This window comes from Streptococcus sp. oral taxon 058 str. F0407 (assembly GCF_000235485.1).
Classification (GTDB): domain Bacteria; phylum Bacillota; class Bacilli; order Lactobacillales; family Streptococcaceae; genus Streptococcus.
This window is the reverse complement of the sequence record NZ_JH378887.1, coordinates 148,562-206,232: the sequence shown is the minus strand read 5'-3', so window position 1 is coordinate 206,232 and position 57,671 is coordinate 148,562. Positions and strand designations below refer to the sequence as shown.

Here is a 57,671-nt window from a genome sequence, read left to right as displayed (position 1 = left end):
TCGGGGGAGTCGGCACCTTGATTTTCTGCATTTGGGCCTATCAGGCGGGAGTGTTACAGTCCAAGGAAACCCTATCGGCCTTTATCCAGCAAGCTGGGATTTGGGGGCCACCACTCTTTATCTTTCTACAGATCCTACAAACCGTCGTTCCGATCATTCCAGGTGCTTTGACCTCAGTGGCTGGGGTCTTTATTTACGGGCACATCATCGGAACCATCTATAATTATATCGGCATCGTGATTGGCTGTGCCATTATCTTTTACCTCGTGCGTCTCTACGGGGCTGCCTTTGTCCAGTCCGTCGTCAGCAAGCGCACCTATGACAAATACATCGGCTGGCTAGATAAGGGCAATCGTTTCGAGCGTTTCTTTATCTTTATGATGATCTGGCCAGTTAGCCCAGCTGACTTTCTCTGCATGCTAGCTGCTCTTACTAAGATGACCTTCAAGCGCTATATGATTATCATCGTTTTGACCAAGCCCTTTACCCTAGTGGTTTACACCTATGGCTTGACCTATATTATTGATTTCTTCTGGCAGATATTTTGAGAATAGAAAAATCCGTTTGGTTTCCCAAGCGGATTTTTCGAACATAGACAGACTATTGCTTGATACTAAATATACTTTGTTATGGAAATCATTCCTATTTTCGCGAGTGAAGCGAGAACTTACCTAGACTTTCCGCCGTGATAGAAACACCTGAAATCTAATGGTTTCAGGTGTTCGGAAACTTTGAGATATTAGGCTCAAACTTTAGGTATGGAATTTCGAAGAAAGTCGCTACCGTCCGTAATCACTTAAGGAAAGGCTCGAAAAACATTGTCTTCAAAGAAAACATCCGTTTGGTTTCCCAAGTGGATTTTGTGGTTTATTTTGAAACTTCTTTTGCAAGGACAAAGTTTCCAAGTGTAGCGGAACCATTTCCTGCGACTGCTGGCGTCACGATGTAGTCACGCACGTCTGGTACTGGTAGGTAGCCGTTGAGAAGAGCAGTGAACTTCTCACGCACACGGTCCAGCATGTGTTGTTGGGCCATGACTCCACCACCAAAGACGATCACGTCTGGACGGAAAGTCACTGTAGCATTGACCGCAGCCTGAGCGATATAGTAGGCTTGAACGTCCCAGACAGAACTGTTGAGTTCGATGTTTTCACCACGAATACCTGTACGAGCTTCGAGACTTGGACCAGCCGCAAATCCTTCCAAACAGCCCTTGTGGAAAGGACAAACGCCGTTAAATTCTTTCTCCACATCCATTGGGTGTTTAGCCACATAGTAGTGACCCATCTCAGGGTGACCCACACCACCGATAAACTCACCACGTTGGATGACACCTGCACCGATTCCTGTACCGATAGTGTAGTAGACCAAGTTTTCGATACGACCACCAGCATTGTTACGGGCAACCACTTCACCATAAGCAGAGCTGTTTACGTCTGTAGTGAAGTACATTGGCACATTTAGGGCGCGACGGAGGGCTCCAAGCAAGTCTACATTTGCCCAGTTTGGTTTCGGAGTTGTTGTGATAAAGCCATAAGTTTTTGAGTTTTTGTCGATATCGATCGGACCAAATGATCCGACAGCAAGACCTGCAAGATTATCGAATTTTGAAAAGAATTCGATGGTTTTATCGAGGGTCTCGATAGGAGTTGTTGTAGGAAATTGTGTTTTTTCTACAATGTTAAAATTTTCATCTCCGACAGCACAGACAAACTTTGTACCGCCTGCTTCTAAGCTTCCGTATAATTTCGTCATGATAAACCTCTTATCTTTGTTTTCTCTATTATAGCACATTTTGAAAGTCTACATTTCTCTATTTTTTAGATTTTCCTCTGTAAATCTTACCATTCAAGCAAAAACGAACAAACATTCATTTGTTCGTTTTTAGATTTGATTTTTGAAGAGGATTAGGCTTTCACTTCGATGATCGCGTCGCCCTTGACAACTGAACCACTTGCGACTGGTGTCACAGAAGCGTAGTCAGCTGTATTGGTAACGATAACCATTGTTGTGTCGTCAAGACCTGCGGCAGCGATTTTGTTTGAGTCAAAGGTTCCAAGAACGTCACCTGCTTTGACCTTGTCGCCTTGAGCAACTTTTGCTTCAAAGCCTTCACCGTTCATAGATACAGTGTCGATACCAACGTGGATCAAGATCTCAGCTCCATTGGCTGTCTTCAAGCCAAAGGCGTGACCTGTTGGAAATGCGATAGATACTTCGGCATCAGTTGGTGCGTAAACCACGCCTTGGCTTGGTTTTACAGCGATCCCTTGTCCCATTGCACCACTTGAAAAGACTGGGTCATTAACATTCTCAAGAGCAACCACGTCTCCAACGATAGGAGTTTGGATTGTTTCGTTTTGAGGAGCTAGTGGAATGTTGCCAGTTGTTTCTTCCTCAACCAAGCGCTCTGTTGCCACTTCAGTAGCAACTTCTTCTTCGTCCTCGTAACCAAACATGTAAGTAAGTGCAAAACCAAGAACGAATGATACAGCTACCATAAGAAGGTATTGGAGCAATTGACCATTCCCAACGTAAAGCATTGTACCAGGGATGATGGTGATACCATTACCAGTACCAGCAAGTCCAAGGATTGAAGCCAATCCACCACCGATAGCACCAGCGATCAATGAAAGGAAGAATGGTTTACGGAAACGCAAGTTTACCCCGAAGATAGCAGGCTCTGTAATACCGAGGAAGGCAGAAAGAGCAGCTGGGAAAGCAAGTGTTTTCAGTTTAGGATTTTTAGTTTTGACACCAACGGCAACAGTTGCAGCCCCTTGAGCTGTCATTGCTGCAGTGATGATAGCGTTGAATGGATTGACATGGTCAGCAGCAAGCAATTGCACTTCAAGCAAGTTGAAGATGTGGTGCACACCTGATACGACGATCAATTGGTGAACCCCACCGATGACCAAACCACCGAGACCAAATGGCAAACCAAGAATCGCTTTTGTTCCGAGAAGAATGTAGTTTTCAACAACGTGGAAGACTGGTCCGATGATGAAGAGTCCAAGGATAGACATAACCAAAAGTGTCACGAATGGTGTCACCAAGAGATCCAAGACATCTGGAACCACTTTGCGGAGTGCTTTTTCAAACTTGGCTCCGACAACCCCGATGATGAAGGCTGGAAGAACGGAACCTTGCAAACCAACAACAGGAATAAAGCCAAAGAAGTTCATAGCCGTTACTTCACCACCTGATGCTACTGCCCAAGCGTTTGGAAGCGAACCAGAAACCAGCATCATACCAAGGACGATACCAACGGCTGGATTTCCACCGAATACGCGGAAGGTTGACCATACAACCAAACCTGGCAAGATGATGAAGGCTGTATCTGTGAGGATTTGGCTGTAAATGGTAACATCTTCTGGAAGTGTCATTCCAAGAGCGTTCATGAGACCACGAAGACCCATGAAGAGACCAGTCGCTACGATAACTGGAATGATTGGCACGAAGACGTCACCGAAAGTACGGATAGCACGTTGGAACCAGTTTCCTTGTTTAGCAGCTTCAGCTTTCATGTCTTCTTTTGAAGATGTTGGCAAACCAAGTGCAACGACTTCGTCGTACATCTTGTTTACTGTACCAGTACCAAAGATGATTTGGTATTGACCTGAGTTAAAGAAAGCTCCTTGAACTTTATCCAAGTTCTCAATCACTTCCTTATTGATTTTCCCTTCATCTTTGACCATGACACGTAGACGAGTCGCACAGTGGGCTACACTGTTGACATTTTCACGTCCGCCAAGGGCTTCGATGACCTTTTTTGCAATATCCTGATTGTTCATTTGCAAAAATCTCCTTATAAAAATTTTGTTCTTGTTTGAAAGCGATTTTATTCGCCCTACGACTATTATTTTATCATGTTTCTAAAATATGTCAAGCGTTTTGCAGATTTTTTTATTTTCATTCTGTTCTTTATATTCATTTATGATAGTTTTTGAGTGGATTCTGTCATTTCCTCATAAAAATATCCTGATGTTAGAGGGTTCAAAGCTTTTGTTTTTCAATTTCTTTCATATTTTCATGATAATTAACTGAGTTGTCTGCTTTTCTTTTGTGATAATCGTTTGACATTTTTTTCTCTTTTTTAACATAAAAGACTTGCTTTTTTTGCCGAAAACGTTTACTATTAAGATAGTAGAACTTTAGGAGGAAAGATAAAATGGAATGGACAACAGAGCGTCGCTACAGACGCTACGAAGATTGGACAGATGATGAAGTCAAGCAAATCAAGGAAAAGATGGCACAATCTCCTTGGCATACTCATTACCATGTCGAGCCTAAAATGGGGCTTCTCAACGATCCAAATGGTTTTTCTTATTTTGATGGCAAATGGATTCTCTTTTACCAGAACTTTCCTTTTGGTGCAGCTCATGGTTTGAAGTCTTGGGTGCAGCTTGAAAGTGATGATTTGGTGCATTTTAGAGAAACTGGAATCAAAGTTTTGCCAGATACCCCATTAGATAGCCACGGTGCCTACTCTGGTTCTGCCATGCAGTTTGGTGATCAGTTGTTCCTATTCTATACAGGGAATGTCCGTGATGAAAACTGGATTCGTCACCCTTACCAGATTGGCGCTCTTTTGGATAAAGATGGCAAGATTACCAAGATTGACAAGGTCTTGATTGACCAGCCAGCAGACTCTACCGACCACTTCCGCGACCCACAAATTTTTAACTTCAAAGGTCAATACTATGCTATCGTCGGTGGACAGGATTTGGATAAAAAAGGCTTCGTCCGTCTCTACAAGGCTGTTGACAACGACTACACAAACTGGCAAGCAGTTGGCGACCTTGACTTCGCTAACGATCGCACTGCCTACATGATGGAATGCCCAAATCTGGTCTTTGTAGGGGAGCAACCTGTCCTTCTCTACTGTCCACAAGGATTGGATAAAAAAGTTCTAGACTACGATAATATCTTTCCAAATATGTACAAAATCGGGGCTTCCTTTGATCCTGAAAATGCTAAAATAGTAGATGTGTCTCAACTTCATAATCTAGACTATGGTTTCGAAGCCTATGCAACTCAAGCCTTCAACGCTCCTGACGGACGTGCACTAGCAGTAAGTTGGCTTGGTTTACCGGATGTAGCCTACCCATCTGATCGATTTGATTATCAAGGTGCCCTCTCACTGGTTAAGGAACTGACCATCAAAGATGGGAAACTCTACCAATACCCTATCGCAGCTATCAAGGAACTCCGTGCTTCTGAAGAAGTCTTCTCAAATCGTACTCAAACCAACAACACCTATGAACTCGAGCTCAACTTGGAAGCCAATAGCCAGAGCGAGATTGTCTTACTAGCTGATGAAGAAGGCAAGGGACTTTCCATCATCTTTGACCTTGTAAATGGTCAAGTGACAGTAGATCGTAGCCAGGCTGGTGAGCAGTACGCACAAGAATTTGGAAGCACTCGTTCTTGCCCAATCGACAACCAAGCTACTACTGCCACTATCTTCATCGACAACTCAGTCTTTGAAATTTTCATCAATAAAGGAGAAAAAGTATTTTCTGGTCGCGTCTTTCCGCATGCCGATCAAAATGGTATCCTGATCAAGTCTGGAAAGCCAACCGGAACCTACTATGAATTAGATTATGGTCGCAAAACTAACTGATGTCGCAAAACTTGCAGGTGTCAGTCCCACTACCGTCTCACGGGTCATCAATAAAAAGGGTTATCTATCGGAAAAAACCATTCAAAAGGTCAATGAAGCCATGCGAGAATTGGGCTACAAGCCCAACAACCTGGCTCGAAGCCTCCAAGGAAAATCAGCCAAGTTAATCGGCTTGATTTTCCCAAATATTAGTCATGTCTTTTATGCAGAGTTGATTGACAAGTTGGAACATCAGCTCTTCAAGAATGGTTACAAGACCATCATCTGTAATAGCGAGCATGACTCCGAGAAGGAACGGGAATACATCGAAATGCTAGAGGCCAATCAGGTGGACGGTATCATTTCGGGTAGTCATAATCTAGGAATCGAAGACTACAATCGTGTGACAGCGCCAATCATTTCCTTTGACCGAAACTTGTCTCCAGACATCCCTGTTGTCTCCTCTGACAACTACGGTGGCGGAGTTCTCGCTGCCCAAACCTTGGTCAAGACAGGTGCCCAGTCTATCATCATGATTACAGGGAATGACAATTCCAACTCGCCTACTGGACTGCGTCATGCTGGCTTTGCATCTGTACTCCCAAAAGCTCCTATTATCAATGTTTCGAGTGACTTTTCTCCCGTCAGAAAGGAAATGGAAATCAAGAATATCTTGACCCATCAGAAACCAGATGCTATCTTTGCTTCTGACGATTTGACAGCCATTTTGGTTATCAAAATCGCTCAGGAGCTAGGTATCTCTGTTCCTGATGAGCTCAAGGTCATCGGCTATGATGGAACTTACTTTATCGAAAACTACTATCCTCATTTGACAACGATTAAGCAGCCTCTAAAAGAGATTGCCCACCTAACTGTCGATCTTCTCCTGCAAAAAATTGAAGGCAAGGAAGTTGCGACAACTGGTTATTTCTTACCAGTCACCCTATTACCTGGAAAAAGTATTTAAACACAAGAAAACTCAGACGAATTTGTCTGAGTTTTTTATGATCGTAAGTTTTCGAGATAATGCTTGGCTGTCTCTAAGTTAAAGGTTTTATCTGCGATGAGGCGCTCAACTAGGGGAGCAACCTCGGACTCACTAGCACCAGCTAGGAGAGCTAGGGATTTGGCAGAAGGATTTTAGTCTCGTTTTTCCAATCAAAAAATGTTGAGCATTTAATTCTGAAACACTCTAAGACAACAGATAAAAGACAAATTTTCTTATACTCTTCTAAAAGTTTTTTACCCAACTGATGTTATTGTTACCAAATGTCTCCATGATGACTTCATTCAATTTACTTGTCTTCTCCTTTGTTATGTAAGATATCTTCATTTACACAAAATATGTTTTTTCCTATAATAAAACACTCCTATCTCTAATTTATCAGTTTTCAATAGGAATATTTTTCTTATATCTCATTTTATGTAGTCAATCCCCCGCGTGTGCGGGAAAAACGTGTGCTTAAAACTTGAGCTTTGGCGGTTAATAGGATCACCCCCGCATGTGCGGGAAAAACAAGCCGGTCTCAGAGGCGACCTGCTCTACGGCGGGATCACCCCCGCATGTGCGGGAAAAACCGATATTAAATTTAAGACCTATAAGATGGCTTAGGATCACCCCCGCGTGTGCGGGAAAAACTAAAAAGCATGATATTTCTCGTATCCATCGAAAAGGATCACCCCCGCGTGTGCGGGAAAAACGGCACACACACACACACACATCACCCCCGCGTGTGCGGGAAAAACGGATCTACTAAGACAGGCACACAGTCAACCACAGGATCACCCCCGCGAGTGCGGGAAAAACAATTTCCAGTCCCGTCTGAAAAGGTGTGGCCTGGGATCACCCCCGCGAGTGCGGGAAAAACTGCTGAAATCGTTGGCAAGAACCAGTCCACAAGGGATCACCCCCGCGTGTGCGGGAAAAACAAGTCCAAGTTCTGTTCATAGGCGTGGATCATGGGATCACCCCCGCGTGTGCGGGAAAAACTTGCAAAGATACGCGCTGAAGTAGTCTTACCTGGGATCACCCCCGCGTGTGCGGGAAAAACGTAAGGAAGTCATGTACCTTACCCAAGGGGTCAGGATCACCCCCGCGTGTGCGGGAAAAACTAACTTGAGGCTATTAGCAAATGCTCATATAATAGGATCACCCCCGCGTGTGCGGGAAAAACTTTATCTAAAGTGGTACAAAGAATATTGACAAAGGATCACCCCCGCGTGTGCGGGAAAAACATGAACCTTACCAACGAACGGCGCCAAGTGGTGGGATCACCCCCGCGTGTGCGGGAAAAACAAACCTTTTAAAAGGTCTTCTAAATGATAAGCCAGGATCACCCCCGCGAGTGCGGGAAAAACACCTTTACATAGGCAAAGGTAGGCATGCCACCAGGATCACCCCCGCGAGTGCGGGAAAAACCTTACAACACATTTGCTCTTGTTCCTTATCTTAGGATCACCCCCGCGAGTGCGGGAAAAACTATCTAGCCACAATGGATACGATATTACAGGTAGGATCACCCCCGCGAGTGCGGGAAAAACATAATGAGTAACGATTGACCAAATGTCATTGCAGGATCACCCCCGCGAGTGCGGGAAAAACTGGACGTAGCTTGTCCTTAAAGGTTTCGAACATAGGATCACCCCCGCGAGTGCGGGAAAAACCTACATGCGCTTTATCAATAACGGGCGGACATAGGATCACCCCCGCGAGTGCGGGAAAAACTTGCTTGACGATTTTGTGGCGCTGGAGAGCGAAGGATCACCCCCGCGAGTGCGGGAAAAACTTCAGTGCTTCCATTATTAGTACGGATAAAGCTGGGATCACCCCCGCGAGTGCGGGAAAAACTCATTTTTCAAAATCGGCACCTGATAAGTCACAGGATCACCCCCGCGAGTGCGGGAAAAACATTGATTTGCTCTTAGGTTGCTTAGATTAACCGGGATCACCCCCGCGAGTGCGGGAAAAACCAACATTCGAGGGCAAGCGCGCAAGTAAGCAGAGGATCACCCCCGCGAGTGCGGGAAAAACTTAGCAACACTGCTACTCCCTATTTTTAAAGAGGGATCACCCCCGCGAGTGCGGGAAAAACCCGACTTTTATAGAGACTGGCATCAAGATCATAGGATCACCCCCGCGAGTGCGGGAAAAACGTAAACACCACGAATGAAAATCGCTGAAACCAAGGATCACCCCCGCGAGTGCGGGAAAAACCTAATCATTCCTTTCTCAATCATGGCTATCTCAGGATCACCCCCGCGAGTGCGGGAAAAACTTGTAAATGGAAGGATAACAAGCTCATATCCTGGGATCACCCCCGCGAGTGCGGGAAAAACACTAAAAGATCCCATTGAAATCGCTAATCCCGATTGATTCTATTCAAAAATTTATTCACTTTTGTTGATAACTGATAGATTAACTTAGCGTCCGGTAAAGCTCTATGAGGAACTACCTCTTCAATTCCATATTCCTTAAGAGCTGTCTGTAATTGATAGTTAGCCAGAAATAGTTTTTCACTCTTGACAAATTTCTTTAAATCATGAGTTTTATTTGATAATAAAGGCAAGCCCAACTTGTTAAGCTCATTATTAATAAACTTAACATCAAAATTGATACCATAGCCAACTAAAGCTGATTCACCTATAAAAAGCAAAAAATCGGAAAGTACTTCTTTTAAATTTCGACCATTTTGTTCTAATAGAGTCTGAGAAATTCCCGTTAATTTAGAAATCTTCGTAGGCAAGATTCCGTCATATTTGATAAGAGCATTAAACTCTTCTGTAGTGGATGGAGTAACCTTAAGTGCCCCAATTTCTATAATGGTATGTTCATTCTCATCTAAACCATCCGTCTCAATATCAATCACAATATAGGAACTCTGTGGTTTTGAAGAAACTTCTGAATGACGGCCAAAACGCTTGATCCGTCTAAACTTAGCAGCATCACTATATCCAAAACTGGATATTTTTCCATTGCTGTCTGTTTGGCTAGGTAATAGAATTAATGGGATTCCATCATAGTCTAGGACACTCCGCTGAGCATTTACGGTATCAAATTGATAGCCAATTTCATTTCTAAAGGCGTAACTAATTGTAGCTTCACCTTTTCCAACGTTCGCCTTAATACGATCCCATAACTTTTCACGAACCCTAGTATTGATATTTCCAACGTAAACCCCTGTGGCAATTTCTTGCATCCACTTGGTTAAATCCCCTTTTAAAGACGGCGGAACATTTTTTAAAGTTAAAACAGTCAGTGGCATATTATCAATTCTCCGTATAACTAACTCCATGTTTAACAAGTTTATCCTTATCATCCCATAAAGAAAGCGTATCAATCACTAACTCCTCTTCATCATCTATTTCAAATAGATATTGAATGTCAGCAACTATCCGAGCCATTAACTTGCCATCTACGAAGGAATCTCTTGTTTTCAATCGAGCAAGCTTACCAATATCATCATCCTCAGTATAGTTAGCTGCAATTTCAAAAGCTAAGGGAATAGTCAATTCAGCTTTATATAAGTCCGCAATATCATAAATAAAGGATAAATCATGGCCGGTATGTACAAAACCAAGACCTGGAGAAACACCTAGCGCTACCACTATACTGTACACCAAACCGTAAAGTGCTACATTAGCTGCGGATAGCGCCTGATTCACTACCGTCCCTCCTTCAAAATCATCAGGTCTGTAGTCCCTTTTATCCCAAGGAACCTTGAATTTTTCAGATTGCATCCTATATGCTTTTCTCACCCTAGCTCCTTCACGACCCCGTAGTTGCTGCATTGTTAATGTGGTGACATCTTCACCAGGAAATCGCATTTGATACATTTTACGGGCAACAGCTAAACGCGACCGAGAATTTGAAACCAGCTTAGCCTGTCTCTCTAAGAATTTTGTTGAATGTGCTAAGGATCTTCCATGAGCATACTGACGAACACCTCGCTCACCAACCCAAACCATACTGGTTCCAGCATCTCCTATCAACTCTACAGCACGATGGCTAATATCAGTACCCGGCCCTAGCAATAATACACCAATCATAGCAACAGGTATTCTAACTGTTCCGTTGCTATCAAGCACTGTAATAGCGCTATCCACACGATTTATCTTTGCGTGTTCTACGTAAATAAAGCTGACACGATCGCTTATTTTAGGAAGTTCTCGCAGAGATGTTTTCTTCGTTCCACTTTTTTTTACCATGATTCGTTTCCCAATGGAATTACGGTCATTAAACCAAAACCGTATGCTTTTTTCTTTCCCATTCCTTCAGTCAAAAGTTTCTTAAAAAGATCTGCATCACTAACTGTTAAGACCCCTTCATAAACAACCTTTATCAATCTGATAGGTTTAACAGCTTTTTTAAACATCTCATAACCACGTTCAACGATTGAAAAATCTTCTTTTATCAGTGAAAATCCATTTTTGTCAGAGCGGTCTATTAGATAATTCATCTGATATTCACTCGTAACATGAGGTTTTACAATACCCCTTTTAAGATTATCTGGTGATACTAAGGAAATAACTGGATTAAGAACCACTCGAAATTTCATTCGGCTACCAGTATAGATATTATCTAAAAATTGTTGATAATCCTTAGTTTGAGCACTACCAGAAACCCCGTATTTTTCTAATCGTTGTAAATCAGGTTTATTTTCACTAACAATAATCAGGTAATCTTTATCTTGGATACGATCTATACGCCATAATTTCCTTGTTCGAATAGATTGTTCCATTTCTTCTGGAAAACTCTCTTCTACCCAAGCATGATAAGCGCCTATATGTGTTAAGCGCCTAATCTTTCGGCGATTGGTCCGATCAATTTCTACTCTTGAGATATACATACCATCAATCTCCTATACTCTTAAAAACATCATGTGCCGTATTTTTATCTCGAAACGAATTCCGAACTTGAACCAGTTCTCTAGTTTCATACCTATAGCCAAACCTTCTCCCCTTTTGTGAAAAAGACTTGACAACATCTTGTCTCAGTTGATAAATACCTCTATCGGTTAAATGTCTATCAGAATAGATTTCTAAAGTTACGGCATCCATAAGCTTTCTCTTCATAAACCATGGTGAAGCTTGCCACTCAAGAGTTCTCAAACTTTCAACTGCTCCAATATCAGTCTCACCTAAGATAAAATCTGCAGTCAACGGCAGAGACCTTCTTCCCATAAATGGTTGGAAATAGGGATTTCTCAAAGCTTGTAAAATCATTTCCAAAAACTGCTCATTATTATGAGAAAGAGCCACTACAAAAACAGCATCTTCTAAATAATAACGATTCGTGACATAATTTCGTTCAAACTTTCCTTTTTCTGTATACTTTTGTGCAATATGAAAATCTCTGAGTAAATTTCCTTGTTGATCCACTCGAACTGCAAAATCCAGCTCGTTTAAACGAATAATTTTTTCATCATCGTCTCGACGATATCCTAGACTTGAAGCAATCAACCCAATAACAGAACTCTTAGAAGGATAAAAATCCGTATGTCTTGTTTCGAAATGTGAACTTGTCCCCCAAGATTGCAAAGGGCCAGCAAATTTCAACAAAATAGTCTTCATGCCATTCACCTATTTTTTGAGGACTTGTCCTAAGGTTTCCGAAAAATCTTTTAATAATTCTGAAACTGAATATTTTTCCTCACCTATTTGTTTTAAACTCTCATTCTCATCCAAAGTCACATAGAAAGTCAAAAGTGGTTTATTCACGAATTTTTCAACTCTTGTATACTCTTTAGACAGTTTTTCAATAGATTTTGCCACATAACCATCTGTTGATTTAACTGGTTCTTCAAAAGCACTGACAAGATTAACAGGACGATCATCACGCAAAGAAACGATTAGAGCCTGCGGTAAAGTTTGATTGGCAAAGGTATTCACTTTTCCTGTCGGGAGTGAATTTGCAAATGCTTCGATGAATAAATTCAAGCTGTTCTTTAAGGATTTCTCATCCTCTAGTTGTTTTGATAATTCATGAATCGCAACATTGGCATAACGATAGAGCGTAGAAGAGTTAAATTCGATAGTTCCCAGCATACCTGCACCTGCATTATCCTCTGGAGCTAAATCATCAATAGCAGTAAAGAAATCAAATTCAGTTTGTACAGCATGTGTTGAAATAGCATGGGCAACTTGAGAGGAAGCATCCTCGTTTAGAGTTGGATCTTCAGCTACCATTCGACCGAACATAGCAACATCAATGGCTGGATTTGAGTTAGCTAGTTTTTGAAGTTCTTTTTTATCAGTCAGATTTTCATAAGCCGCTTGAGCTAATTTCTCAGCTTGTCTATCCCCCATAAAGTAAAGCGCCTTGACTTCACCTTTTTTCTTAATTCCAGTAGCTATCAAGACTGTATCTGCTTTGGTTAGTGCATCTTCAAAACTGATAGAATTATCTAGTTCTACAATTTTACCTGCAACATATCTTACAATGTCTTTTGTTCGGACACCGACATTAGACTGTTCTCCATAAGTATTAAAATAGTCTCTTATAGCTCTCTTCCAAGCTTGAGAACTCACGCGCGATCTTTTTACACCCCCGTACTGAGCGGTCTTTGGGCTACCTGTATCATCTCTATTCATATTTGAAGGTGGCAAAGTTTGTATAGCATGAATATCTAAAAATAAGCGTTGATTAGTTGTCATTGTGTTTTTCTCCTTTGATTTGTTTATAATATGATCTTGCCCAATTTAGGCGAAGATTTTCTTGTACATTTTTTAAAAACCAATACAAGTCCTCAGCTAACTTAGCATAATCAACCTTTGTAGCAGGAGACTTTGTTTTGAGTAACATCATCATGTGGCGTAAATGGTAGATTAACTCTTCAAAAGTTGATGATGTAATCATAACATTGAACCTTCTGTCAATGGCTGTCGTGTCATCTCCTTTTCGAAGTTGACTAAGAGCAGAACCGATATTTTGATAAGTATCGGGCTCATCTAACATCACACCAGTTGAAGTTCCTTGTTGATGTAAGGCGTAAAATTGGATAGCTGTATAAATTGCTAACTCCTCATAGCTAGGCTGCTGGTATGAATTGACAAACTCCTCTGGTAAATGCTCAAATAAAATCGGCCAGATATCTGTTGCATCGCTCAAGGGTTTACCCAACGTTTTTCTAATTTTTGCCAGTGCAGCTTTACTCGATGGTGACTCCAACTCATAACTCAATTGTCTAATAATTCTTTTTGTGACAGAACCAACTGTCTGTTTGGATTGTTCCAACACACACACACCTCCTATTTTAATTGTTGATGAAGCAAATAATCAAATGAATTATAGGCAGTTGCAATATTTTTTATTCGACCATCTTTTTCAATACCGAGGTAGTCCCTCGTTCCTCCTTGACCTAAGATGCTCTTTGCTTCAGCTTTAACCATTTTTTTCAGTAAGTCTCTCCATTCTTTGATTTTAGGATCCTTTTCATCATCTGGTAGGATACTGGATAACCATTCACGAAAAGGGTGATCGATTTTGAAATAGAGCATTTCAACCATCTGATTAGTATAATTGTTGTTGGAGATATTCCTGATTTCTTTTAGATCCTCTATATAGCGTTTATATACTTTAGAAATGACAGTTTTTGTTTCTTCCACCACCTCATTAATACGTGGTACCCAACCACTCTCATTAAAATCAGCCAAAACTAAATCATTGATAAGTATAGAGTCAATAACTTCATCAGTTGGAAGCCATGAAGTAGCATTTCCATCGTCCTGCATACTAATGGAAATAATATTAAATAATCTATTTCCTATTGTGTCACCTATATCTCCTAGCCAATCAATAATTCCCGGTTTTCTAAAGTGCCCTGTTCTATCTTCTACTGCTAGCAAACCAAAAGACCGCCACAACGATTGATTCAAGAGATGTTTCTTAGGAGTATAGCTATCTTTATTTTCTCCTGTAGTATTATATTTCCATGTTGTCATTGGCTCTAAAAAATTGTCCTGATGATTGATATCGGGTAATTTTACAATCTCAAAAGAGAAAGGCTTATTTAAATCATATTCTGGATCAATATAAATCCCTCTGCTCCAAATCGTATACAGATTAGCTAAATCTGTACATTCACTACCAAACAAATAGCGATTAATATTATCAGAACTAGCAAATTCCCAACAGGGACATTGAATACTTTCTAAATTACCATAGTCATAGAATGGCAAGATACAATTTAGTAACAGCGTTTCAAATAAAGAAGTTCCCTGTATAAAGACTGCACCGATATCAAACAACCAGCCTTTTGACACTTTATATTTTTCTTTTCCAAAAATAACTTTATCGGATAATCCTGAGTACCCTTGAAAAGTTAAAAGCCATCGTGTAAGTTCGGAAGGAGTCAGTTGTTCTTTATTTTTACTATTCTTTGGGGAAAATAAGGCTAACTTATTCCCACTCTCTGAAATCGTTCTATTGATATTTTTCCCAGAAATACTGCTTGCTTTTGCTTTACTGATTCTATCTGCTGCAATATCCTCTTTTCTAACTTGAAAAAATGGATATTCCTCATCAAATAAGTAAAAGCGATCCCGCCATTTTTCTAGGTAATGATTAACAATGTCTGGGAACTTACCACTTTCCCAAAGATCTATCCATGTATCATATAAATCATCCTGATAGTCAGCAATATCAGATTCTTCCACAGGCTCAATTTGTTTAAACCGCTCATCTACTGCCAGATACTCATAGACATTACCATCTGCATCAAAGCGTGAAAAAACAGTATGTAACACAGCCAGCAAAACTCGTAGCACAGCAAAATCTTGCGTTTTTGTATCTCCTGCTAAATCTTTGTACTGATGAGCATTTATAAACAATTCCTGCAAGGAAACTTCTTTTGTTGTTCCTTTTTCATCATAAACGACAGAAATCCAGGGTTCATCTAGCAAATTAAATCGACTCATTCTTATTCAACCTCTCCGTTGTAATTCCATATTTTTTATCATATAAGAGTTTAAACCCATTTAGAATAAACTCATTGTTTTCATCAAAAATAATCCCGAGAGCTCCTTTTAACCACGATGAATTTCGCCATTGACTTAAATAGCTGTTGTTATACCTTTCAAGCTCTTCAATAGTTTGATCGATATTATAGCCCTTGGATAAACTAATTGGAAGTCGTAAAGTATTTTGTGCTACTTTTTTAGCGACCGAAGGATTATCAATATTCTGAGATATATCTTGATTTTCAATAAATAAGCTATAGCCATCAGACATTTTCTTTAAAGCAATCACTTCAATTGTATCTTCAACATCACGAACCTGAGCATTAGATTTTTCTTCACTATCGTTTGGATGCAGGTTCTTCAACCAGCCAATCAGACTATTGTTTCTATATCTCGATATTTTTAAGACAGGATCATTGATACGGTATGTTCTTGCCTTTGTTTCCTTATTTTTAATCGTGATATCATGCTCCGCCTTAGCATCTAAATATTTTTGCTGAAATTCCTGACTTGAAAACTCAATTGTAAAATCTGGACTATAAACTTTCTGGACTAATGGTGAAATATCATCTGGTAATCTCATGATATCTAGTAAAAAGTGCTGAGTTCTGGCTAATAGATAATCACCATAAACAAAACTACTTCCTTCTTCAAAATCCAACTCTTCGGAAGTTCCTAAAACGTAAAACCTAGCTATTTCATGTTTTTGAGGCCGTTCTATTTGGTGTCGATGAAGTCGTCCAATGCGTTGTATTAGCAAGTCCATAGGTGCCAGATCACTTATCATCACATCGAAGTCAATATCCAAGGATTGCTCAATCACCTGAGTTCCAATGATAACTTTCTTATGTGGACGTTCTACATTTTTTCCGATTTGTTGTAATAATTCTTTCTCTTTTTGGATTCTTTCGGTCGCAATAAAACTGGAATGAAGCAATTCTACCATATCATCTCCAAAAATTTCCGAAAAGTTTCTTGCCAACTCTTGGGATCTTCTCACTGTATTGACAATGATTCCAACTACTCCACCGCCCTCAAGGCCATCTTTAACCGTTCCCAATAACTGCTCTTCTTGTAAACGAATGATGTGAATGTCTTTTATGTTTTGCTTATTGAATGTTGTAACTTGATGAATCTCTGAGCCATCATTATAAGTGATTAAAGGATAAGCGTCTGTCTTTAATTGGTCCGTATTTTCAATATCTCGCCATTTGAGCCCCATCCCAGACATATAGCTTTTAAGGATATTTTCTCTTTGTTGAGAAGGTAATGTCGCTGACAAAATGACTACTGGAACGCTATAGGCTCCCATCCATTTTATCGCCTCCATCAAATATTGACTCATATAAGCATCATAGGCGTGAACTTCATCAATAATAACAACCTTTTTACTAAAACCTAGATGACGTAAAGCTAAATGTTTTTGTTTCAATGCTAACATTAAGAACTGATCAACAGTCCCCACTACAAAATCATCTAAAGCCGAAGTCTTTCTCCCAGAAAACCATTCATTAATGATAACACTACCATTTTCTACATCGTCAAAATTAAATGTATTAGCTTTAAGTTTTAAAAAATCTTCGTTCAGAGCTGCTTTCCCGTGTACCAACTGAATAGATAGTATGTCTTCAGAATCATCTTTTAAACTTTCAACCCATTTTTCAATACGATTAAAAATTCCATTCGATGTCGCCTGAGTTGGTAAACCAAAAAAAAGACCGCTTCTTCCCGTCTTAGTAGCTAACTGCTCCGCTGTAATCAATGAAGCTTCTGTCTTCCCTAACCCCATTGGTGCTTCTAGAACTACAATCCCAGGTTTAGATATTTGAGTAATAACATGAGATAAGATTGATTGAACATTATTAGGTTCAAATCCAAATCTTTCCTTATAGAGACTATCTGGTTCTGAGATATATTTAGGTTGCCACAAACTAGTTTTTTTCCACCTTTCAAATCCATCTTGAAGGCGTCTTGACTTATCTACCTCCTCTTTTTCATTGACACTCAATAAAGGAAAGTAGTTCTCATTACTAGCAATCCAGTCAGCCATAATCAGCAATCCTGATAAGATAACTTGAGCTGGCTGTTTAATTTTAGGAAGCTCTTTCACAGAGTCAAACCCACACTCATCTATAGCACAGTTGAAGATTTCTTTTTGAACCAAATCCCAGTTCTTATGGATAGCACTCTCCTTACTTTCATTTTGAAAATAGTTTGAAAGATAGCTCCCTTGATTTTTTACATCCTCAATCGTATCAATCGGTCGTCCATGGTGTCCACCAATAATAGTCGAAATATCCTCTTGAACACCATAACTAAATAGCAAATATTGACCCGCAAGGCTATGATGACTCTTTTTCGGTGATGATAGTTGAAGTGAACTAATTTTAGTAAATCCTGACTGCTCCAATTTTTCTAATAGTTGAATATCCAAATCATCTGAATTTGCAAATCCTCTTTGAGTTTGAAAGGCTGGAGTTGCTTTCCCGATATCATGAACAGCAGCTAAAAATTGTGCAAGTCGTTTCCCTAAATCTCCATCATATGTTGCTGAATCCAGAGAATCCTCAATCAGTTTTTTTTGCCCTTCACTTAACCAATGCTCCCAGAGAAGTCCAATTATATTTTTTGTATCTTCTAGATGTTGAGACAAGGGTAACCAAAAAAATCTACCATTTTCTTCCTTTTTCTTAGCCCAAAGCGTATCGGACTTTTTCTTAGACATGATTCATTCCCTATTCATCTCATTTTATATACTTTCATTTTATACCTAAAAGTTTTAAAATACAACAACAAACATGGAAGGGGTTACAAATATATGCTATTTTCTAAAGTAGTGTAAACATAAGAATGGGAAAATCCTTTTTAGAGGAGTTTTAAAACATTACTAGAATGATCTTTATTACTATAAAACCATTAACCATAGAACTACTTCACTTTCATACCCTAAAGTAAGAAATGAATGATTTTTCCCATGAATTAACTATAAAGGATTGTATTGTTGAAAAACGACTATATTAGTTATGAGGCATAATAACAAGGAAAGTAATAATCATAATGGGTACATTCTCTGTGATTCAAATATCAAAAAAAGAGAGAATAATGTAATCCTCTCTTGTTCATTGTTATATGTGAGACTTTTCAATTGACAATGAACTTGTTTTCCTTATGTTTCATTTTTTGAGACTAATACCTCGGTTTCAACTGGTTAAGACCGCCAGACTTTTAAAAATTGCCGGGCTGTCTCTAAGTTGAAGGTTTTATCAGCGATGAGGCGCTCGACTAGGGGAGCAACCTCTGTCTCACTAGCACCAGCTAGGAGAGCTAAGGATTTGGCCTGCAATTTCATGTGACCTTGCTGGATTCCTGTACTTACCAAGGCTTTGAGGGCCGCAAAGTTTTGTGCTAGTCCGATAGAAACGATAATTTGAGCTAATTCTTTGGCAGAAGGATTTCCTAACAGCTCGTGACTGAGAGCAACACGAGGGTTAAGGCCAATAGAGCCACCCTTGGTCGCTACGGGCATGGGTAGTGTCATCTGGCCGATCAATTCTTCTCTTTCCATATCCAGCGTCCATTGACTAAGCCCCTGATAGCGTCCATCTCGACTGGCAAAGGCATGAGCACCAGCTTCGATAGCACGCCAGTCATTACCCGAGGCGATTAAAATGGCATCAATACCATTAAAAATCCCTTTATTGTGAGTAGCCGCTCGGTAAGGATCAGCCTGCGCAAACTGGCTAGCCAAGGCTATCTTCTCTGCAATTTCACGTCCTTGATCCTTTTGAGGACTCAGGTAGCGAAAGGAAATACGACAGCTTGCTGTCACTAGAGAATCTGTCGCGTAATTGGACAGGATTCCCATGAGACTCTGTCCCTGACTGAGTTCTTCTAAGACTGGCTTCAAGGCCTCTAGCATGGTATTGAGCATATTGGCTCCCATGGCTTCCTGGGTATCGACATGGAGGTAGACGACGAGAAAGTCTGTTTCTCCCTTGATCTGCTCTACACGCAGATCACGCGCTCCACCACCGCGTTTAACGATAGAAGGATAGGCTTGATCGGCAAGTTCCAAAAGTTCAGCTTTCTTGCTAGCAATCTTCACTTGCGCTTGTTCAGGATCAGCAACTTGATAAAGGGCTACCTGACCAATCATCTGGCGCTGATGAACCTGAGCAGTAAAACCTCCTGCTCGCTTGATGATTTTGCTGGCATAGCTAGCCGCAGCAACCACTGAGGGTTCTTCTGTCACATAAGGAACTGTATAGTCCTGACCATTCACCAAAAGTTCTGGAATGATGGAATAAGGCAGAGAAAAAGTTCCTACCACATTCTCACTCAGCTGGTCTGCAACAGCCAAGCTGACTTGTTCATCCTGCTCCAGACTCCTTTGCTTCTCAGGACTAAGGAGCGCCTGAGCTCGCAACAACTCAAGGCGCTCATAGTATGATTTTTTAGAAAATCCATTCCAACTTATCTTCATTATTTTTCAACCTTGCTATATCGGCGTTGGTGGTCGACAATCTCCACCAAGGCATAGTCTTGATTTTCATAAGCTGCAAATTGGGCTGAACCAGATTCATCCAACTGCACCTCTTCGAAGAAGACTTTTTCATAGTCTGCAACAGATAAGACTGTACGCTGCTTGAGTTTGCTCAAGCGCTCTTTGTCTAGATAGACCTCATAGCCTTCGACCAATTCACCACTAAAGAACTCTGAAACAGCTCCACTTCCGTAACTGTAGAGGGCAATTTTATCGCCAGCCTTCAAATTATCTGCATTTTCCAAAAGGGAGAGGAGTCCGAGGAAGAGGGAACCTGTATAGATATTCCCAATCATCTGACTGTAGAGAATTGATTTGTCAAAGTTTTCTTGTAAACTATCCTGCTTTTCTTGAGATAGAGTCTTGTCCATCATCTTGCGCAAGCCTTTTAGGGCCAGCTTAGGATAAGGCAAGTGGAAACAGATGGCCGCAAAGTCACCCATGGTCCAATCGTAGCGCTTCTTGTATTCATCCCAAGTCGTCGTGAGACTGTCCAGATACTGCTGGGTCGAATAAACACCATTGACATAAGGAGTCGTTGAGTAGTTTGGTCGCCAGAAATCCATGATGTCGCGTGTTTGAGCAACGTTGTCATTGTTAAAGGCCATAATGCGTGGATTTTGCGTGATTAGCATGGCCACGCTTCCAGCACCCTGGGTTGGCTCACCCGGAGTCGCCACACCATACTTGGCAATATCACTGGCAATGACCAAGACCTTGGACTCTGGAGAGTTTTCCACATGCAATTTAGCATAATGAAGAGCAGCTGTTGCTCCATAGCAGGCTTCTTTGATTTCAAAGCTACGGGCGAAAGGCTGGATGCCTAACAGACCATGAACAAAGACTGCTGCCGCCTTACTCTGGTCAATTCCTGACTCGGTCGCCACGATGACCATGTCGATTTCTTCTTTTTCTTTGTCTGTGAGGATTGAGTTGCTGGCACTGGCAGCCAAGGTAACAATGTCCTCAGTCAGTGGTGCAATACTAATTTCATTTAACAAGAGTCCCTTGCTAAATTTTTCGGGGTCAACTCCCCTTGCTTCTGCTAGGTCTTGTAATTTCAAGACATATTGACTGGTCGCAAAACCAATCTTATCAATACCGATTGTCATATTTACCTCTGTTTTTTCATTCATTGTAAAAAATCGTTTCATTCTATTTTATCACAAATAGGGACAAAAGAGAGAAAAAAGACTTGATTCACCAAATCAAGTCTTTGCTTTGACAGTATCAGGAGGAGATTCCTCGCTATTTTCGGATGTAATAATAGAGCTTTAAAATCACCGTTCCACTAGCCATCCCTATAGAAATGACCAGAGCCAACATAACCACCAAAGTCGCACTGGCAAGGGCATGACTGTAATCGCCTGTCACAAAGAAAGCTGTCGTCCGATAGGATAGATAACCGGGTACTAAAGGGGCAAGAATAGCCAAGACAAAGACCACTGCTGGTGTTTTATAGACAATACTTAAAATCTGGCTGATACAAGAACCAATCACCGCCGCGATAAAGGTCGCAACGATGACATTGGTTGGTTCTTTGAGCACGAGATAGAGAAGCCAAACGCCCATTCCCAAAACCCCACCAGGCAGAAGCATGGAGCGTTGGACATTCAATACGATTAGAAAGTTGATAATGGCGAGCAAACTCGCTACTGCTTGGAGTAAAATACTTGTTAGAGTCATCTTATGTCATCAAAACCAGGGCGACTGAAGTGCCGGCCCCTAAAGCGAGGGTAATGAGCAGAGATTCAAACATCTTGCTCATACCAGAGTTGATATGGTTGGTCATGATATCCCGTACCGCATTTGTCAGAGCAATCCCTGGAACAAAGGGCATGACAGCTCCTGCTATAATCAGGTCTGCTGTCGAAGGAAATCCAGTGTAGCGGGCCCAGAACTGGGCAATCAAGCCAAAAACAAAGGCTCCCGCAAAGGCTGTTACAAAAGGAATGCGGATAAACTTCTCGACGTAGAGAGAGAAGGCAAACCCAAACAAGGTAGCAATGGCAGCACCAAATGCATCATAGACATTGCCCCCAAACATAATCGAGAAGAAAGGAGCACTGAGGGTTGCTGCTACAGTCACTTGGAGCTTGCTATAAGGAAGAGCTTGATTTCTGATTTCCTTCAGCTTTTTAAAAGCTGTAGAAAGATCAATCTGGCCACCCACAAGTTCTCGTGATACTTGGTTGACATCACAGACTTTTTCGATGTTATAGGAGGATGACGTCACCCGTTTCATCCGAGAAATATTGGTGTTTTCAATCGAAAAGAAAATAGCTGCAGGCATGGCAAGAACATTGCAATCCACTATTCCCTGTGAATGGGCAATGCGAATCATGGTGTCCTCAACCCGATGAATCTCCGAACCACTTTTCAAGAGAATAGTTCCAGCTAGCATAATCACATCAATGACAGCATTTAACTCTTTTGATTCGTCCATTTTCTACTCCTATTTTCTACTCCCTCTATTCTATCACAAAAGTTCATGAAAAAAAATCTTTGTCACGATTTCATGACAAAGATTGGGTTAATTTCGTTCATTGCTTGACGTTCTACTGCCATCTGAAGAATCCGTTGTAGGGTTGCTACCTTGATTGTTACTCTGCGAAGGCGTTGTGTCTGTTCCTGGATTTCCGTGTTGAGACGAACTTGATGAAGAAGGAAGTGGTTTTGGTTTATAAATAGAAATCTTAACACGTGTTTTATTAAGATCTACCTTTTCTCCAGGTTTAGGGTTCTGACTAACAACTGTTCCTGCAGTAGTTCCTTCAGGAGCAGTCGATACTTCCACAACTTCGATATTAGCTTCTTTTACACCAACAATTTGAATCAAATTGTTCTTAGTGAATTCAAGGCTTGAACCAATGTAACTTGGCATCGAAACGCTGGTCACCTTCTTAGCAACTGTCAATACAATACTTGTTGCCTTTGTTAGGTCGTAAGTACTTCCTGCAGCTGGGGTTTGCCTAATGACTGTTCCTGGATCGCTCTCACTTGTTTCTTCTTCCTCAATCTTGATAAGATTTTCTGGAACCTTTTTCTCTTTGAGCTCTGCGACAACATCCGAGGACTTACGTCCTACATAGTTACTTAGTTGGAAGGATTGCTTACCTGAAGACACGATTAGATTTACTTTGCTTCCTTCTTTTCGACCACTTCCAGCTTCTGGGTCTGTTCGAATAATGCGACCTTCAGCTACTGTGTCGCTGGCCTCTGTCTTTTCTTCACCTACTTCAAAATTAGCTTTCTTCAGTGTTTCTTTAGCTTCAGCTACTGTCTGTCCCGATACATTTGGAATGGCAATAGTCGCCGGAGTTCGGGAGAAGATCCAAATCAAAGAGGCTGCAACTAGCAAGGCACTGGCCAGTAAAATCATGTAGCGAGCTTTAAACTTCCGTTTTTTAGCTGGTTTTGGTACTGGTGCTTCATCTACCACCTGCTGAGTCTGCTCTTTTGATTGAGGTCGCTCTAATTGTGGCTTAGCCTTCGGAATAGAGGTTAGAGTGCTCTGTGGAACTTTAGGCAAGGTCTTGGTATCAACCTTGCTTGCCTCATCGAAGACTAGCTTTGGTTCTCTCCTACGATTATGAGACAAACAACTCGACAAGTCCACATACATTTCCGATACAGACTGATAGCGATCTGTCAATTTCTTGGCCGTTGCCTTGATAACAACATTTTCCAAAGCTTGTGGCACTGCTGGATTCTCAGCAATAACAGATGGAAGTGGTTTTTGGAAATGCTGGAGGGCAATAGTCACTGCACTATCCCCATCATAAGGGATATGTCCAGTCAACATTTCATAGAAAATAATCCCCATAGCATAGATGTCACTCTGCACAGTTGCCTTGGAACCACGGGCCTGCTCAGGTGAGAGATAGTGGACTGAACCGAGCATGGAGTTGGTCTGTGTCAGACTAGTCTCTGCAAAAGCCACGGCAATCCCAAAGTCTGTAACTTTGGCAGTTCCATCTGGTGTCAATAGGATATTTTGAGGTTTCAAATCTCGGTGGATAATCCCTCTCGTATGCGCCAGACGCATGGCCAAGAGAATCTGTCCCATAATACGGACGGCTTCTTCATTTGAAAGAGGAGAGTGTTCTTTGATATAACGTTTGAGGTCAAGCCCTGCCACATACTCCATAGCTAGGTACTGCTGACCGTCTTCCTCACCGATATCTGTTATTCGAACGATATGGGGATGATCCAGTTCCGCCATGGCTCTCGCTTCACGTTGAAAACGTGCCACAGCAATCGGATCTGTCTGATAGTTGGTCCTCAGGACCTTAACCGCCACTTCTTCCCCGTCTAGGATCAAATCCTTGGCCAAGTAAACATCCGCCATGCCTCCTCGACCAATCTGTTTGATAATCCGATATCGTCCGGCAAAAATCTTGCCGATCTGGATCATTCTACTTCCTCCTCATTCATGTGAACAAGGGCAACCGTGATATTATCTAAGCCTCCTGCATTATTTGCAAAACGAATCAAAGTTGCCGCCTTGTCTGCCAAGGAAATATCACTCGTTACAATATCGTAGATATCGCTTCCTGAGATCATATTGGTCAAGCCGTCACTGTTAAGCAAGAGGTAGTCTCCTGGCTCTAGGCTGACCATGCCAAAATCTGGTTGAATTTCATCTTTCTGCCCAATGGATTGGGTAATGATATTTTTCTGCGGATGAATTTCTGCCTCCTCTGGAGTTAGCTGACCGGCCTTTAGCAGAGCATTAACCAAAGAATGATCACTTGTGAGCTGGCGATAATCTTCACCACGAATCAAACCGATACGAGAATCACCGATATGGGCATAAATAGCTTGATTTCCAATAATGGCTACTGCTTCAAGCGTTGTACCCATCCCCTTATAGGCTTCGTCTTTCCCCATCTGATGAATTTTTTGATTTTCAAGTTCCAGATAGTGGGCAAACCATTCACGAACCTCATTGACGGTGTCGATTTGGGTATCAACCCAAGCCACGCCCAGGTCCGTTACCGCCATCTCACTAGCGATATTACCTGCACGGTGTCCTCCCATCCCATCAGCCAAGAGGATCATGGTGCGTCCTGCTCGGTTGACAAAGTGATTGACATAGTCTTGGTTATTTGTTCGTTTCTGACCAACATCTGTTAATAATGCTATTTCCATTGTGTCAGTTCCTTCCTAATCAGATATCTTGCGGAATTGGCTGATAAAGAATCCATCACTTCCATACAATTCTGGAGTAATTAGGATGCAGCCATCTTTCAGGATATCTTTACATTCGTGTTCTAGTTTAACCTGCTCGAACTCGGGATGACTTTCTAAAAATGCCTCAACGACGTGAAAGTTCTCCTCTGAGACGATAGTGCAGGTACTATACGTTATTATACCACCTTTTCGTAAGGTTTGACAAACACTACCTAGTATTTCCAGCTGAATTTGCTGTAATGATGCGAAATCCGCCGTTTCTTTATTGTATTTGATGTCTGGTTTGCGACGCAAAAGTCCAATCCCAGAACAAGGAGCATCTACTAAGATCTTGTCAAAGTAGTCCCGACCGAAAAATTCATGTACTTTTCTGGCGTCCAATTTTTGTGTTTGAACCCGATCCGCCACACCCAGACGTTGGGCATTTTCTTGGATCAAGTCCAACTTGTGATTATAAAGATCCAAAGCCGTCACCTTACCAGATGTGAGGAAAGAAGCCATATGGGCTGTTTTCCCACCCGGAGCTGCACAGGCATCTAGGACCTGCTCATGGCCTTGCAGATCAAGAGTGGGAGCAACCAATTGACTGGACTCATCTTGGATGGTAATAGCACCCTCTGAAAACAAATCATGCCCCGCAAAGTGTCCCTGCTCCTTGACCAAACCAGAAGCGGCCAAAGGTGAATCACTCGCCTCTAACACGGCCTTGATTTCCTCCTTTCGACTCAAGTCGGTCACTCGGATGCTGGCTTTGTTGCGCACCAAGAGGCTTTCAAAGATGGCTTGGGCTCGCTCTTCGCCGTATTCTTCCTTGAGCTTAGACACTAGCCAAACTGGGAGAGAATAGGCAATGGAATCACTCTTGTTTTTGCGTTTGATAGTTGCAATATCTGGCCAGCCTTCTCGCAAGATACGACGAAGGACTGCGTTGACTAATTTTTCACTGCCTTTTTTACGCGCTTTGGCTATCTCTACCGCTTCATTGACTACAGCGTGATTAGGAATCTTATCCAGATACCGAAGTTGGTAGGCGCTCATGAGAAGAAGGACATAGAGCCAGTTATCTAGCTTGTCTCGGTCTTGGATAAAGTGGGACAGATACCATTCTAAGGCGAGTTTGCGTGCTACCGTTCCGTAGACAATCTCTGTCACCAAACCCTTGTCTGCTGCTGAGAGTTGACTGCCCTTGAGGTGTTTATTTAAAGCAATATTTGAATATGCTTGGTTGACAAAAACATCCTCTAACACTGCTAGAGCTAGATTTCTAGCCGTTTCTACTTTAGTCACCAAATCGTTCTCCTACAGTCAATGTCCGTCCAACTCCGTTGAGGAAGGAAGCAATGTCCATCTTAGGCTTACCTGCTGGCTGCACTTGTTTGAGAGATAGAGCTCCTTCAGCCGTTGCGACAATCAATTCTTTCTTGCCGATAGAAAGGATCTCGCCTGGATTTCCCTGAGCTTCTACTGGTAGGGCTTCATAAATCTTAAAGCGGTCGCCCTTAAGGAAAGTGTGGGCAACAGGCCATGGATTCATCCCTCGGATTTGGTTGAAGAGTTGACGGTTAGTCTTATTCCAGTCCAACTTTTCTTCTTCTGACTTTATATTTGGCGAGAAAGTGACTTGGCTTGGGTCCTGATGCACAGGTTTGATCTCCCCAGAAATATAGCCAGGAAGGGTGTCCAAAAGCAAGTCACGACCAACAATCGCCAATTTTTCAAACAAGGTGCCGACATTGTCCTCATCTGTAATAGGGATACTGCGGCGGGAAATCATGTCTCCTGCATCCATTTCCTTAACCATCTCCATGATGGTCACACCGGCTTCCTCATCCCCTTGAATCAAGGCATAATGAATGGGGGCACCACCACGGTGTTTAGGAAGAAGGGAGGCATGAACGTTGACCGCAAAGTCCATGCTATCAAGGAGTTTACTTGGGAGAAACTGTCCAAAAGCAGCGGTCACAATCCCATCTGCTCCTAGCTTCATAATGTCTTCCAGCTCTGGGCTTCCAGATAATTTTTCAGGTTGGTAGATAGGAAGACCTGCTTCTTTGGCAGCCTGCTTGACAGGGGTTTCTTGGATCACTTTTTTACGGCCGACAGCGCGGTCTGGCTGGGTCACAACAGCTAGAATCTCGTAACGGTCGTCTGATAACAACCCCTTCAAAACTGTCGCTGAAAATTCAGGTGTCCCCATAAAGATTAGTTTTGTCATTTCTTCTCCTTCTTATAAAAATTGCTGCGGTTCATGGTCAATACTGAGACGAAGCTCGCTATTTTCCCGTTCTTGAGTCAAGGCCAAGACCTGGTTGAGGGTTGGACCCAGCTCATCTTCTAAACGGTATTTAATCAAAATCTGGTAATGATAAAGGTTGTGGGTTCGTGCAATGGGTTTTGGCGTTGGTCCAAGGATTTTACTAGTTTCCGATAAACCAGATCGCAAGATCCCCATGACTTCATAGGCACGTTTGACAACCTCTTCTTCTTTCTTGTGAGAGAGGGTAATCCCAATCGTGAAATAATAGGGTGGATAACCTAGTTGGCGCCTGATACTCATTTCATAGGCATAAAAACCTTCATAATCCTGATCTTTTGCAAAACGAATGGCATAGTGTTCCGGATTGTAAGACTGGATCAAGACCTGCCCAGCCTTTTCCGCACGACCTGCCCGACCAGCCACCTGAGTTAAGAGTTGGAAGGTTCTCTCAGAGGAACGGAAATCTGGCAGATTCAAGGCCGTATCCGCATTGAGCACTCCGACTAGGGTCACATTTGGAAAATCCAAGCCCTTAGCAATCATCTGAGTTCCCAGCAAGATATCTGCTTGCCCTTGACCAAACTGGTCAAGAAGAGCTTGGTGACTACCTTTCCTACGGGTCGTATCCACATCCATCCGCAAAATGCGGGCCTGAGGAAAGAGCTCTGCTAGTTCATCGTAGGCTTTCTGAGTCCCCGTCCCATAGTAACGAATACTGCGGCTCTGACAGTTGGGACAGACATGAGGGATTCCCTTAGAAAAACCACAGTAATGGCAGTTCATAGTCTTAGTATCCATGTGCAGAGTGAGAGAAATGTCACAGTTGGGACAAGTATCCACGGTTCCGCACTCCCGACACATAACAAAGCTAGAATAACCACGGCGATTGAGCATGAGGACTACCTGCTCTTTTTTAGCCAGACGGTCTTGGATAGCTTCTAGCAAAGGAGGGGTAAAGTTTGATGTCTCATTTTGTCCGATATAGTCCCGAAAATCAATCACTTGAACCTCGGGAATGGTGGCCAAAGGATTGGCCCGTTGGTTCAGACGCAAGTGTTGATAGACTCCTTTTCCAGCACGCGCTCGACTCTCTAAGCTCGGTGTAGCAGAACCAAGCACCAGGGCCGCTTGATTGTACTGGGCCCGTAGAATAGCGACCTCTCTAGCATGATAACGCGGATTACTGTCTTGTTTGTAGCTAGCTTCATGTTCTTCATCGATAATCATGACACCTAGATTTTTCAGAGGAGCAAAGATGGCCGATCTGGCTCCAACCACAACTTGAGCATCTCCACGCTCGACCTTGCGCCATTCATCGTACTTCTCACCATTAGACAAGCCTGAGTGAAGGATGGCTACTTTCTCTCCAAATCGAGCAATAAAACGCTCCGTCATTTGTGGCGTCAGAGAAATCTCAGGTACCAGCAAAATAGCCGTCTTACCCTTGTCCAAGGCTCCTTGGATAATCTGCAAGTAAACCTCCGTTTTCCCGCTTCCTGTAATCCCTTGAAGGAGGAAGGGAGGTTGCTGACTGCCAATAGCACTGATAACCGCATCGCGAGCTTGACTTTGCTCTGGATTCAGCTCCAAAGGTCTACTTGCTTCAATGCCTTCGAAATAAGCAGCCGAGCGTTGAACTTCCTTTTGGACTAGGGTTAGAGCTCCTTGATCCACAAAAAAGTTGACTTGCTCCCGTGAATAGGACTCTAACAAATTAGCCAGAGGTGCACTTTCCGCATGAGCAAGCAGATAGTCTCTGAGCTCTGCTTTTTTCTTAGCACGCGCAGAAATCTCAATCTGCTTTAGTCGAGTAGCATCAACCTCATACCAAGACTGGGTCTTGACCTTCTTTTGATCGACTGCCTGGTATTCTAAACGGAGCAACCCTTTTCTCGTCAAACGCATCATCTCAGCTTGCTTAGCAAAGTCTAGAGAAGAAAAGGCTAGCGAATCTTCTGAACCAAACAAACGCTCTTTGTCTACCTGGATTAGATCTTCCAGAGGATAGAGAATCTTATCATAGCTAGAGTTTAAAAACCCTGGAAGCATAGCTTTTAGAATGGAGATTTTGTAAGAAAAGACAGACTTACGAAGCTCCTCAGCCAGCCAGAGTTGCTCCTGAGTCAAGACGGGAGAAAAGTCCAGCACTTCTGCAATCTCTTTCAAGTCCTGATCAGCCACCTCTTCATCCGACTGGGACTCCAAGCCAAGAACAATTCCTTGTATCAAACGATTGCCCTTACCGAAGGGGACATGGACCCGCATACCGACTTCCAGCATCTCTACAAATTCCTCTGGGATCTTGTAACTGTAGGGCTGATCCGTCTGCATCAAGGGAACATCCACGATAATCTTTGCGATAGCCATCTTCTCACCTCCTTCTTGTCAGTAAATTCTTGCAATAGAAAAAATAAGATTGAGTCCCCCCAACCTTAAATTTTTTCACCATCTTCTTTTTCTTTAGCGATTTGCTCTTTGATTTTCTTTTCTTCTTCTTCTTTGCGGCGTTTTTCTTCTTCGATACGGAGACGAACCGCTTCACGTTTTCCTTCTGGATCTGGGTGAATCGTAACGTTTCCTGACTCGATTTCTTCCAAAGCGCGAAGAGTTGATTTTTCAGACTTAAACTCTTGAGTAGCTGGCGCACCTGCTTCTAGTTCGTGGGCACGTTTTGCTTCCAAGATTACGAGTGAATATTTTGATGGCACCTTGTCTAGCAAGGTATCAATAGAGGGTTTTAACATCATTTGCTTGTACCTGTTTCCTATAGTTTATCGAGTAGTTGGAGATTTTGGCAACATCTCCTGGTAGTGACCAATGACACGGTCCACACGGAAGTGTTCTGCTTCGATCACACGCTTGACACGTTCAGCAGCGAGGGGCACCTGATCGTTGACAATGGCATAATCATACTCACGCATGAGGGCAATTTCTTCCTTGGCTTTTTCGATTCGTTGGGCAATCACTTCAGCACTGTCTGTTCCACGACCTACCAGACGATCCTGTAATTCATCCAAATCTGGTGGCGTTAGAAAGATAAAGACAGCATCTGGAACCTTTTTCTTAACCTGAAGAGCTCCCTGGACTTCAATCTCAAGAAAGACATCGATTCCCTTATCCAGAGTTTCATTGACATAGGTCAAAGGAGTTCCATAGTAGTTACCGACATATTCTGCATATTCCAACATCTGGCCTTGACGGATCAGTTCTTCAAACTCTTCACGAGTACGGAAGAAATAGTCCACCCCGTCCACTTCACCAGGACGTTGCGCACGCGTCGTCATCGATACAGAGTATTGAAATTGATTCTCAGAACTCTCAAAAATCTCTCTTCTAACCGTTCCTTTCCCAACTCCTGAAGGACCAGAAAAAACGATTAGCAAGCCTCGGTCTGCCATTATGTCTCCTTTAGTTAGTCTGTGAAATAAAGTGAAATTTCTCTCGGATACTGATGATAAGGTCAGTTATCCTCCTACAGTCTTTCTATCTAGTGTAACAAAAAAGCAGTAATATTTCAACTGCTCTTTCTTATTTATTTAGCATAATCTACTGCACGAAGTTCGCGGATCACGGTTACCTTGATATTTCCTGGGTAATCGAGATTATTTTCAATTTTCTCACGAACTTTGTGAGCCAAGATTGTGACTTTGTCGTCTTTGATTTGTCCTGGATTAACCATGATACGGATCTCACGTCCTGCTTGAAGGGCAAAGCTATTTTGCACGCCTTCAAAGCCATTGGCGATTTCTTCCAAATCATGGAGACGCTTGATATAGCTTTCAAGAGATTCACTACGAGCACCTGGACGCGCTGCACTCAAGGCATCTGCTGCAGCAACGATCACTGCAATGACGCTTTCGGCTTCGACATCGCCGTGGTGGCTAGCAATCGTATTCACCACAACTGGGTGTTCCTTGTACTTACGAGCCAACTCCGTACCAATCTCAACATGGCTACCTTCAACCTCGCGGTCAATAGCTTTCCCAATGTCGTGAAGGAATCCAGCACGACGGGCAAGAGCTGCATTTTCACCAAGTTCACTCGCGATGATACCAGATAACTTAGCAACCTCAATCGAATGACGCAAAACATTTTGTCCATAAGAAGTACGGAACTGCAAGCGTCCCATGATCTTCATCAAGTCTGGATGAAGGTTTGGCGCACCAATCTCATAGGCAGCAGCCTCACCATATTCACGGATTTTATTGTCAATCTCTTGACGGTTTTTCTCCACCAACTCCTCAATACGAGCTGGGTGGATACGGCCATCCTTGAGCAACATTTCCATGGTCATACGAGCAATTTCACGACGAATCGGATCAAATCCTGACAAGGTTACCACTTCCGGTGTATCGTCGATGATCACGTCGACCCCTGTCAAACTTTCAAAGGTACGAATATTTCGACCTTCGCGTCCGATAATGCGTCCCTTCATGGTATCATCTGGTAGGTGAACTGTAGAGTTTGTTGACTCCGCTACATAGTCACCAGCGATACGCTGCATAGCCTGAACCAAGATATCTTTCGCAATCTTGTCTGAACGTTCCTTAACTTCTTGCTCAGCATCACGAATGCGACTAGCAATTTCCTTGGTCAAATTTTCCTCTGTCTGAGCCAAGATAATATCTCGAGCCTCAGCTTGGGAAAGGGAACCGATACGTTCAAGTTCAGCTTCTTTTTGTCTTTCGACTTCCTCTAATTGCTCTTCACGTGCATCAAGGTTTTTTGCTCTATCAGAAATACTTTGTTCTTTTTGTTCAAGTGTTTTTTCTTTGTTCGTCAAATTGTCGTCTTTGCGGTCAAGGCTCGTAGCTCTCTCCGTCAAACGACTTTCGATTTGCTTGAGTTCCTGACGTTCTGACTTAAATTCAGCGTCCACTTCTTCACGGTATTTTCTGGCTTCCTCTTTGGCCTCCAATAGTGCTTCTTTTTTAAGAGACTTGCTTTCGCTCTTGGCTTCATTTAGCAATAAATCCGCTTCGCGCTCAGCTTGTCCTCGTAAATTAGTTGCTTCTTGTTCAGCATTTAGAAGCATCAACTCTGCAGCCTCTTGTGATGATTTCATCTTAGCTGAGATGCTGACATATCCAATGACTAAACCAATGATGACGGCAAAAACAACAATCGCAATGGTCATGATTTCCATGTTTTTACCTCATTAAATTTGTTTATCGAATGACATACATTCCTTAATATTCTATCATAAAAAACCGATTTTCACAAACCCAAATTGAAGTTGTTTTGGTTATTTCGAACGAATTTTAGACAACGAATCTTCCAAGATGTCCCTCTTTCTTTCTAAATTACTCGTATTTGGCTATCACAACTTATAACTCCCTTACTTCTTTTTAAAAATCAGATACAGATCAGAAAAAATTGAAATCCACAGCCTTTAAAGAACCTAAATAAAAAGATATTTAGTTTTAAATTGTTCTCCAAATCTTCTCTTTTTTTCGAAATATCGTTTTGCTTTATCGTATTCTAATTCTTCGTAAGGATATTCTTTAGAAATTTCAAATTCGAAGTCAATATTTCGATCAAATTCGTACCCCAATGTTCTTAATTCTTTTATTTCTGAACCTTTTTCCCACAAAAAATATAACAACTCTTCAAAATATGATTTTTTCTTATCAATAACTTCGATAATATTTTCCGAAGCAATACTAGAATATTCCTCTTTTAGAATCAGAATCGCATTTAGAATCTCTTTATCAATCGTATACTGATAAAGTTCACTCTCCAAGATGTTATACAGATATCCCATATCTAAATTTATCGGTTTGTCTTCAAAATATTTAACAAGCGACATAAGTACATTCTCTGTTTCCTCGCGGCCATTCATCCAATTGATAATGTAGTCTGCTTTCTTATTATTATCAGTCATATTGGAAAGTTCTTCTAATGATTTCTGGAACTCTCTCAAACTTGGTTTTTTTACTTTTGAATCTTCATTGTCATCTTTTGAATCTTCATTGTCATCTTTTATAACTATCTCGTCTATATCTACATAATAAATTTTAAAAATCAATGATAACATTTTTCCAAAGTCATCATCTCTCATTTTACTCTTTTTCAAAATGTTATCTATGACTTCTTCTGTAGATACCATTCGATTATGATTTAGCTTAAATTTATTATAAATAATCTTCTTTGCTGACCCAATTTCCTCAATGTTTAAAATTACAATAATTTTAAATTTTTTATTCTCAGAAAGATAGTCAATATAACCCAATAAATCATTGTAATCTGAAGGGTTATCTGATTTTGCTGCATCTGAAGGGTTATCTGATTTTGCTACATATGAAACCCGTTCAAAATCATCAAAAATAATGATAGAATCTCGCTTCATCAAATCCGTTCCAACTGTTTTAAAGAACCATTTAAAAACTCCTCCAATAAGTGGAATAAAGTCCAAATTTCCGAGTATTGATTGCTTTTCTATTTCATTGATCAATATTTTCTCGGCTTGCTCTCTTGTTTTGATCCCAAAACAGGAAATATAGTAGATTTCTTTCTTTTTATAAATTTGATTTTCAAAAAACGTCTTTATGAAAAATGTTTTCCCACTCCCCCAAGAACCATCCAGCCAGAATACATTATGAATAGAGTCTGGACTATTTAAAAACTCTACCAGATGAGTTTGATAAGGATAGTCATCCAAATCATATTCCGGAAATAGCTCTGGGTCCAGTTTCTTATAATTAACTTTTTTAAAAATTATGTCTAAAAACCAGAATAGTATTGTTAGTATAGTCAGTGCTAACAATATTATTACACGATTCTCATACAAAATTGAAATAATATCTTTTAAAAAATTATAATTAGATATAAATTTATAGATAGGTAAAGCAAAGCGTTTAAATTGTTCAATCTCAAGTGCAAGATACAGTACCCATATACTAGCTATAAATATTTTATACCATTCAACAACTCTAACATTACTACTCCATGACGGTCTTTTCAACATATATTTCAATGGTTTGAAATTCAGAAAAAAATTAAGAATCCTCATCATTATATTTTCGTATATCCCCCTTTTAATCTATATTATCATGATTATACCACAAAATAAGAGCTATAAAGCGGATTCAAGGACAAAGATTGTAATCGCTATACTAAATTTCTTTTCTTATTTTTTGTCTTAGGAAATCTAACATTCTCCAAAAAATTTTATCTTCAATTTGCTAGCTAAATTTTCTAAAATAAAAAAGCCTACCTTTCAGTAGGCTTAGTGGTGATCTTTGAAGGACAAGAAAGCGACGCCATCTCCATCCATCATATAAATCAAGCGATTTTCTGCATCAATACGACGTGACCAAGCTCCTTGGTAGTCATACTTGAGCGGTTCTGGTTTACCAATTCCTGTAAATGGATCTCGTTGAATATCCTTGATTAGTTTGTTGATTCTTTTTAACGTTTTCTTGTCCTGAGTTTGCCAGTAGCAATAATCCGCCCAGGCATCTTCTGTAAACTTGAGCAGCATTCCTCACTCCTCAATATCATGGACCTGAGTGCTTCCAGCACGAACTTGAGCCATTCCTCGCAAAACCTTGTCAGATAGCTCCTTATTTTGAGCGATTCTCAGGGTTTCCTGAATACTGTCCCATTCGCTCTTTGAAAGGACTACAATGTCCTCATCTGGATTTTTATTGACCACCGTCAAAGGCTCAAATTCATCGTTTACCTTCTTCATGTAGTCCTTTAAATGATTTCGGAATGTTGAGTAAAGAACTGCTTCCATAACCATACCTCGTTTTACCTCTTTTCCACTATTATACACGAAAAGAAAGAAATTGTCAGGAACTTGTACAAGATTTTCTTTTCGATCTATTTATTCGGAAAAATTTCAAAAAGCCTACCTTTCAGTAGACTTAGTTTGTTTCTATTCTAATGGGTACCCTGCCGAAATTCTGCTCTGAGAGATTGGGTGTTCCCAGTTGGTAAATCTGGTCTGCCTTTTGGGTCATAGCATCCCAAGGTTCTTTACCAATTCGGCTGACTAGATGGACCTGCTCTTTCAGAGACTTGAGATGCTGTCTGCCTTTTTCGGTAAAGCCAAGGACATGAATGGCTTCTGGCAGGTCACTTTCTCTGGCCTGCACCAGGATATAGGTCAAGAGGCGTCTGACACGCGCCTTGGTATAGCGTTTGGTCGCAACAGCCTCCACTAAGTTTTCCACAGACTGAGCTTTTTTGATAGCTTCCTTGATGCGCACAGCCATTTCTTGATTGACCTGATAAATGGTGGTTAGGTCGGGATTTGACAAGATTTGATAGCGGAGCAAGGGAAAATAGTCATTCCAGCTCACCTTACTGGCCTGTTCAAAGAGGACAACAGAAGGCATAAAGCGTTCTAAGAAATCTTTGTCCCCCTGGTGCTGGCGAAGAGCTGTCGCCGAGGCGAAGTCCACATCCTTGTCCACAGAATGGTAACCCGCTCCCTGACGCTGAACCGGCTGGAGTTTGATGTTGCGTCCTGCAACTGCCTTTGCATAGGCCAGAGCAAGGACATGATTGGGCGTATTGCCTGAAAAATCAAGACCAGCAAATTCCTTCCACATGGCTTGGGTTTTCTGAGGATAGGAGAGAGAGTCAGGCAGATTATCCACAAATTTTTCCATATCTATACCTTGATTTGTGTATAAATCTGCGATTTTTTGATAATCCAAAACTTCTTCTGTCCCAAAAGCGAGGCTATCAATTCCCAACCGAGCCAAGATATGCACAGCTCCTTGGCCAAAGAAATCTGCCGCCTGAACACTGACTAAAAAGGGCAATTCCACTACCAAGTCTGCGCCATTTTCCAGTGCCATCTGGGCCCGTGTCCACTTATCAACGATAGCAGGCTCGCCTCTCTGCATGAAATTCCCAGACATGGCAACGATTTTCAGTCCCTCAGCCTGATCCAACAGGTATTTGTGCCCATTATGAAAAGGATTGAACTCCGCGATAATACCTGTGATGGTCATAGATTTCTCCTACTTCTGCGCGACAAAAAACCAACGTTTACTGGTTTCTGTTGGCTCCTTGTCCTCAAAGTCCGCATGGAGTTTGAAGGACTTGAAACCAGCCTGTTCCAGCAAAATATCATAGGTCAAGACTTCATAGGTCCGTTCCTCATGCACTTCATCGTGTCGGCTAAAAGAGCCGTCTGCTTCCTTGATAAAGAAAGTCAGCTCGTGCACGATAGAGTGAGGTGCCGCGTCCTCGTAGGTATCCCAGAGCATGGCAAAATCTTCTGCATTTTCATGGTAAGAATAGCCTGGAAAAACTTCATCTGTCTGGTAGGTCGAATGCACATCAAAGATAAATACACCATCTTCCTTGAGGGCATTATAGACTTCTTTAAAAACGTCACCTACTTCCACCTCATCCTGCATGTAACAGATTGAGTCCGAATAACACGTGACAAAATCATATTTACCCGCCTTGGATAAATCCAGCATATTGCCTTCAATAAAATCAATCTTTTGCTTGGCTGAAGCAGCTCTCTTCTCTGCAATCTTCAGCATATCTGCACTCAAGTCAAGTCCAGTCACTTCAAAACCAGCCTGAGAGAAGCGCACAGACTGGATGCCTGTCCCACAAGCCAATTCCAAGAGTTTTTTTCTCTCCTTAGTCTTAGGCAAATGACGCAGTGAAAAATCCGTCCATTTGTCGTATAAACTATCGTCCATCACAGCATCGTAAACAGCCGCAAAGGTTTCATAAGTCGCCATAAAACATAATACCAAGTCCGCCCGTAATTCGATAGAAAATTAGGAGCCTGACGATGGAGCCGAGCTCCAAGGAAGGCTGTCTATTTTCCGAGAATTACAGGACGGGTTCAAATCCTTTCTAAGATACAAAGAGCGTTAAAAGCAAAGAGAAAATAGGAAACTTTCTACAGTATCATCAGATACAAAGGAAGTTACTCTTTTTCTCACAGCTTTTAGCTCGTATTCAGTTTCAACATCTACCAAACACAACGCCCTCACCTTTCCATCAATTCCTTTTAAAATAAGCAAAGAAACCCAGTTGACTACAACTGAGTTCATCTACTAGGCCAAAGTTTCAGATAAATCTACTGACTTGGCCTCATGCCAGAGTTTTTCTAGATTATAGTGGGCGCGCATTTCTTCTGAGAAGATATGCACCACGACCCCACCGAGGTCTAGCAAGACCCAGCCTCCCGCTGCATCGCCTTCGACATGACTGCCTTTAACACCAGCTTCTGCTACTTTTTCACGAATGTTATCAGCGATTGCGTCCAACTGACGGCTATTCATCGAGCTAGTGATAACAAAGTAGTCAGTCACGCTAGTCAGATCTTGTACATCAAGTGCAAGGATATCCTCGGCACGTTTCTCATCAGCCGCTTTCACGACTAGTTCTAGTAATTCTTTTTCGTTCATTTATTCCTCTTTCAAATAGTGCACATAGGCGTTATAGGTTTCAAGGGTTTGGGGATAGATGGGAAATCCTTGGTGAGCCAAATGCTCGACAGTGCGAGCTGTCTCATAGGCTACTGCCTTATTGAGCGATAAACTTGCAATCTCACGCGCCTGATCCACTCCTGGAAAAGCACGATTGTGCTCGATGTAGTCTGCAACATAGATAACCTTATCTAGGTCTGTCATCTGACCAGCCCCTACTGTATGGATTTCAATGGCTCGCAAAATTTCAGGATCTTTCAAATCTAAATCTTCCTGAATCTTGTAGATGCCGACCATTCCATGCCAGACATTATTGCCCCAGTTTTTGAGGTCTGGATCTAGCTGATAACGGTCAATCAAGTCTAGAAAATCCTGATCTGACAGTTTTTTGGCATAGTCATGAAGGAGACCTGCAAGACCTGCTTTCTCGGCATCGACTCCAAATCTCTCCGCTAGTTCTATGGCTGCACACTCCACGCCCAAGCAATGGGTTAGGCGTTTTTCAGGTAGAAGCTCTGCCATCTTTTCCAACAAAGCTTCACGGGAGCAGTTGATATAGTCTTGATAGGCCATCAGTAGAGCTCCTCCTTCTCTATATAGTCTAGCACTGGCTGAGGCAGGAGAAAGTTGGGTTTCCGACCTTGGGCAAGGAAGTCACGCACCATGCTGGATGAGATATCCATGAGAGGTACATCTACCCAGATAACTGGATAGGAAGTTCCTGCCTTGTAGCGCGGGCGCTGAACCCCCACAAACTGAACCATGTCAACCAGTTCATCAATTCGGTACCACTTGGGCAGATAGTCCACCATATCCGCACCGATAATGAAGTAATAATCCGTATCTGGATGTTGCTCTGTCAAAATCTTCATGGTGTCATAAGTGTAAGAAATACCCTTGCGCTCTAGCTCAATGGTTTCAATGTCCAGACCTTCGATCCCCTCAATCGCCAATTCAAGCATCTTGAGACGATGGTGCTCCGAGATAGTTTCCTTTTTGTCTACATGAGGTGGCTGATATTCAGGCATGAGCAGGACCTGGTCCAGTCCTAATTGTTGTCGTACTTGGTCCGCCACAACAAGATGGGCATGGTGAATGGGGTTAAAATTCCCCCCTAAAATCCCAACTTGTTTGCGTTTTTTCTCCTTGATTTCTGGCTCCAACTCTACCTTGGTAAAGGGAGTCAATAATTCGATTGCCATAGGCTCGTCTTCCTTTAATTCTCTGTAAAAACAGTTGTTTGGAGTAGGGTTTTAGATTTCTTTGACTTTCTTGGAAATCTTGCGATTTTCTTTCTTGCTGGATTGTTTAAACAAGATCAAGATGCGTCCGATCTTTTGGACTGTGTCCACACCTATTTCTTCTTCTAAAATTTCAGCTACTTCGTGGATGTTTTCATCTGTGTTTTGCAAGAGCGTAACTTTAATCAATTCACGGGCGTCAAGAGCCTGACGGACGCTAGTTTTGATTTGGTCGTTGAGACCATTTTTCCCGATTTGGATGATGGGTTTAAGGGTGTGTGCCTGGCTGTTGAGGAAGGCACGTTGTTTTGATGTTAATGACATAATTTTCTTCCTTGTTTTTTGATAGTTATTTTAAGTGGTGAGGGACGGTCGGAACTAATTTTCCAAAGATCTCATCTTTGAAAAATGGATTTCCTGACCTCACAATTGAGCCTTGGTCTCAATTGTGCCCTTTGCCAATCTAAAGATTGGCAATCACACCACGGCAATAACTATCTCTGTATGAGCTCACTTTGTTCGCTCAGCTATTTTATTTTAAATGATTGCTTTTCGTGTGACGACGGCGACGCCTTCTGGTACCCAGACGGCGACTTTGGCGGTACCTGTTACGCGGATCCAGCCTAGACCTGAGATGACTAGGTCGGTTTTATCCTTGATGGTAAAGACATGCTGAACAAGTTTTGGAAAATCTTCTTTTTCCTTGCTATTTGGTGGTGTCAGAAGGATTCCTAGGTGCTTGTCGTAAAAAGCACTAGCGCCTTCTAGCTTGGTACGGTGGAGTTTGAGTTCATTGTCAAAGAAAGCAGTAAATCCTTGCTTCTCACCTGATATGAAGTCAAAGCGTCCCAAACCACCTAAAAACAGGGTTTGCTCAGAGTTAAGCTGATAGGTTTTGGGCTTGATTTCCTTTTTAGGGCTGACATACTTGAGGTTTTTAGCCGTCAAGTAGTGGGCCATCTGGTGGCGGTGGATAATCCCTGGTGTATCGTAGATATAAGCTCCGTCGTCAAGCGGAATCTCAATCTTATCCAAGGTTGTCCCTGGGAAGCGCGAAGTCGTGATGACATTTTGATCACCAGTGATTTCTTGGATAATAGCGTTGATAAGGGTTGACTTTCCAACGTTGGTCACACCGACCACGTAGACATCACGGCCCTTACGGTAGTGTTCAATCTTGTCAATGACTTCCTTGATGGCATGCTTATTCTGAGCCGAAGTCAAAACGACATCCACTGGACGAAGTCCTTCTTCGTGGGCACGCTCCACGAGCCACTGGCTAATCTTGCCCGGTTTAACTGACTTGGGCAGAATATCTTTTTTATTTCCGACCAAGAGAACATCATTGCCCGACACAAAGCGTGATAAGCCTGGGATAACAGAACCATTAAAGTCAAAGATATCAATGACATTGACCACCAAGGCATCACTGTCTCCCACCTCGTGCAAGAGCTTGAGGAAATCATCGTCCGTCAACTGGACATCTGTGATTTCATTGTAATGACGGAGACGGAAACAGCGTTGGCAATAGACTTCGCCTGTCTCCAACCCTTTTTCGAGTGCCGACTGGGGAGTAAATCCAAGACCAGCCTTGTCTGTCGTCTGAATGGTTGCTCCACAACCAATACAGAGAATTTCTTCCATAGTTAAATTCCTTTTTTATATATAATCGGTCCGTACTTTTCAGTAATTTGCTTCATGACACGGCGCTCGCGAGCTCGGTTAATCTGCGTCTTGATAGAGTCATGTTGAACCAAGGGTTTGACTAAGATCGAGCGAATGCCTGCACGATGCGCTGCACGAATATCTGTCATAAGTTGATCGCCGACCATGACCACTTCATTTTTCTCATAGTGGAATTCCTTCATGGCACGGTCAACCCCAAAGGTGAAGGGCTTCAAGGCCCAATAAACGTAGTCAATCCCAAACTTTTCAACTGCTCGTTGAACCCGTTTTTTGGTATTATTTGAGACCACGATGACACGAATACCTGCGTCACGAAGGTCATGTAGCCATTGCTTCATCTCTGGCGTTCCATCAGGGTTATTCCAAGCAATGAGGGTATTGTCCAAATCGACCAAAACAGCCTTGATTCCCTGCGCCTGCAGGCTTGGGACTGTCAGATCATAGACTGCTCCCACAGCAAAATCTGGCATATAGTTTTCAATTGCCATTCTGGCTCCTTTTCTTTTTAATTTCTAGCAATTTTCTTTAAAAATTGGGCTAAGACTGCCCATAAAATGAGACTAGCTATCAAAATATAAATCCAAGCATCTGGTTCATCTGTAAACGGTAAGGGAACATTCATTCCGAAAAATCCTGTAATAACCGCAAGGATAGCTAGCAAAACTGAGATAATTGTCAAAGTTGTCAAATTATCATTTAGATTATTATTTAGGATGTTGTTGTAAGAGGCTGAGAGTTGTTGCAAAACTTGAGATATCAGGTCTGTCATTGAAACTAACTGATGGGCTTCAATCATAGCATCGTCAAACTGCTCTCTTTCAACCTCATTAAGATTGCGATAAAGAGCATGACCTTGGATATGTTCCAAAAGGAGACGATTTTGTTTAGCAGCAGCTGTCAGGTAAACCATACCAGTTTCCAAGTCAGAAAGGGCAAAAAGATTTTTTTTAGTTGTTTTTTGACGAAGAAGTGCACTGATTTCATCCTTACTTTTATCCATCTCTTCAATAACTGGATAATAAGCATTACTAATAATCTCTAAACTGGCAAAAAGAAATTTGTAGATGGAAATAATTTCATGGCTTTCAAGATAGGTCGCCATGCGTTTAATCACATAAGTATTCTTGTGATTGCTGATAGTGATCAACCGTTGTTTTTCAACGATAAAGGTCATTGGAATCGCTTCATAATATTCTTTGTCTTTTTCTAAATCAAGAACATTATAAATAAAGGTTACCGTCCCCGTTTCACGGTTATAATCCATGTGAGCACGTTCATTTCTATCTAGAGCATACTCAATGGTTTCCTTGTCCAATCCATAGACGTCAGAAAGATCTTCCATATTTTTAATCTTGTCCACATCAAGGTCTATCCAGGTACAATCATGACCTAGTTTTTTCTCTACAAATAGCATACTCTCTCCTTTGCCAAACTCTCTCTATTGTACCACAAATCTGCCAAAATAGCAGGGCTACTCTGTACGAGAGAAGTTGCTGACAACAGTGATATTTCGGTTGGGAACAAAGTGAAGGGCTTGGTCGTCACTGCGAAGTTGGGTCGTACGAATTCCTACACTGACAACCTTTCCAGACACGGTAATAGGACCATTTGTGAGGATCACTTCGTCGCCCACATCGAGCTGGCGTTCAAAGAGGATGAAAAAGCCGTTGATGACATCGGATAGAAAGCCTTGCGCTCCCATACCGATAGCCACCCCAGCAATCCCTGCCCCAGCAAGGAGGCTGGAAACTGGCAAACCTAAAATGGACAAGATACAGTAGATTAAAAAGAAATAAAGGGTATAGTTAAAGATATTTTCAAGCAAACGAGAAATAGTCTTCTGTCTGCCAGCATCTCGATTTGAAAATTTAAGCGAGGGCTTGACAATCTTTCGTACAGTCGCGTGAAGCATCTTTTTAGCTATATAAAATAGCAAAAACAAAATCAAAAGAGAAATCACCTTGGTCAAGAGATTCTCTAATACAGTTGTTACATCCAATTTATCAAGATAACGTTGAAAAAATTCTTGCATACAAAACTCCTTTCTAGTATTATACCACAAATCATTCCGTTCAAATCCCTCATAAATATTCCGATATTCCCCCAAACTCAAAAAAAGACTTGCCTCAACGGCATATTTATACTATAATCATAAACAATACATTTTGAAGGAGACTATTATGAAAAAAATCATTCGAGCCTGGAACAAGGCCAGCCTCATCAAACGTATCCTAATCGGCATGCTTCTTGGAGCCTCTCTAGGGCTACTTTTCCCTAGTTTGTCGGGATTCGGCATTCTCGGTGACTTATTCGTTGGGGGGCTGAAAGCCATCGCTCCTGTCTTGGTCTTCACCCTCGTCGCAAATGCCCTCTCACAACATCAAAAAGGGCAAGATACCAATATGAAGACCGTTATTTTTCTCTATCTACTCGGTACCTTTGCAGCTGCCTTAGTTGCTGTACTGGCTAGTTTTCTCTTCCCCGTCCAGATTACTCTCAGCAGTGCGAGCACAGAGATTGCCCCACCAGACGGCATCGGTCAAGTCCTCAGCAACCTCCTGCTGAATCTCGTGGACAATCCCCTCAACGCCGTCGTCAAAGCCAACTATATTGGAATTCTATCATGGGCTGTTGTCTTTGGGCTTGCTATGAGAGAAGCTAGCAAAAACAGTAAGGAATTGCTCAAAACCATGGCTGGTGTGACTTCCAAGATTGTGGAGTGGATTATCAATTTGGCACCTTTCGGAATTATGGGCTTGGTCTTCAAGACCATCTCTGATAAAGGAATTACCAGCCTTGCTAACTACGGAATTTTGCTAGGACTCTTGATTACAACTATGGCTTTTGTGGCCTTTGTCATCAATCCCCTCATTGCCTTTCTCTTTATGAGAAAAAATCCCTACCCTCTTGTTTTGAAATGTTTGCGTGTTAGTGGGATTACAGCTTTCTTTACTCGTAGTTCTGCCGCTAATATCCCTGTCAACATGAAACTCTGCCAAGACCTAGGACTCAATCCAGATACCTACTCTGTTTCTATCCCCCTTGGCTCCACTATTAACATGGCTGGTGCAGCTGTAACCATTAACATTTTGACTCTAGCTGCAGTCAATACGCTGGGAATCCCTGTCGACTTTGGTACAGCCTTTGTCCTCAGTGTAGTGGCTGCCATTTCTGCCTGTGGAGCCTCTGGGATCGCTGGAGGATCACTTCTCCTCATCCCCGTCGCTTGTAGTCTCTTTGGGATTTCAAATGACGTTGCTATGCAAGTCGTCGGAGTTGGTTTTGTCATCGGTGTCGTTCAAGACTCCTGCGAAACTGCCCTGAACTCTTCTACCGACGTCCTCTTTACAGCAGTAGCTGAGTACGCGTCGGCACGTAAAAAATAGATTTTTTAAGACAAGTCTTTCAAGTCTTGTCTTTTATACTCTTATTCTAGTATTATAGGAAATTCTCATGTCTATCACCCAACGTACGACAAAACTGATCTTAGCGACCTGCCTCGCTTGTTTTCTAGCTTATTTTTTAGATTTGTCTTCAGCGGTTTCAGCTGGAATTATCGCCCTCTTAAGCCTTTCTGACACGCGCCGAAGCACACTGAAATTGGCACGTAACCGCCTCTTTTCCATGCTCCTAGCGCTCGCTATCGGCGTTCTAGCCTTTCAGCTGATAGGTTATCACATCTGGAGTCTGGGCCTCTATCTGGCCCTCTATGTGCCTCTAGCCTATAAAATGGGCTGGGAAATCGGTATCACCCCTAGCAGTGTCTTGGTCGGTCATCTCCTGGTACAGGAGTCTACTTCCCCAGAGCTCTTGCTCAATGAAGTACTCCTCTTTCTCATCGGAACAAGCTTTGCTCTGTTGGTCAACCTTTATATGCCCTCTCGTGAGAAAGCCATCCAAAGCTACCACCTTCAGGTCGAAGAAAAGTTAAAAGACATCCTGCTTCGCTTTAAATACTATCTGTCAAGAGGAGACGGACGCAATCGAGCCCAACTCGTTGACGAATTAGATGAGCTCCTCGATGAAGCCCTCAAGCTAGTTTATTTGGATCACTCAGATCACCTCTTTCACCAGACGGACTACCATATCCACTACTTTGAGATGAGACAGCGACAAAGTCGTACCCTGCGAAATATGGCCCAGCAGATCAATACTTGTCACCTAGCCGCCAGTGAAAGTTTGATCTTAGCCCAGCTCTTTGCTAAGATTGCTGCCCAGCTAAGCCAGACCAATCCTGCTCATGACCTACTTGATGACATCGAACACTATTTGGAAGTCTTCCGCAATCGGAGTCTCCCTAAAACGCGTGAGGAATTTGAGACCCGCGCCACTCTCCTGCAGCTACTACGCGAAGCCGAAACCTTCATTCAAGTCAAGGTCGATTTTTATCAGAAATATGGAAACTAGAAAAACCTCAGAGAAATCATGTTACATGAATTCTCTGAGGTTTTTAATTTACCTTTGACTTCAATTACCTTTACTATATGAAAATAAATCCAAATTCCACGAATCGAAATCATTCGTGGAATTTGTCTAGTGAAGCGTTTAGGTAACCGCCATAGCGGTTACCGATTGTTAGATTACGACACTGAGTTTTACAAATCGATTTCATTTGTAAAACTCAGTTAGTGAGGCAGTTAGGCAAGTCTAATAGGACTTGCCGTAGTCTACTTAGATTGCTATGCAATCAAGTAGACTTACTGAATCACATCTTCTCTTCCAACTCTACATCTGGATACTTATCCGCAAACCAGCGGAGGGCAAAGTCATTTTCGAAGAGGAAGACAGGTTGGTCGAAGCGGTCCTTGGCCAAGATATTGCGGCTAGATGACATGCGTTCGTCTAGGTCCTCTGGCTTAATCCAGCGAACCGTCTTTTTACCCATTGGAGTCATGACAACTTCAGCGTTGTACTCACCTTCCATGCGGTGCTTAAAAACTTCAAACTGGAGTTGTCCGACAGCGCCCAGCATATACTCACCTGTTTGGTAATTCTTATAAAGCTGGATGGCTCCTTCTTGCACCAACTGCTCCATTCCCTTGTGGAAGGATTTTTGTTTCATGACATTCTTAGGCGAAACCTTCATGAAAATCTCTGGTGTAAAGGTTGGCAGTGGTTCAAATTCAAACTTGTTTTTTCCAACTGTCAAGGTATCACCAACTTGATAAGTACCTGTATCGTAAACTCCGATAATATCACCTGCCACAGCATTGGTCACATTCTCACGGCTTTCAGCCATAAACTGGGTGACATTAGAAAGCTTGGCACCCTTACCAGTACGAGGCAGATTGACACTCATGCCACGCTCAAATTCACCCGAAACGATACGTACAAAGGCGATACGATCACGGTGTCGAGGGTCCATGTTGGCTTGGATTTTAAAGACAAATCCTGAGAAGTCCTTGTCATAAGGAACCACAATTTCGCCGTCTGTTTTCTTGTGTCCATGTGGTTCTGGAGCAAACTTGAGGAAGGTCTCAAGGAAGGTCTGCACACCAAAGTTAGTAAGAGCTGATCCAAAAAAGACAGGTGTCAATTCTCCAGCCAGAATAGCTTCCTCTGAAAACTCATTTCCAGCTTCATTTAAAAGCTCAATGTCATCTTTGACTTGCTCGTAGAAAGGATTGTTACCAAAAAGCTTGTCCCCTTCTTCTAGACTGGCAAAACGTTCATCCCCTTTATAAAGTTCTAGACGTTGGTTATAGAGGTCATAGAGCCCTTCAAAGGCTTTCCCCATCCCGATCGGCCAATTCATAGGGTAACTAGCAATGCCCAAGACTTCTTCTAGTTCTTGCAAGAGGTCCAGTGGCTCACGACCGTCACGGTCCAGCTTGTTCATAAAGGTAAAGACTGGAATGCCACGGTGTTTAACAACTTCAAACAATTTCTTGGTTTGGGCCTCAATACCCTTGGCAGAGTCCACGACCATAACCGCAGCATCCACCGCCATCAAGGTCCGATAGGTATCTTCTGAGAAGTCCTCGTGCCCTGGTGTGTCTAGGATGTTCACGCGTTTGCCATCGTAGTCAAATTGCATCACAGATGAAGTGACCGAAATCCCACGTTGCTTCTCGATATCCATCCAGTCAGACTTGGCAAAAGTCCCTGTTTTCTTCCCTTTTACGGTACCAGCCTCACGAATCTCGCCCCCAAAGTAGAGCAACTGCTCAGTGATGGTTGTTTTCCCCGCGTCCGGGTGGGAAATGATGGCAAAGGTACGGCGTTTCTTAATTTCTTCTTGAATAGTCATATCTTCTCTTTCTTTTCTTTTAGGATAATAGTGATTGCTATATTTTATATTTTTACATCGGAATATTCCAATCCTTTCAACCTACCTATTATAGCGAATTTTGGGGAGTTTTTCAATTGCTCATCTGACGAAAAGGTAAGCTAGAACATAGATTTTACCTGATTTCTCTTTTTCCACCGTTTTTTGAACAAGATATCAAAGAGAACCAATGCCAGCGAGAGAATAACCGACACAAGGAGGTACTTTATCCATAGAGGAGCATTCGAGATAAATGGTGTATCTCTTAAGAGGCCATAATTTCCACCAGTCACCTGATTAACCCCAACTAGAAAGAGATTGAGGATAAAGGTATAGGCTACAATCATATATTTCTTGAGCAGGCTCTTGTCATAGTGATTCATCAAGTAAACCAAGGAATTCACCAAAAGGGCATAGTGCCCAATCAAAAACGAAAAGCTAGTGATATGGGGAAAATCATAGGGGTCAAAAACGGGGTAAACCAGTGCAAAAACCGCTCCACTTGCTCCTAAGAGGGCAAAGTACTGCTTGCTCCGCCATTTATCTGGCAAGAAAACCATCGCAAACATGGCCAAACGGCAATGATAAAAAGGGAGACTATTAGAAAAGGGAATGCCAAAACCAACATACCAACTATAAAGAGCTAGCAACTGGAGGACCTGAAGCCCCTTAAACAAGTAGACAAAGCGTGGATTCTTGTGATAAGCAAGCGCCCCATAAATACAAAGCACTAAGACAAGCATCATAATCCCATACCAAAAAAGCGGAATGGGAGGAGGGATCGTCTGAGATCTGGTGATAAATTGATGGAACATATTTCTATCCTAACTCTTATTTTCTCTATTCTCTAGTTCAACCATTATAGCGAATTACAAGCGATTTTTCAATTTCTATTTCTTTTCAGTTCGGTTCCCTTATTTATAGGAAAATATGGTAAAATAGAACAGACTAAAAATCATCATTTCACGAAAGGATGCAAGATGAAAATTACGCAAGAAGAGGTAACACACGTTGCCAATCTTTCAAAATTAAGATTCTCTGAAGAAGAAACTGCCGCCTTTGCGAACACCTTGTCTAAAATTGTTGACATGGTTGAGTTGTTGGGCGAAGTCGACACAACTGGTGTCGCACCTACTACGACCATGGCTGACCGCAAGACTGTACTCCGCCCTGATGTGGCCGAAGAAGGAACAGACCGTGACCGCTTGTTTAAAAACGTACCTGAAAAAGAAAACTACTATATCAAGGTGCCAGCTATCCTAGACGATGGAGGAGATGCCTAATGACTTTTAATAACAAAACTATTGAAGACTTGCACAACCTCCTTGTCTCTAAGGAAATTTCTGCAACTGAATTGACCCAAGCAACGCTTGAAGATATCAAGTCTCGCGAGACAGCTATCAACGCTTTTGTAACCATCGCTGAAGAACAAGCTCTTGCCCAAGCTAAGGCTATTGATGAAGCTGGAATTGACGCTGATAATGTCCTTTCCGGAATTCCACTGGCTGTTAAGGATAACATCTCTACAGATGGTATCCTCACAACTGCTGCCTCAAAAATGCTCTACAACTACGAGCCAATCTTTGATGCGACAGCCGTTGCCAATGCCAAAACTAAGGGTATGATTGTTGTCGGAAAAACCAACATGGATGAGTTTGCCATGGGTGGTTCAGGTGAGACTTCTCACTACGGCGCAACTAAAAATGCTTGGGACCACAGCAAGGTTCCTGGTGGTTCATCAAGTGGTTCTGCGGCAGCTGTAGCCTCAGGGCAAGTCCGCTTGTCACTTGGTTCTGATACTGGTGGTTCTATCCGCCAACCTGCTGCCTTCAACGGGATCGTTGGTCTCAAACCAACCTACGGAACAGTTTCACGTTTCGGTCTCATTGCCTTTGGTAGTTCCCTAGACCAAATCGGCCCTTTCGCACCAACTGTTAAGGAAAATGCCCTCTTGCTCAACGCTATTGCTAGTGAAGATGCCAAAGACTCTACTTCTGCTCCTGTCCGCATTGCCGACTTTACTTCAAAAATCGGTCAAGACATCCAGGGCATGAAAATTGCTTTGCCTAAGGAATACCTTGGTGAAGGGATTGACCCAGAAGTTAAAGAAACCATCATCAACGCAGCCAAACACTTTGAAAAACTCGGTGCTATCGTTGAAGAAGTCAGCCTTCCTCACTCTAAATACGGGGTTGCCGTTTACTACATTATCGCTTCATCAGAAGCATCCTCAAACTTGCAACGTTTTGACGGTATCCGTTACGGCTACCGCGCAGAAGATGCAAGCAACCTTGATGAAATCTATGTAAACAGCCGTAGCCAAGGTTTCGGTGAAGAAGTGAAACGCCGTATCATGCTAGGTACTTTCAGTCTTTCATCAGGTTACTACGATGCCTACTACAAAAAGGCTGGACAAGTTCGTACCCTCATCATCCAAGATTTTGAAAAAGTCTTTGCGGATTACGACTTGATTTTGGGACCAACTGCTCCAAGCGTTGCCTATGACTTGGATTCACTAAACCACGATCCAGTTGCCATGTACTTGGCTGACCTTTTGACAATCCCAGTCAACTTGGCAGGTCTCCCAGGAATTTCGATTCCTGCTGGATTCTCTCAAGGTCTACCAGTCGGTCTCCAATTGATCGGTCCTAAGTACTCTGAGGAAACCATTTACCAAGCTGCTGCTGCCTTTGAAGCAACAACAGACTACCACAAACAACAACCCGTGATTTTTGGAGGTGACAACTAATGAACTTTGAAACCGTCATTGGACTTGAAGTCCACGTAGAGCTCAACACCAATTCAAAAATCTTCTCACCTACTTCTGCCCACTTTGGAAATGACCAAAATGCCAACACCAACGTGATTGACTGGTCCTTCCCAGGAGTTCTGCCAGTTCTCAATAAAGGGGTTGTCGATGCCGGTATCAAGGCAGCTCTTGCCCTCAACATGGACATCCACAAAAAGATGCACTTTGACCGCAAGAACTACTTCTATCCCGACAATCCCAAAGCCTACCAAATTTCTCAGTTTGATGAGCCAATCGGCTACAACGGCTGGATTGAAGTAGAGCTAGAAGACGGTACGACCAAGAAAATCGGTATCGAACGTGCTCACCTAGAAGAAGACGCTGGTAAAAACACTCACGGTACAGATGGCTACTCTTATGTCGACCTCAACCGTCAAGGGGTGCCATTGATTGAGATTGTCTCTGAGGCTGACATGCGTTCCCCAGAAGAAGCCTATGCTTATCTGACTGCCCTCAAGGAAGTCATCCAGTACGCTGGTATTTCTGACGTTAAGATGGAAGAAGGCTCTATGCGTGTGGATGCCAACATCTCGCTTCGTCCGTATGGTCAAGAAAAATTCGGTACCAAGACTGAGTTGAAAAACCTCAACTCCTTCTCAAATGTCCGCAAAGGTCTTGAGTACGAAGTCCAACGCCAAGCTGAAATCCTTCGCTCAGGTGGTCAAATTCGTCAAGAAACACGCCGTTACGATGAAGCTAACAAAGCAACCATCCTCATGCGTGTCAAGGAAGGTGCTGCAGACTACCGCTACTTCCCAGAACCAGACCTACCACTCTTTGAAATCTCAGATGAGTGGATTGAGGAAATGCGTACAGAATTGCCAGAGTTTCCAAAAGAACGCCGTGCGCGCTACGTTGCTGACCTTGGCTTGTCAGACTACGATGCTAGCCAGTTGACTGCAAATAAGGTCACTTCTGACTTCTTTGAAAAAGCTGTTGCACTCGGTGGTGATGCCAAACAAGTCTCTAACTGGCTCCAAGGTGAAGTCGCTCAGTTCTTGAATGCTGAAGGCAAGACACTTGAACAAATCGAATTGACACCAGAAAACTTGGTAGAAATGATTGCCATCATCGAAGACGGCACTATCTCTTCTAAGATTGCCAAGAAAGTCTTTGTCCATTTGGCTAAAAATGGTGGTGGAGCACGTGAATACGTGGAAAAAGCAGGTTTAGTCCAAATCTCAGATCCTGCTATCTTGATTCCAATCATCCACCAAGTCTTTGCCGATAACGAAGCTGCTGTTGCCGACTTCAAGTCAGGGAAGCGTAATGCAGACAAGGCCTTTACTGGATTCCTTATGAAAGCAACCAAAGGACAAGCCAACCCACAAGTTGCCCTTAAACTACTCGCCCAGGAATTGGCGAAGTTGAAAGAAAACTAGACAGAAAAAAACCAGCCCTGAGGTTGGTTTTTTCTTCTCTACCAGCTCCCAATAACTATTTTGGCTTTATTTCCAGAATATTTTATGGTAAAATGAAGAGTAATAATATTTATTAAAGAGGTAAAAACATGATTGAAGCAAGTAAATTAAAGGCTGGTATGACCTTTGAAACAGCTGACGGAAAATTGATCCGCGTTTTGGAAGCTAGCCACCACAAACCAGGTAAAGGAAACACCATCATGCGTATGAAATTGCGTGATGTCCGTACTGGTTCTACATTTGACACAAGCTACCGTCCAGAGGAAAAATTTGAACAAGCCATCATCGAGACTGTTCCAGCTCAATACTTGTACAAAATGGATGACACAGCTTACTTCATGAATACAGAAACTTACGACCAATATGAAATCCCTGTAGTCAATGTTGAAAACGAGTTGCTTTACATCCTTGAAAACTCAGAAGTGAAGATCCAATTCTACGGAACTGAAGTGATCGGTGTAACAGTTCCTACTACTGTTGAATTGACAGTTGCAGAAACTCAACCATCTATCAAAGGGGCTACTGTTACAGGTTCTGGCAAACCAGCAACGATGGAAACTGGACTTGTCGTAAACGTTCCAGACTTCATCGAAGCAGGACAAAAACTCGTTATCAACACTGCAGAAGGAACTTACGTTTCTCGTGCCTAATCTCTAGAAAGAGGTCATTCTATGGGAATTGAAGAACAACTTGGTGAAATCGTTATCGCCCCACGTGTACTTGAAAAAATCATTGCTATTGCTACTGCAAAAGTAGAGGGTGTGCACTCTTTTTCAAACAAATCAGTGTCTGATACCCTTTCAAAACTTTCTCTCGGCCGTGGCGTTTATCTTAAAAACGTGGACGAAGAGCTCACAGCAGATATCTATCTCTACCTTGAGTACGGAGTAAAAGTTCCTAAGGTAGCTGTTGCTATCCAGAAAGCCGTCAAAGATGCAGTCCGCAATATGGCTGATGTAGAGCTCGCTGCTATCAATATCCACGTTGCAGGTATCGTTCCAGATAAAACACCAAAACCAGAATTGAAAGATCTGTTTGACGAGGACTTCCTCAATGACTAGTCCACTATTAGAATCTAGACGTGAGCTCCGTAAGTGCGCCTTTCAAGCCCTTATGAGTCTTGAGTTTGATACAGATGTCGAAACTGCTTGTCGTTTCGCCTATACTCATGATCGTGAAGATACGGATGTGCAACTTCCAGCCTTTTTGACAGAGCTAGTTTCTGGTGTTCAAGCTAAAAAGGAAGAACTAGACAAGCAAATCACACAGCATTTAAAAGCAGGTTGGACCATCGAGCGTTTAACACTCGTGGAGAGAAACCTCCTTCGCTTGGGAGTCTTTGAAATCACTTCATTTGACACTCCTCAGCTGGTTGCTGTTAACGAAGCTATCGAGCTTGCAAAGGACTTCTCAGATCAAAAATCGGCCCGTTTTATCAATGGACTGCTCAGCCAGTTTGTAACAGAAGAACAGTAAATAGAAAAAGTGTTTGACAAACATCAAACACTTTTTTTCTTTGCCTTCCACTATCTAAAAAAGTGGTAATAGATATAATTGTAAATAAAAATCCAGATAGGTTTTGCATGATTGAGAAAGTTGAAAAAACTATGACAGAGAATGGTCAATCGTAGATTAGATGTATAACGATAGACAAGAGCGAAAAAGAGACCAATCAGGCTATAATATAATAAACTAATTGGGTCTCGGTGAGATAGTATCAAATGACTGAGTCCAAAGATAAGAGCAGATAGGATAACATCCAGATAGTACTTTGACTTAGGAAAGAAGGTATTCATAAAATACCCTCTATCAAGAGTCTCCTCAAAAACAGGACCGATGATTACAGGCAGGACAAAAGATAAGATAGTCGATAAAAAAGTTGGTTGTCCATTTGAAAGAACCACGGTAAAATACTCATCATGAATATTCCTATGATTAATCAAATGAACATAGCGTGCCCAAAAATTACCGAGAATCTGATAAACCACATAACTTGCAAATAAGTAGAAGACAATGACCCAGTTCCAGCTCTTTTTCTCAAAGATAAAGAGCATCTTTTGCTTTTTTAACCACCAAATTAATAGAAGGCAAATTCCTACTAATCCTATTGTTAAAATAAGGGAATAGACATCAGCGCCTAACCCTAAAATGATTGCCACATACAATCCAATTGTTTGTGGTAAATAGGTAGATAGTAAAATAATAAGCAAAAATATTCCAAATTGTCTTAGTTTCTTTGTGTTTCTCATCGTACTTTTTTTGAAAGATTATCCTGCTCGGAAGCCGTACTTCCAAGCATCTCTATAAGGATTAAGTTCCCCTTGCCCCATATAGGAAGCAAATTCTCTATAATATAACCATCTACCATATCCTTCTTCCCAAATAGCAAGACCGCCTGAGATTTGGTCTAAGTCTTCTGACGAAAGAACTGTAAATGTATCTGTACCTGTCATATTAAGTACCTTCTTAAAATAGATTATTGTAGGCTTGCATTTATAGTATAGTTCTTTTTTGTCTATTTTATAGTCCATCTCCTCAACCGTCAATTTTTCGTCCTGAAATGTATGTTCTCTAGAAAAAATGCTAGAACCTTTACTCAGTTCTAGCTTTCTTTTTAGTATTTTCTAAACCGTTGGTAACGTTCTTCGAGGAGCCGTTCCAAGGCTAAGCCTTGCAAGCGGTCAAGCTCTGCAAGCAATTCGTTTTTAAGGTGAGCTTGCAGTTCCTTACTGGAGTGGCCTGCTTCTGAGATAACCTTGTCCACGATTCCCATTTCTAGGAGTTCGTGTGAAGTGATTTTCATCAACTCTGCTGCTTCCATAGCCCGGCTTCCATCCTTCCAAAGGATAGAGGCAAAGCCTTCTGGGCTGAGTACGGCATAGATCGAATTTTCCAGCATCCAGACACGGTCAGCAACGGCTAGTGCTAATGCACCTCCAGACCCTCCTTCACCGATAATAATCGCGATGATTGGAACCTTGAGGTCGCTCATTTCCATCAGGTTTCGGGCGATTGCTTCCCCTTGTCCACGTTCCTCAGCTCCAACACCTGGGTAAGCTCCAGCAGTGTTGATGAAGGTTACAACTGGACGACCAAATTTTTCTGCCTGTTTCATCAGGCGAAGAGCCTTGCGATAGCCTTCTGGATGAGGTTGCCCGAAATTCCGTTTGAGGTTGTCATGAAGACTTTTTCCCTTTTGGATACCAACGACAGTTACTGCTTGTTCACCTAACCAGCCAATTCCACCGATTACCGCACCATCATCACGAAAAGACCGATCTCCATGCAATTCGATAAACTCGTCAAAGATTCCATTGGCAAAATCAAGTGCAGTCAAGCGACTCTGCTCGCGTGCTTCTCTGACTATTTTTGCAATATTCATCCGCGACTTCCTCCATGCAATCTCACTAATTTAGCAATTGTTTCTGGTAATTCTCTACGTTTGACAATTGCATCAACAAATCCATGTTCAAGCAGGAACTCTGCCTTTTGGAAATCATCCGGCAAGGTCTCACGAACTGTATTTTCGATAACACGACGCCCTGCAAAACCAACCAAACTCTGGGGCTCTGCTAGGATGATGTCACCTTCCATGGCAAAGGAAGCAGTTACTCCTCCTGTTGTCGGATCCGTCAAAATCGTCAGGTAAAAAAGCCCTGCCTTGGAATGACGTTGAACCGCCGCAGAAATCTTAGCCATCTGCATCAAACTCATGATTCCTTCTTGCATACGGGCTCCACCAGAAGCTGTGAAGAGAACGACTGGCAAGTTTTCTACCGTTGCATACTCAAACAAGCGCGTGATTTTTTCACCCACAACGGTTCCCATAGAAGCCATGATAAAGTTTGAATCCATAATCCCAAGGGCAACTTTTTGTCCCTTGATGCTAGCTGTACCAGTCAATACTGCTTCATCCAAACCTGTCTTTTCACGCATGCTAGCCAGTTTTTTCTGGTAGCCAGGAAAGTTTAATGGATCTTGAGTTTCAATACCCGTAAACATCTCCACAAAGCTGTCAGAATCAATCGTCAAATCCAAGCGCTCTTGGGCTGAAATACGGAAAGTATAGCTACAATGGGGACAAATGCGCTCACTCCCAAGGTCCTTTTGATAAATGGTGTGTTTACAACCAGGACACTGGGAGAAGAGTTCATCCGGAACCTCAGGCTTGGCTTGTGGTGCCTGCCTTACGGATCGATTAGGATTGATCCGAATATACTTATCCTTTTTACTAAATAGAGCCATAAATCCCCCTTTTAGTTCTCATACTCTTTGAAAATCTATTCTTTTTCTTGGTAATGTGGCAAGAAAGTTTCCATCAGGAAGGAAGTATCGTAGTCCCCAGCGATAACCCGACGGTCTGAAATTAGATCCAGCTGGAAATCCGCATTGGTTTGTACTCCTTCAATCTCAAGCTCATAAAGTGCCCGTTGCATCTTCATTAAGGCGTCAAAACGATTCTCCCCATGAACAATGATTTTGGCAATCATACTATCATAGTATGGAGGAATGGTATAACCTGGATAGACTGCAGAGTCTACACGCAATCCAACTCCTCCACTTGGAAGGTAGAGGTTGGTGATTTTTCCTGGACTTGGGGCAAAGTTAAATGCTGGATTTTCCGCATTGATCCGGCACTCGATAGCATGACCTCGTAGGACGATATCTTCTTGTTTGAAAGGTAAAGGTTGCCCGGCAGCAATGCGAATCTGTTCCTTCACGATATCAACACCTGAAACAAACTCTGTGACTGGGTGTTCAACTTGCACACGAGTATTCATTTCCATGAAGTAGAAATTGCCACTCGCTTCATCGAGAAGAAATTCAATCGTCCCTGCATTTTCATAGCCTACAGACTCCGCTGCACGAACGGCTGCAGAACCGATTTCATTACGAAGTGTTTTTCCAATCGCGATGGACGGGCTTTCTTCTAAGACCTTTTGGTTATTCCGTTGGAGTGAACAATCCCGTTCACCAAGATGGACAACATGACCCTCTTGATCTGCAAGAATCTGAACTTCGATATGACGAGCAGGATAAATCACACGCTCAAGATACATTGCGCCATTTCCAAAGTTGGCCTTGGCTTCACTGGATGCTGTCTCAAAGGCTGCGACCAAGTCTTCCGCCTTTTCAACCTTACGAATCCCTTTTCCACCACCACCTGCCGATGCCTTAAGCATGACTGGATAGCCAATCTTTTCTGCAACTGCAAGTGCTTCTTCAGCCGTGTGCACTTCTCCATCAGATCCTGGAATAACCGGAACCCCAGCCTTGATCATCTGCTCACGCGCATTGATCTTATCTCCCATGGTATCCATCACCGCCCCAGAAGGACCGATGAACTTGATCCCCACTTCATCACACATAGTGGCAAACTTGGAATTCTCACTAAGAAATCCAAAACCTGGGTGGATGGCTTCTGCCTCTGTCAAGACTGCAGCCGATAAAATAGCATTGATATTGAGATAAGATTCTGTCGCCTTACCAGGTCCGATACAGATAGCTTCATCCGCTAGGAGTGTGTGAAGAGCTTCCTTATCAGCAGTTGAATAAACTGCTACAGTCGCAATGCCCAATTCACGCGCAGCTCGGATAATGCGAACCGCAATCTCACCACGGTTGGCAATCAAAATTTTACGAAACATGGAGAACCTCCTTAGTTTCCAATTGCAAAGGTAAGAGTACCACTCGCTGCAAGCTTGCCATCCACTTCAGCCTTTGCTTCAACCACAGCAATCGTACCACGACGTTTGACAAAAGTAGCCGTCATAACTAATTGATCACCTGGTACAACTTGCTTCTTAAACTTGACCTTGTCCATGCCAGCGTAGAAGACGAGTTTCCCTTTGTTTTCAGGCTTGGACAATTCCAAGACACCCGCAGTCTGTGCCAAAGCTTCCATGATAAGAACACCAGGCATAACTGGGTATTGAGGAAAATGACCATTAAAGAAAGGTTCGTTGATAGTGACATTTTTAATGGCAACAATAGTATCTTCGCTCACTTCCAAGACTCGATCCACTAGGAGCATGGGGTAGCGATGGGGCAGCGCTTCTTTAATTCCTTGAATATCGATCATTTGATACGTACCAATCCTTTACCAAACTCAACCATTTCTTCATTAGAAACAAGAATTTCCGTTACCACACCATCCTTAGGTGCTGGAATTTCATTCATGACTTTCATGGCTTCGATGATCACCAAAGTCTGACCTTTTTTGACACTGTCACCAACCGTCACAAAGGCAGGTTTATCTGGTCCAGCAGCCAA

55 protein-coding genes and 1 CRISPR repeat array (1 of these 56 cut by a window edge) are annotated in these 57,671 nt (G+C 42.3%); of the genes, 11 read left to right on the top strand and 44 right to left on the bottom strand.

The genetic code is table 11. From position 1 onward, the window contains the following. Positions 1-548 carry the 3' portion of a TVP38/TMEM64 family protein gene (locus HMPREF9184_RS02565; protein WP_000077673.1) on the top strand. It extends 70 nt beyond the left edge of the window, so the window shows 548 of its 618 coding nt (coding positions 71-618); its start codon lies off the left edge, out of view; its stop codon occupies positions 546-548. 319 nt (positions 549-867) lie between these two features. Here the strand turns inward: HMPREF9184_RS02565 and scrK are convergent, their stop codons facing one another. Together scrK and HMPREF9184_RS02555 are read right to left on the bottom strand one after the other, a co-directional pair. Continuing rightward, positions 868-1,755 (bottom strand): fructokinase ScrK, encoded by an 888-nt coding sequence (scrK, locus tag HMPREF9184_RS02560; protein ID WP_000164285.1) that lies wholly within the window; start codon positions 1,753-1,755, stop codon positions 868-870. Between the two features lie 152 nt (positions 1,756-1,907). After that, positions 1,908-3,794, bottom strand: coding sequence for a sucrose-specific PTS transporter subunit IIBC (locus HMPREF9184_RS02555; protein WP_001064515.1), 1,887 nt, complete (start codon positions 3,792-3,794; stop codon positions 1,908-1,910). Between the two features lie 377 nt (positions 3,795-4,171). Here HMPREF9184_RS02555 and HMPREF9184_RS02550 point away from each other — a divergent pair, with 377 nt between their 5' ends. Further along, positions 4,172-5,626, top strand: coding sequence for a sucrose-6-phosphate hydrolase (locus tag HMPREF9184_RS02550; protein WP_000455347.1), 1,455 nt, complete (start codon positions 4,172-4,174; stop codon positions 5,624-5,626). Beyond that, positions 5,607-6,572, top strand: a complete 966-nt coding sequence (locus HMPREF9184_RS02545) for a LacI family DNA-binding transcriptional regulator (RefSeq protein ID WP_000225989.1) — start codon at positions 5,607-5,609, stop codon at positions 6,570-6,572. Before HMPREF9184_RS02550 ends, HMPREF9184_RS02545 begins: the two co-directional genes overlap by 20 nt. Before the next feature lie 522 nt (positions 6,573-7,094). Then, positions 7,095-8,941: a CRISPR direct-repeat array (repeat unit 28 nt; unit sequence GGATCACCCCCGCGAGTGCGGGAAAAAC). Between the two features lie 23 nt (positions 8,942-8,964). On the opposite strand, the gene cas2e is transcribed toward HMPREF9184_RS02545, so the two are convergent. The 33 genes from cas2e to HMPREF9184_RS02380 form a co-directional block, all read right to left on the bottom strand. After that, positions 8,965-9,867 (bottom strand): type I-E CRISPR-associated endoribonuclease Cas2e, encoded by a 903-nt coding sequence (cas2e, locus tag HMPREF9184_RS02540; RefSeq protein WP_001131669.1) that lies wholly within the window; start codon positions 9,865-9,867, stop codon positions 8,965-8,967. Positions 9,868-9,871: 4 nt separating this feature from the next. Continuing rightward, positions 9,872-10,810 carry a type I-E CRISPR-associated endonuclease Cas1e gene (cas1e, locus tag HMPREF9184_RS02535; protein ID WP_000239587.1) on the bottom strand — a complete coding sequence of 313 codons (939 nt, stop codon included), beginning with the start codon at positions 10,808-10,810 and terminating at the stop codon, positions 9,872-9,874. Beyond that, the gene (gene cas6e, locus HMPREF9184_RS02530; protein WP_000275969.1) at positions 10,804-11,451 is read right to left on the bottom strand and encodes a type I-E CRISPR-associated protein Cas6/Cse3/CasE; all 648 of its coding nucleotides are present in this window, start codon (positions 11,449-11,451) and stop codon (positions 10,804-10,806) included. Before cas6e ends, cas1e begins: the two co-directional genes overlap by 7 nt. A 4-nt stretch (positions 11,452-11,455) precedes the next feature. Next, positions 11,456-12,175 carry a type I-E CRISPR-associated protein Cas5/CasD gene (gene cas5e / locus HMPREF9184_RS02525; RefSeq protein ID WP_000849179.1) on the bottom strand — a complete coding sequence of 240 codons (720 nt, stop codon included), beginning with the start codon at positions 12,173-12,175 and terminating at the stop codon, positions 11,456-11,458. 9 nt (positions 12,176-12,184) lie between these two features. After that, positions 12,185-13,258, bottom strand: coding sequence for a type I-E CRISPR-associated protein Cas7/Cse4/CasC (gene cas7e / locus HMPREF9184_RS02520; protein ID WP_000210567.1), 1,074 nt, complete (start codon positions 13,256-13,258; stop codon positions 12,185-12,187). Then, positions 13,248-13,841 carry a type I-E CRISPR-associated protein Cse2/CasB gene (gene casB, locus HMPREF9184_RS02515; protein ID WP_000893381.1) on the bottom strand — a complete coding sequence of 198 codons (594 nt, stop codon included), beginning with the start codon at positions 13,839-13,841 and terminating at the stop codon, positions 13,248-13,250. The genes cas7e and casB overlap by 11 nt, the downstream gene beginning before the upstream one ends. An 11-nt stretch (positions 13,842-13,852) precedes the next feature. Further along, a complete protein-coding gene (locus HMPREF9184_RS02510; protein WP_000086035.1) occupies positions 13,853-15,520 on the bottom strand; it encodes a type I-E CRISPR-associated protein Cse1/CasA in 1,668 nt (555 codons plus the stop codon). After that, on the bottom strand, positions 15,507-18,287 hold the full coding sequence (locus tag HMPREF9184_RS02505; protein ID WP_000038360.1) for a CRISPR-associated helicase/endonuclease Cas3: 2,781 nt from the start codon (positions 18,285-18,287) through the stop codon (positions 15,507-15,509). Before HMPREF9184_RS02505 ends, HMPREF9184_RS02510 begins: the two co-directional genes overlap by 14 nt. Before the next feature lie 483 nt (positions 18,288-18,770). Further along, positions 18,771-20,045, bottom strand: coding sequence for a hydroxymethylglutaryl-CoA reductase, degradative (locus tag HMPREF9184_RS02500; protein ID WP_000704408.1), 1,275 nt, complete (start codon positions 20,043-20,045; stop codon positions 18,771-18,773). Beyond that, on the bottom strand, positions 20,045-21,217 hold the full coding sequence (locus HMPREF9184_RS02495; protein WP_033585934.1) for a hydroxymethylglutaryl-CoA synthase: 1,173 nt from the start codon (positions 21,215-21,217) through the stop codon (positions 20,045-20,047). The genes HMPREF9184_RS02500 and HMPREF9184_RS02495 overlap by 1 nt, the downstream gene beginning before the upstream one ends. Before the next feature lie 136 nt (positions 21,218-21,353). Continuing rightward, the gene (locus HMPREF9184_RS02490; RefSeq protein WP_000176899.1) at positions 21,354-21,791 is read right to left on the bottom strand and encodes a threonine/serine exporter family protein; all 438 of its coding nucleotides are present in this window, start codon (positions 21,789-21,791) and stop codon (positions 21,354-21,356) included. A gap of 1 nt (position 21,792) precedes the next feature. Further along, the gene (locus HMPREF9184_RS02485) at positions 21,793-22,551 is read right to left on the bottom strand and encodes a threonine/serine exporter family protein (RefSeq protein WP_000344525.1); all 759 of its coding nucleotides are present in this window, start codon (positions 22,549-22,551) and stop codon (positions 21,793-21,795) included. Positions 22,552-22,638: 87 nt separating this feature from the next. Continuing rightward, on the bottom strand, positions 22,639-24,522 hold the full coding sequence (gene pknB / locus HMPREF9184_RS02480) for a Stk1 family PASTA domain-containing Ser/Thr kinase (RefSeq protein ID WP_000614510.1): 1,884 nt from the start codon (positions 24,520-24,522) through the stop codon (positions 22,639-22,641). Next, positions 24,519-25,259 carry a Stp1/IreP family PP2C-type Ser/Thr phosphatase gene (locus tag HMPREF9184_RS02475; protein ID WP_000401538.1) on the bottom strand — a complete coding sequence of 247 codons (741 nt, stop codon included), beginning with the start codon at positions 25,257-25,259 and terminating at the stop codon, positions 24,519-24,521. Before HMPREF9184_RS02475 ends, pknB begins: the two co-directional genes overlap by 4 nt. Positions 25,260-25,274: 15 nt before the next feature. Then, positions 25,275-26,588, bottom strand: a complete 1,314-nt coding sequence (gene rsmB / locus HMPREF9184_RS02470; RefSeq protein WP_009755134.1) for a 16S rRNA (cytosine(967)-C(5))-methyltransferase RsmB — start codon at positions 26,586-26,588, stop codon at positions 25,275-25,277. Then, complete coding sequence (gene fmt / locus HMPREF9184_RS02465; protein ID WP_000163717.1) at positions 26,581-27,516, bottom strand: methionyl-tRNA formyltransferase; 936 nt, start codon at positions 27,514-27,516, stop codon at positions 26,581-26,583. The genes rsmB and fmt overlap by 8 nt, the downstream gene beginning before the upstream one ends. A gap of 12 nt (positions 27,517-27,528) precedes the next feature. After that, a complete protein-coding gene (locus tag HMPREF9184_RS02460; protein ID WP_000951889.1) occupies positions 27,529-29,925 on the bottom strand; it encodes a primosomal protein N' in 2,397 nt (798 codons plus the stop codon). A 65-nt stretch (positions 29,926-29,990) separates the two neighbouring features. Next, complete coding sequence (gene rpoZ, locus HMPREF9184_RS02455) at positions 29,991-30,305, bottom strand: DNA-directed RNA polymerase subunit omega (RefSeq protein ID WP_002874282.1); 315 nt, start codon at positions 30,303-30,305, stop codon at positions 29,991-29,993. Between the two features lie 24 nt (positions 30,306-30,329). Next, positions 30,330-30,956, bottom strand: a complete 627-nt coding sequence (gene gmk / locus HMPREF9184_RS02450; RefSeq protein WP_000775041.1) for a guanylate kinase — start codon at positions 30,954-30,956, stop codon at positions 30,330-30,332. Positions 30,957-31,090: 134 nt separating this feature from the next. Next, the gene (locus HMPREF9184_RS02445) at positions 31,091-32,704 is read right to left on the bottom strand and encodes a ribonuclease Y (RefSeq protein ID WP_000404952.1); all 1,614 of its coding nucleotides are present in this window, start codon (positions 32,702-32,704) and stop codon (positions 31,091-31,093) included. A 255-nt stretch (positions 32,705-32,959) separates the two neighbouring features. Further along, positions 32,960-34,573: a P-loop NTPase fold protein gene (locus HMPREF9184_RS02440; RefSeq protein ID WP_000984573.1), complete on the bottom strand. Its 1,614-nt coding sequence runs from the start codon at positions 34,571-34,573 to the stop codon at positions 32,960-32,962. A gap of 213 nt (positions 34,574-34,786) precedes the next feature. Next, a complete protein-coding gene (locus HMPREF9184_RS02435; protein ID WP_000924728.1) occupies positions 34,787-35,041 on the bottom strand; it encodes a Txe/YoeB family addiction module toxin in 255 nt (84 codons plus the stop codon). A gap of 3 nt (positions 35,042-35,044) precedes the next feature. Then, complete coding sequence (locus tag HMPREF9184_RS02430; RefSeq protein ID WP_198002582.1) at positions 35,045-35,299, bottom strand: type II toxin-antitoxin system Phd/YefM family antitoxin; 255 nt, start codon at positions 35,297-35,299, stop codon at positions 35,045-35,047. 130 nt (positions 35,300-35,429) lie between these two features. Next, complete coding sequence (locus tag HMPREF9184_RS02425) at positions 35,430-36,527, bottom strand: nucleotidyltransferase (protein WP_000156349.1); 1,098 nt, start codon at positions 36,525-36,527, stop codon at positions 35,430-35,432. A 9-nt stretch (positions 36,528-36,536) separates the two neighbouring features. Next, positions 36,537-37,277, bottom strand: coding sequence for a class I SAM-dependent DNA methyltransferase (locus tag HMPREF9184_RS02420; RefSeq protein ID WP_000257062.1), 741 nt, complete (start codon positions 37,275-37,277; stop codon positions 36,537-36,539). 321 nt (positions 37,278-37,598) lie between these two features. Then, entirely contained in the window at positions 37,599-37,952 is a 354-nt protein-coding gene (rsfS, locus tag HMPREF9184_RS02415; protein WP_001003012.1) for a ribosome silencing factor, read from the bottom strand. Continuing rightward, the gene (gene yqeK / locus HMPREF9184_RS02410) at positions 37,953-38,546 is read right to left on the bottom strand and encodes a bis(5'-nucleosyl)-tetraphosphatase (symmetrical) YqeK (protein WP_000331217.1); all 594 of its coding nucleotides are present in this window, start codon (positions 38,544-38,546) and stop codon (positions 37,953-37,955) included. It abuts the gene before it with no gap. Then, positions 38,546-39,175, bottom strand: a complete 630-nt coding sequence (locus HMPREF9184_RS02405) for a nicotinate-nucleotide adenylyltransferase (RefSeq protein WP_000963693.1) — start codon at positions 39,173-39,175, stop codon at positions 38,546-38,548. Before HMPREF9184_RS02405 ends, yqeK begins: the two co-directional genes overlap by 1 nt. Positions 39,176-39,226: 51 nt before the next feature. Next, positions 39,227-39,538: a ribosome assembly RNA-binding protein YhbY gene (gene yhbY, locus HMPREF9184_RS02400; protein WP_000060169.1), complete on the bottom strand. Its 312-nt coding sequence runs from the start codon at positions 39,536-39,538 to the stop codon at positions 39,227-39,229. A gap of 213 nt (positions 39,539-39,751) precedes the next feature. Next, complete coding sequence (gene yqeH / locus HMPREF9184_RS02395) at positions 39,752-40,858, bottom strand: ribosome biogenesis GTPase YqeH (RefSeq protein ID WP_000391204.1); 1,107 nt, start codon at positions 40,856-40,858, stop codon at positions 39,752-39,754. A 2-nt stretch (positions 40,859-40,860) separates the two neighbouring features. Continuing rightward, a complete protein-coding gene (locus HMPREF9184_RS02390; RefSeq protein ID WP_000963753.1) occupies positions 40,861-41,388 on the bottom strand; it encodes a YqeG family HAD IIIA-type phosphatase in 528 nt (175 codons plus the stop codon). Positions 41,389-41,405: 17 nt separating this feature from the next. Next, the gene (locus tag HMPREF9184_RS02385; RefSeq protein ID WP_000899716.1) at positions 41,406-42,314 is read right to left on the bottom strand and encodes a magnesium transporter CorA family protein; all 909 of its coding nucleotides are present in this window, start codon (positions 42,312-42,314) and stop codon (positions 41,406-41,408) included. Positions 42,315-42,371: 57 nt separating this feature from the next. Continuing rightward, entirely contained in the window at positions 42,372-42,932 is a 561-nt protein-coding gene (locus HMPREF9184_RS02380; protein WP_001154837.1) for a mechanosensitive ion channel family protein, read from the bottom strand. Positions 42,933-43,080: 148 nt separating this feature from the next. Between HMPREF9184_RS02380 and sstT the strand changes: the two genes are divergently transcribed. Continuing rightward, the gene (sstT, locus tag HMPREF9184_RS02375; RefSeq protein ID WP_000720779.1) at positions 43,081-44,286 is read left to right on the top strand and encodes a serine/threonine transporter SstT; all 1,206 of its coding nucleotides are present in this window, start codon (positions 43,081-43,083) and stop codon (positions 44,284-44,286) included. A gap of 67 nt (positions 44,287-44,353) precedes the next feature. Then, positions 44,354-45,307: an aromatic acid exporter family protein gene (locus tag HMPREF9184_RS02370; protein ID WP_000029012.1), complete on the top strand. Its 954-nt coding sequence runs from the start codon at positions 44,354-44,356 to the stop codon at positions 45,305-45,307. Between the two features lie 298 nt (positions 45,308-45,605). Here the strand turns inward: HMPREF9184_RS02370 and HMPREF9184_RS02365 are convergent, their stop codons facing one another. Together HMPREF9184_RS02365 and HMPREF9184_RS02360 are read right to left on the bottom strand one after the other, a co-directional pair. Beyond that, positions 45,606-47,150 carry a peptide chain release factor 3 gene (locus tag HMPREF9184_RS02365; RefSeq protein ID WP_000155102.1) on the bottom strand — a complete coding sequence of 515 codons (1,545 nt, stop codon included), beginning with the start codon at positions 47,148-47,150 and terminating at the stop codon, positions 45,606-45,608. A gap of 140 nt (positions 47,151-47,290) precedes the next feature. Continuing rightward, positions 47,291-47,983 (bottom strand): YwaF family protein, encoded by a 693-nt coding sequence (locus HMPREF9184_RS02360; protein ID WP_000468947.1) that lies wholly within the window; start codon positions 47,981-47,983, stop codon positions 47,291-47,293. 165 nt (positions 47,984-48,148) lie between these two features. Between HMPREF9184_RS02360 and gatC the strand changes: the two genes are divergently transcribed. The 6 genes from gatC (at position 48,149) to nusB (ending at position 52,874) form a co-directional block, all read left to right on the top strand. Continuing rightward, positions 48,149-48,451, top strand: coding sequence for an Asp-tRNA(Asn)/Glu-tRNA(Gln) amidotransferase subunit GatC (gene gatC / locus HMPREF9184_RS02355; RefSeq protein WP_000705415.1), 303 nt, complete (start codon positions 48,149-48,151; stop codon positions 48,449-48,451). Further along, a complete protein-coding gene (gatA, locus tag HMPREF9184_RS02350; protein WP_000143707.1) occupies positions 48,451-49,917 on the top strand; it encodes an Asp-tRNA(Asn)/Glu-tRNA(Gln) amidotransferase subunit GatA in 1,467 nt (488 codons plus the stop codon). The genes gatC and gatA overlap by 1 nt, the downstream gene beginning before the upstream one ends. Further along, complete coding sequence (gene gatB / locus HMPREF9184_RS02345) at positions 49,917-51,359, top strand: Asp-tRNA(Asn)/Glu-tRNA(Gln) amidotransferase subunit GatB (protein WP_001008640.1); 1,443 nt, start codon at positions 49,917-49,919, stop codon at positions 51,357-51,359. Before gatA ends, gatB begins: the two co-directional genes overlap by 1 nt. A 128-nt stretch (positions 51,360-51,487) precedes the next feature. After that, complete coding sequence (efp, locus tag HMPREF9184_RS02340; protein ID WP_000568642.1) at positions 51,488-52,048, top strand: elongation factor P; 561 nt, start codon at positions 51,488-51,490, stop codon at positions 52,046-52,048. A 21-nt stretch (positions 52,049-52,069) separates the two neighbouring features. Continuing rightward, complete coding sequence (locus HMPREF9184_RS02335; protein ID WP_000510584.1) at positions 52,070-52,459, top strand: Asp23/Gls24 family envelope stress response protein; 390 nt, start codon at positions 52,070-52,072, stop codon at positions 52,457-52,459. Then, positions 52,452-52,874, top strand: a complete 423-nt coding sequence (gene nusB / locus HMPREF9184_RS02330; protein ID WP_000203631.1) for a transcription antitermination factor NusB — start codon at positions 52,452-52,454, stop codon at positions 52,872-52,874. Before HMPREF9184_RS02335 ends, nusB begins: the two co-directional genes overlap by 8 nt. Positions 52,875-52,924: 50 nt before the next feature. On the opposite strand, the gene HMPREF9184_RS02325 is transcribed toward nusB, so the two are convergent. The 7 genes from HMPREF9184_RS02325 to HMPREF9184_RS02290 form a co-directional block, all read right to left on the bottom strand. Beyond that, on the bottom strand, positions 52,925-53,647 hold the full coding sequence (locus HMPREF9184_RS02325) for a CPBP family intramembrane glutamic endopeptidase (RefSeq protein ID WP_009444183.1): 723 nt from the start codon (positions 53,645-53,647) through the stop codon (positions 52,925-52,927). A gap of 18 nt (positions 53,648-53,665) precedes the next feature. Further along, positions 53,666-53,851 (bottom strand): biofilm-regulating peptide BriC, encoded by a 186-nt coding sequence (gene briC / locus HMPREF9184_RS02320; RefSeq protein ID WP_033585933.1) that lies wholly within the window; start codon positions 53,849-53,851, stop codon positions 53,666-53,668. Between the two features lie 161 nt (positions 53,852-54,012). Beyond that, the gene (locus HMPREF9184_RS02310) at positions 54,013-54,780 is read right to left on the bottom strand and encodes an acetyl-CoA carboxylase carboxyl transferase subunit alpha (protein ID WP_001017378.1); all 768 of its coding nucleotides are present in this window, start codon (positions 54,778-54,780) and stop codon (positions 54,013-54,015) included. After that, positions 54,777-55,643 carry an acetyl-CoA carboxylase, carboxyltransferase subunit beta gene (gene accD / locus HMPREF9184_RS02305; protein WP_001173368.1) on the bottom strand — a complete coding sequence of 289 codons (867 nt, stop codon included), beginning with the start codon at positions 55,641-55,643 and terminating at the stop codon, positions 54,777-54,779. Before accD ends, HMPREF9184_RS02310 begins: the two co-directional genes overlap by 4 nt. A 35-nt stretch (positions 55,644-55,678) precedes the next feature. Then, positions 55,679-57,046: an acetyl-CoA carboxylase biotin carboxylase subunit gene (gene accC / locus HMPREF9184_RS02300; RefSeq protein ID WP_000488668.1), complete on the bottom strand. Its 1,368-nt coding sequence runs from the start codon at positions 57,044-57,046 to the stop codon at positions 55,679-55,681. 11 nt (positions 57,047-57,057) lie between these two features. Next, a complete protein-coding gene (fabZ, locus tag HMPREF9184_RS02295) occupies positions 57,058-57,480 on the bottom strand; it encodes a 3-hydroxyacyl-ACP dehydratase FabZ (protein ID WP_000565515.1) in 423 nt (140 codons plus the stop codon). Further along, positions 57,477-57,671 (bottom strand): acetyl-CoA carboxylase biotin carboxyl carrier protein (locus HMPREF9184_RS02290; protein WP_033585908.1); only part of this gene is annotated, 195 nt, incomplete at its 5' end. The genes fabZ and HMPREF9184_RS02290, both read right to left, overlap by 4 nt.

Coding starts and splice junctions, on each gene's coding strand:
- HMPREF9184_RS02555 (WP_001064515.1), bottom strand. CDS start 3,794: ATGAACAATCAGGATATTGCAAAAAAGGTCATCGAAGCCCTTGGCGGA.
- HMPREF9184_RS02485 (WP_000344525.1), bottom strand. CDS start 22,551: ATGGACGAATCAAAAGAGTTAAATGCTGTCATTGATGTGATTATGCTA.
- gatC (WP_000705415.1), top strand. CDS start 48,149: ATGAAAATTACGCAAGAAGAGGTAACACACGTTGCCAATCTTTCAAAA.
- cas5e (WP_000849179.1), bottom strand. CDS start 12,175: ATGAAGACTATTTTGTTGAAATTTGCTGGCCCTTTGCAATCTTGGGGG.
- HMPREF9184_RS02420 (WP_000257062.1), bottom strand. CDS start 37,277: ATGGCGACTTATGAAACCTTTGCGGCTGTTTACGATGCTGTGATGGAC.
- HMPREF9184_RS02475 (WP_000401538.1), bottom strand. CDS start 25,259: ATGGAAATAGCATTATTAACAGATGTTGGTCAGAAACGAACAAATAAC.
- yqeH (WP_000391204.1), bottom strand. CDS start 40,858: ATGGAAGAAATTCTCTGTATTGGTTGTGGAGCAACCATTCAGACGACA.
- HMPREF9184_RS02510 (WP_000086035.1), bottom strand. CDS start 15,520: ATGAGTCGATTTAATTTGCTAGATGAACCCTGGATTTCTGTCGTTTAT.
- fmt (WP_000163717.1), bottom strand. CDS start 27,516: ATGACAAAACTAATCTTTATGGGGACACCTGAATTTTCAGCGACAGTT.
- HMPREF9184_RS02380 (WP_001154837.1), bottom strand. CDS start 42,932: ATGCAAGAATTTTTTCAACGTTATCTTGATAAATTGGATGTAACAACT.
- yhbY (WP_000060169.1), bottom strand. CDS start 39,538: ATGTCATTAACATCAAAACAACGTGCCTTCCTCAACAGCCAGGCACAC.
- HMPREF9184_RS02490 (WP_000176899.1), bottom strand. CDS start 21,791: ATGACTCTAACAAGTATTTTACTCCAAGCAGTAGCGAGTTTGCTCGCC.
- cas1e (WP_000239587.1), bottom strand. CDS start 10,810: ATGGTAAAAAAAAGTGGAACGAAGAAAACATCTCTGCGAGAACTTCCT.
- accC (WP_000488668.1), bottom strand. CDS start 57,046: ATGTTTCGTAAAATTTTGATTGCCAACCGTGGTGAGATTGCGGTTCGC.
- HMPREF9184_RS02405 (WP_000963693.1), bottom strand. CDS start 39,175: ATGGCAATCGAATTATTGACTCCCTTTACCAAGGTAGAGTTGGAGCCA.
- fabZ (WP_000565515.1), bottom strand. CDS start 57,480: ATGATCGATATTCAAGGAATTAAAGAAGCGCTGCCCCATCGCTACCCC.
- HMPREF9184_RS02310 (WP_001017378.1), bottom strand. CDS start 54,780: ATGAATATTGCAAAAATAGTCAGAGAAGCACGCGAGCAGAGTCGCTTG.
- nusB (WP_000203631.1), top strand. CDS start 52,452: ATGACTAGTCCACTATTAGAATCTAGACGTGAGCTCCGTAAGTGCGCC.
- scrK (WP_000164285.1), bottom strand. CDS start 1,755: ATGACGAAATTATACGGAAGCTTAGAAGCAGGCGGTACAAAGTTTGTC.
- HMPREF9184_RS02500 (WP_000704408.1), bottom strand. CDS start 20,045: ATGAAGATAAGTTGGAATGGATTTTCTAAAAAATCATACTATGAGCGC.
- HMPREF9184_RS02365 (WP_000155102.1), bottom strand. CDS start 47,150: ATGACTATTCAAGAAGAAATTAAGAAACGCCGTACCTTTGCCATCATT.
- HMPREF9184_RS02335 (WP_000510584.1), top strand. CDS start 52,070: ATGGGAATTGAAGAACAACTTGGTGAAATCGTTATCGCCCCACGTGTA.
- gmk (WP_000775041.1), bottom strand. CDS start 30,956: ATGGCAGACCGAGGCTTGCTAATCGTTTTTTCTGGTCCTTCAGGAGTT.
- cas6e (WP_000275969.1), bottom strand. CDS start 11,451: ATGTATATCTCAAGAGTAGAAATTGATCGGACCAATCGCCGAAAGATT.
- briC (WP_033585933.1), bottom strand. CDS start 53,851: ATGACAGGTACAGATACATTTACAGTTCTTTCGTCAGAAGACTTAGAC.
- HMPREF9184_RS02370 (WP_000029012.1), top strand. CDS start 44,354: ATGTCTATCACCCAACGTACGACAAAACTGATCTTAGCGACCTGCCTC.
- HMPREF9184_RS02430 (WP_198002582.1), bottom strand. CDS start 35,299: ATGGAAGCAGTTCTTTACTCAACATTCCGAAATCATTTAAAGGACTAC.
- rsfS (WP_001003012.1), bottom strand. CDS start 37,952: ATGAACGAAAAAGAATTACTAGAACTAGTCGTGAAAGCGGCTGATGAG.
- pknB (WP_000614510.1), bottom strand. CDS start 24,522: ATGATCCAGATCGGCAAGATTTTTGCCGGACGATATCGGATTATCAAA.
- HMPREF9184_RS02385 (WP_000899716.1), bottom strand. CDS start 42,314: ATGCTATTTGTAGAGAAAAAACTAGGTCATGATTGTACCTGGATAGAC.
- HMPREF9184_RS02390 (WP_000963753.1), bottom strand. CDS start 41,388: ATGGCAATTGAAAACTATATGCCAGATTTTGCTGTGGGAGCAGTCTAT.
- HMPREF9184_RS02440 (WP_000984573.1), bottom strand. CDS start 34,573: ATGATGAGGATTCTTAATTTTTTTCTGAATTTCAAACCATTGAAATAT.
- HMPREF9184_RS02445 (WP_000404952.1), bottom strand. CDS start 32,704: ATGGAAATCATGACCATTGCGATTGTTGTTTTTGCCGTCATCATTGGT.
- cas7e (WP_000210567.1), bottom strand. CDS start 13,258: ATGACAACTAATCAACGCTTATTTTTAGATATTCATGCTATACAAACT.
- yqeK (WP_000331217.1), bottom strand. CDS start 38,546: ATGGCCTATCAAGACTATATCAACTGCTCCCGTGAAGCTTTGTTGGAA.
- gatA (WP_000143707.1), top strand. CDS start 48,451: ATGACTTTTAATAACAAAACTATTGAAGACTTGCACAACCTCCTTGTC.
- accD (WP_001173368.1), bottom strand. CDS start 55,643: ATGGCTCTATTTAGTAAAAAGGATAAGTATATTCGGATCAATCCTAAT.
- sstT (WP_000720779.1), top strand. CDS start 43,081: ATGAAAAAAATCATTCGAGCCTGGAACAAGGCCAGCCTCATCAAACGT.
- cas2e (WP_001131669.1), bottom strand. CDS start 9,867: ATGCCACTGACTGTTTTAACTTTAAAAAATGTTCCGCCGTCTTTAAAA.
- HMPREF9184_RS02550 (WP_000455347.1), top strand. CDS start 4,172: ATGGAATGGACAACAGAGCGTCGCTACAGACGCTACGAAGATTGGACA.
- HMPREF9184_RS02545 (WP_000225989.1), top strand. CDS start 5,607: ATGGTCGCAAAACTAACTGATGTCGCAAAACTTGCAGGTGTCAGTCCC.
- HMPREF9184_RS02360 (WP_000468947.1), bottom strand. CDS start 47,983: ATGTTCCATCAATTTATCACCAGATCTCAGACGATCCCTCCTCCCATT.
- HMPREF9184_RS02505 (WP_000038360.1), bottom strand. CDS start 18,287: ATGTCTAAGAAAAAGTCCGATACGCTTTGGGCTAAGAAAAAGGAAGAA.
- efp (WP_000568642.1), top strand. CDS start 51,488: ATGATTGAAGCAAGTAAATTAAAGGCTGGTATGACCTTTGAAACAGCT.
- HMPREF9184_RS02325 (WP_009444183.1), bottom strand. CDS start 53,647: ATGAGAAACACAAAGAAACTAAGACAATTTGGAATATTTTTGCTTATT.
- HMPREF9184_RS02495 (WP_033585934.1), bottom strand. CDS start 21,217: ATGACAATCGGTATTGATAAGATTGGTTTTGCGACCAGTCAATATGTC.
- HMPREF9184_RS02460 (WP_000951889.1), bottom strand. CDS start 29,925: ATGGCTATCGCAAAGATTATCGTGGATGTTCCCTTGATGCAGACGGAT.
- HMPREF9184_RS02435 (WP_000924728.1), bottom strand. CDS start 35,041: ATGCTGCTCAAGTTTACAGAAGATGCCTGGGCGGATTATTGCTACTGG.
- rpoZ (WP_002874282.1), bottom strand. CDS start 30,305: ATGATGTTAAAACCCTCTATTGATACCTTGCTAGACAAGGTGCCATCA.
- gatB (WP_001008640.1), top strand. CDS start 49,917: ATGAACTTTGAAACCGTCATTGGACTTGAAGTCCACGTAGAGCTCAAC.
- HMPREF9184_RS02425 (WP_000156349.1), bottom strand. CDS start 36,527: ATGACCATCACAGGTATTATCGCGGAGTTCAATCCTTTTCATAATGGG.